Annotated in this window: 70 protein-coding genes and 1 pseudogene; 10 read left to right on the forward strand and 61 right to left on the reverse strand. The window is 46.3% G+C overall.

Annotation, left to right across the window (positions count from 1 at the left end):
• Window positions 1-164 precede the first annotated feature (164 nt).
• From AFL22_RS19605 to AFL22_RS19630, 4 genes are all read right to left on the reverse strand, one after another.
• Window positions 165-395 carry a RepB family protein gene (locus AFL22_RS19605; RefSeq protein ID WP_052271982.1) on the reverse strand — a complete coding sequence of 77 codons (231 nt, stop codon included), beginning with the start codon at window positions 393-395 and terminating at the stop codon, window positions 165-167.
• 112 nt (window positions 396-507) lie between these two features.
• Window positions 508-2,025, reverse strand: a complete 1,518-nt coding sequence (locus tag AFL22_RS19610) for an LPD7 domain-containing protein (RefSeq protein ID WP_052271983.1) — start codon at window positions 2,023-2,025, stop codon at window positions 508-510.
• Window positions 1,986-3,881: a relaxase/mobilization nuclease domain-containing protein gene (locus AFL22_RS24110; protein ID WP_072123958.1), complete on the reverse strand. Its 1,896-nt coding sequence runs from the start codon at window positions 3,879-3,881 to the stop codon at window positions 1,986-1,988. Before AFL22_RS24110 ends, AFL22_RS19610 begins: the two co-directional genes overlap by 40 nt.
• The gene (locus AFL22_RS19630) at window positions 3,871-4,221 is read right to left on the reverse strand and encodes a ribbon-helix-helix domain-containing protein (RefSeq protein WP_052271987.1); all 351 of its coding nucleotides are present in this window, start codon (window positions 4,219-4,221) and stop codon (window positions 3,871-3,873) included. Before AFL22_RS19630 ends, AFL22_RS24110 begins: the two co-directional genes overlap by 11 nt.
• 90 nt (window positions 4,222-4,311) lie before the next feature.
• Between AFL22_RS19630 and AFL22_RS24115 the strand changes: the two genes are divergently transcribed.
• Genes AFL22_RS24115 through AFL22_RS19650 form a run of 5 tightly spaced genes read left to right on the forward strand, consistent with a single transcriptional unit; the run spans window position 4,312 to window position 6,853 of the window.
• Window positions 4,312-4,527 (forward strand): hypothetical protein, encoded by a 216-nt coding sequence (locus AFL22_RS24115; RefSeq protein WP_156311603.1) that lies wholly within the window; start codon window positions 4,312-4,314, stop codon window positions 4,525-4,527.
• A gap of 56 nt (window positions 4,528-4,583) precedes the next feature.
• A complete protein-coding gene (locus AFL22_RS19635; protein WP_156311604.1) occupies window positions 4,584-5,075 on the forward strand; it encodes a hypothetical protein in 492 nt (163 codons plus the stop codon).
• A gap of 9 nt (window positions 5,076-5,084) precedes the next feature.
• Window positions 5,085-5,786: a StbB family protein gene (gene stbB / locus AFL22_RS19640; protein ID WP_052271989.1), complete on the forward strand. Its 702-nt coding sequence runs from the start codon at window positions 5,085-5,087 to the stop codon at window positions 5,784-5,786.
• Window positions 5,787-5,829: 43 nt separating this feature from the next.
• A complete protein-coding gene (locus tag AFL22_RS19645) occupies window positions 5,830-6,321 on the forward strand; it encodes a hypothetical protein (protein ID WP_052271990.1) in 492 nt (163 codons plus the stop codon).
• A 1-nt stretch (window position 6,322) separates the two neighbouring features.
• Window positions 6,323-6,853, forward strand: coding sequence for a phospholipase D family protein (locus tag AFL22_RS19650; RefSeq protein WP_052271991.1), 531 nt, complete (start codon window positions 6,323-6,325; stop codon window positions 6,851-6,853).
• A 345-nt stretch (window positions 6,854-7,198) separates the two neighbouring features.
• On the opposite strand, the gene AFL22_RS19655 is transcribed toward AFL22_RS19650, so the two are convergent.
• From AFL22_RS19655 to AFL22_RS23620, 35 genes and pseudogenes are all read right to left on the reverse strand, one after another.
• Window positions 7,199-7,471, reverse strand: coding sequence for a hypothetical protein (locus AFL22_RS19655; RefSeq protein WP_052271992.1), 273 nt, complete (start codon window positions 7,469-7,471; stop codon window positions 7,199-7,201).
• On the reverse strand, window positions 7,458-7,814 hold the full coding sequence (locus AFL22_RS19660; protein WP_052271993.1) for a hypothetical protein: 357 nt from the start codon (window positions 7,812-7,814) through the stop codon (window positions 7,458-7,460). The genes AFL22_RS19655 and AFL22_RS19660 overlap by 14 nt, the downstream gene beginning before the upstream one ends.
• A gap of 38 nt (window positions 7,815-7,852) precedes the next feature.
• Entirely contained in the window at window positions 7,853-8,173 is a 321-nt protein-coding gene (locus AFL22_RS19665) for a hypothetical protein (RefSeq protein WP_052271994.1), read from the reverse strand.
• 37 nt (window positions 8,174-8,210) lie between these two features.
• Window positions 8,211-8,876 carry a division plane positioning ATPase MipZ gene (locus tag AFL22_RS19670; RefSeq protein WP_052271995.1) on the reverse strand — a complete coding sequence of 222 codons (666 nt, stop codon included), beginning with the start codon at window positions 8,874-8,876 and terminating at the stop codon, window positions 8,211-8,213.
• A gap of 120 nt (window positions 8,877-8,996) precedes the next feature.
• Complete coding sequence (locus AFL22_RS19675; protein ID WP_072123960.1) at window positions 8,997-9,755, reverse strand: site-specific integrase; 759 nt, start codon at window positions 9,753-9,755, stop codon at window positions 8,997-8,999.
• A 531-nt stretch (window positions 9,756-10,286) separates the two neighbouring features.
• Complete coding sequence (locus AFL22_RS19680) at window positions 10,287-10,532, reverse strand: hypothetical protein (protein ID WP_052271996.1); 246 nt, start codon at window positions 10,530-10,532, stop codon at window positions 10,287-10,289.
• A gap of 23 nt (window positions 10,533-10,555) precedes the next feature.
• On the reverse strand, window positions 10,556-10,891 hold the full coding sequence (locus tag AFL22_RS19685) for a hypothetical protein (protein ID WP_052271997.1): 336 nt from the start codon (window positions 10,889-10,891) through the stop codon (window positions 10,556-10,558).
• 4 nt (window positions 10,892-10,895) lie between these two features.
• Window positions 10,896-11,330: a hypothetical protein gene (locus tag AFL22_RS19690; protein ID WP_052271998.1), complete on the reverse strand. Its 435-nt coding sequence runs from the start codon at window positions 11,328-11,330 to the stop codon at window positions 10,896-10,898.
• A gap of 51 nt (window positions 11,331-11,381) precedes the next feature.
• Complete coding sequence (locus tag AFL22_RS19695; protein ID WP_052271999.1) at window positions 11,382-11,954, reverse strand: hypothetical protein; 573 nt, start codon at window positions 11,952-11,954, stop codon at window positions 11,382-11,384.
• Between the two features lie 10 nt (window positions 11,955-11,964).
• Window positions 11,965-12,360, reverse strand: a complete 396-nt coding sequence (locus AFL22_RS19700) for a hypothetical protein (RefSeq protein WP_052272000.1) — start codon at window positions 12,358-12,360, stop codon at window positions 11,965-11,967.
• Window positions 12,361-12,516: 156 nt separating this feature from the next.
• Window positions 12,517-12,732 (reverse strand): hypothetical protein, encoded by a 216-nt coding sequence (locus AFL22_RS19705; RefSeq protein ID WP_052272001.1) that lies wholly within the window; start codon window positions 12,730-12,732, stop codon window positions 12,517-12,519.
• Between the two features lie 52 nt (window positions 12,733-12,784).
• Complete coding sequence (locus tag AFL22_RS19710) at window positions 12,785-13,069, reverse strand: helix-turn-helix transcriptional regulator (RefSeq protein ID WP_052272002.1); 285 nt, start codon at window positions 13,067-13,069, stop codon at window positions 12,785-12,787.
• Window positions 13,059-13,379: a type II toxin-antitoxin system RelE/ParE family toxin gene (locus AFL22_RS19715; RefSeq protein WP_052272003.1), complete on the reverse strand. Its 321-nt coding sequence runs from the start codon at window positions 13,377-13,379 to the stop codon at window positions 13,059-13,061. The genes AFL22_RS19710 and AFL22_RS19715 overlap by 11 nt, the downstream gene beginning before the upstream one ends.
• A gap of 123 nt (window positions 13,380-13,502) precedes the next feature.
• Window positions 13,503-13,652, reverse strand: a pseudogene (locus tag AFL22_RS24120) (helix-turn-helix transcriptional regulator); the annotation flags it as partial.
• Between the two features lie 60 nt (window positions 13,653-13,712).
• Entirely contained in the window at window positions 13,713-13,877 is a 165-nt protein-coding gene (locus AFL22_RS24125) for a hypothetical protein (RefSeq protein WP_156311605.1), read from the reverse strand.
• Window positions 13,878-14,068: 191 nt separating this feature from the next.
• Window positions 14,069-14,407: a hypothetical protein gene (locus AFL22_RS19720; RefSeq protein WP_156311606.1), complete on the reverse strand. Its 339-nt coding sequence runs from the start codon at window positions 14,405-14,407 to the stop codon at window positions 14,069-14,071.
• A gap of 59 nt (window positions 14,408-14,466) precedes the next feature.
• The gene (locus AFL22_RS19725) at window positions 14,467-14,778 is read right to left on the reverse strand and encodes a hypothetical protein (protein WP_052272005.1); all 312 of its coding nucleotides are present in this window, start codon (window positions 14,776-14,778) and stop codon (window positions 14,467-14,469) included.
• Window positions 14,779-15,045: 267 nt separating this feature from the next.
• Window positions 15,046-15,318 carry a hypothetical protein gene (locus AFL22_RS19730; RefSeq protein WP_052272006.1) on the reverse strand — a complete coding sequence of 91 codons (273 nt, stop codon included), beginning with the start codon at window positions 15,316-15,318 and terminating at the stop codon, window positions 15,046-15,048.
• A gap of 57 nt (window positions 15,319-15,375) precedes the next feature.
• Window positions 15,376-15,525: a hypothetical protein gene (locus AFL22_RS24130; protein WP_156311607.1), complete on the reverse strand. Its 150-nt coding sequence runs from the start codon at window positions 15,523-15,525 to the stop codon at window positions 15,376-15,378.
• Between the two features lie 1,347 nt (window positions 15,526-16,872).
• Complete coding sequence (locus AFL22_RS19735; RefSeq protein WP_052272007.1) at window positions 16,873-17,250, reverse strand: hypothetical protein; 378 nt, start codon at window positions 17,248-17,250, stop codon at window positions 16,873-16,875.
• A gap of 52 nt (window positions 17,251-17,302) precedes the next feature.
• Window positions 17,303-17,605, reverse strand: a complete 303-nt coding sequence (locus tag AFL22_RS19740) for a hypothetical protein (RefSeq protein WP_052272008.1) — start codon at window positions 17,603-17,605, stop codon at window positions 17,303-17,305.
• A gap of 38 nt (window positions 17,606-17,643) precedes the next feature.
• Window positions 17,644-17,856 (reverse strand): hypothetical protein, encoded by a 213-nt coding sequence (locus AFL22_RS19745; protein WP_052272009.1) that lies wholly within the window; start codon window positions 17,854-17,856, stop codon window positions 17,644-17,646.
• A gap of 143 nt (window positions 17,857-17,999) precedes the next feature.
• Window positions 18,000-18,791, reverse strand: coding sequence for an LPD29 domain-containing protein (locus AFL22_RS19750; protein ID WP_052272010.1), 792 nt, complete (start codon window positions 18,789-18,791; stop codon window positions 18,000-18,002).
• A 484-nt stretch (window positions 18,792-19,275) separates the two neighbouring features.
• Window positions 19,276-19,482, reverse strand: coding sequence for a hypothetical protein (locus AFL22_RS19755; protein WP_052272011.1), 207 nt, complete (start codon window positions 19,480-19,482; stop codon window positions 19,276-19,278).
• A gap of 134 nt (window positions 19,483-19,616) precedes the next feature.
• The gene (locus AFL22_RS19760; protein ID WP_052272012.1) at window positions 19,617-20,168 is read right to left on the reverse strand and encodes a hypothetical protein; all 552 of its coding nucleotides are present in this window, start codon (window positions 20,166-20,168) and stop codon (window positions 19,617-19,619) included.
• A 4-nt stretch (window positions 20,169-20,172) separates the two neighbouring features.
• Complete coding sequence (locus AFL22_RS19765) at window positions 20,173-20,472, reverse strand: hypothetical protein (RefSeq protein ID WP_052272013.1); 300 nt, start codon at window positions 20,470-20,472, stop codon at window positions 20,173-20,175.
• Window positions 20,473-20,475: 3 nt separating this feature from the next.
• Window positions 20,476-20,811 (reverse strand): TrfB-related DNA-binding protein, encoded by a 336-nt coding sequence (locus AFL22_RS19770; RefSeq protein ID WP_052272014.1) that lies wholly within the window; start codon window positions 20,809-20,811, stop codon window positions 20,476-20,478.
• 129 nt (window positions 20,812-20,940) lie between these two features.
• Complete coding sequence (locus AFL22_RS19775) at window positions 20,941-22,221, reverse strand: DGQHR domain-containing protein (protein ID WP_052272015.1); 1,281 nt, start codon at window positions 22,219-22,221, stop codon at window positions 20,941-20,943.
• 50 nt (window positions 22,222-22,271) lie between these two features.
• Entirely contained in the window at window positions 22,272-22,655 is a 384-nt protein-coding gene (locus AFL22_RS19780) for a hypothetical protein (RefSeq protein ID WP_052272016.1), read from the reverse strand.
• Between the two features lie 538 nt (window positions 22,656-23,193).
• Entirely contained in the window at window positions 23,194-23,394 is a 201-nt protein-coding gene (locus AFL22_RS19785; protein WP_052272017.1) for a hypothetical protein, read from the reverse strand.
• 9 nt (window positions 23,395-23,403) lie between these two features.
• Entirely contained in the window at window positions 23,404-23,652 is a 249-nt protein-coding gene (locus AFL22_RS19790; protein ID WP_052272018.1) for a hypothetical protein, read from the reverse strand.
• A 122-nt stretch (window positions 23,653-23,774) separates the two neighbouring features.
• Complete coding sequence (locus AFL22_RS19795; RefSeq protein WP_052272019.1) at window positions 23,775-24,137, reverse strand: single-stranded DNA-binding protein; 363 nt, start codon at window positions 24,135-24,137, stop codon at window positions 23,775-23,777.
• 265 nt (window positions 24,138-24,402) lie between these two features.
• Window positions 24,403-24,930, reverse strand: a complete 528-nt coding sequence (locus AFL22_RS19800) for a hypothetical protein (protein WP_052272020.1) — start codon at window positions 24,928-24,930, stop codon at window positions 24,403-24,405.
• A 707-nt stretch (window positions 24,931-25,637) separates the two neighbouring features.
• Window positions 25,638-25,943 carry a TrfB-related DNA-binding protein gene (locus AFL22_RS19805; protein ID WP_052272021.1) on the reverse strand — a complete coding sequence of 102 codons (306 nt, stop codon included), beginning with the start codon at window positions 25,941-25,943 and terminating at the stop codon, window positions 25,638-25,640.
• A gap of 187 nt (window positions 25,944-26,130) precedes the next feature.
• Complete coding sequence (locus AFL22_RS23620; RefSeq protein WP_072123964.1) at window positions 26,131-26,643, reverse strand: HigA family addiction module antitoxin; 513 nt, start codon at window positions 26,641-26,643, stop codon at window positions 26,131-26,133.
• 179 nt (window positions 26,644-26,822) lie between these two features.
• Here AFL22_RS23620 and AFL22_RS19815 point away from each other — a divergent pair, with 179 nt between their 5' ends.
• From AFL22_RS19815 to AFL22_RS19825, 4 genes are all read left to right on the forward strand, one after another.
• A complete protein-coding gene (locus AFL22_RS19815) occupies window positions 26,823-27,110 on the forward strand; it encodes a hypothetical protein (RefSeq protein ID WP_052272022.1) in 288 nt (95 codons plus the stop codon).
• Window positions 27,111-27,194: 84 nt separating this feature from the next.
• Window positions 27,195-27,347, forward strand: coding sequence for a hypothetical protein (locus AFL22_RS24135; RefSeq protein ID WP_156311608.1), 153 nt, complete (start codon window positions 27,195-27,197; stop codon window positions 27,345-27,347).
• A gap of 43 nt (window positions 27,348-27,390) precedes the next feature.
• Complete coding sequence (locus AFL22_RS19820; RefSeq protein ID WP_052272023.1) at window positions 27,391-27,807, forward strand: hypothetical protein; 417 nt, start codon at window positions 27,391-27,393, stop codon at window positions 27,805-27,807.
• Window positions 27,808-27,843: 36 nt separating this feature from the next.
• On the forward strand, window positions 27,844-28,086 hold the full coding sequence (locus AFL22_RS19825) for a hypothetical protein (RefSeq protein ID WP_052272024.1): 243 nt from the start codon (window positions 27,844-27,846) through the stop codon (window positions 28,084-28,086).
• A gap of 40 nt (window positions 28,087-28,126) precedes the next feature.
• On the opposite strand, the gene AFL22_RS19830 is transcribed toward AFL22_RS19825, so the two are convergent.
• Window positions 28,127-28,330, reverse strand: coding sequence for an Hha/YmoA family nucleoid-associated regulatory protein (locus AFL22_RS19830; protein ID WP_052272025.1), 204 nt, complete (start codon window positions 28,328-28,330; stop codon window positions 28,127-28,129).
• Complete coding sequence (locus tag AFL22_RS19835) at window positions 28,330-28,920, reverse strand: hypothetical protein (protein WP_156311609.1); 591 nt, start codon at window positions 28,918-28,920, stop codon at window positions 28,330-28,332. The genes AFL22_RS19830 and AFL22_RS19835 overlap by 1 nt, the downstream gene beginning before the upstream one ends.
• Window positions 28,921-29,492: 572 nt before the next feature.
• On the opposite strand from AFL22_RS19835, the gene AFL22_RS19840 reads away from it, so the two are divergent.
• Window positions 29,493-29,795, forward strand: a complete 303-nt coding sequence (locus AFL22_RS19840) for a hypothetical protein (RefSeq protein WP_052272027.1) — start codon at window positions 29,493-29,495, stop codon at window positions 29,793-29,795.
• Window positions 29,796-29,821: 26 nt separating this feature from the next.
• Here the strand turns inward: AFL22_RS19840 and AFL22_RS19845 are convergent, their stop codons facing one another.
• The 20 genes from AFL22_RS19845 to AFL22_RS23625 form a co-directional block, all read right to left on the reverse strand.
• Window positions 29,822-32,137 (reverse strand): type IA DNA topoisomerase, encoded by a 2,316-nt coding sequence (locus AFL22_RS19845; protein ID WP_072123965.1) that lies wholly within the window; start codon window positions 32,135-32,137, stop codon window positions 29,822-29,824.
• 9 nt (window positions 32,138-32,146) lie between these two features.
• The gene (locus AFL22_RS19850) at window positions 32,147-32,731 is read right to left on the reverse strand and encodes a hypothetical protein (RefSeq protein ID WP_156311610.1); all 585 of its coding nucleotides are present in this window, start codon (window positions 32,729-32,731) and stop codon (window positions 32,147-32,149) included.
• A gap of 29 nt (window positions 32,732-32,760) precedes the next feature.
• Window positions 32,761-33,513, reverse strand: a complete 753-nt coding sequence (locus tag AFL22_RS24305; protein WP_052272029.1) for a hypothetical protein — start codon at window positions 33,511-33,513, stop codon at window positions 32,761-32,763.
• 381 nt (window positions 33,514-33,894) lie between these two features.
• Entirely contained in the window at window positions 33,895-34,275 is a 381-nt protein-coding gene (locus tag AFL22_RS19860; protein ID WP_156311611.1) for a hypothetical protein, read from the reverse strand.
• Window positions 34,276-34,283: 8 nt separating this feature from the next.
• The gene (locus AFL22_RS19865; protein WP_052272030.1) at window positions 34,284-35,846 is read right to left on the reverse strand and encodes a type IV secretory system conjugative DNA transfer family protein; all 1,563 of its coding nucleotides are present in this window, start codon (window positions 35,844-35,846) and stop codon (window positions 34,284-34,286) included.
• Window positions 35,847-35,851: 5 nt separating this feature from the next.
• Entirely contained in the window at window positions 35,852-36,196 is a 345-nt protein-coding gene (locus AFL22_RS19870) for a hypothetical protein (RefSeq protein WP_052272031.1), read from the reverse strand.
• Window positions 36,193-37,212 carry a P-type DNA transfer ATPase VirB11 gene (virB11, locus tag AFL22_RS19875; protein ID WP_052272032.1) on the reverse strand — a complete coding sequence of 340 codons (1,020 nt, stop codon included), beginning with the start codon at window positions 37,210-37,212 and terminating at the stop codon, window positions 36,193-36,195. The genes AFL22_RS19870 and virB11 overlap by 4 nt, the downstream gene beginning before the upstream one ends.
• A 49-nt stretch (window positions 37,213-37,261) precedes the next feature.
• Entirely contained in the window at window positions 37,262-38,659 is a 1,398-nt protein-coding gene (locus AFL22_RS19880; RefSeq protein WP_052272033.1) for a TrbI/VirB10 family protein, read from the reverse strand.
• Window positions 38,656-39,453 (reverse strand): TrbG/VirB9 family P-type conjugative transfer protein, encoded by a 798-nt coding sequence (locus AFL22_RS19885; protein WP_072123967.1) that lies wholly within the window; start codon window positions 39,451-39,453, stop codon window positions 38,656-38,658. The genes AFL22_RS19880 and AFL22_RS19885 overlap by 4 nt, the downstream gene beginning before the upstream one ends.
• Before the next feature lie 10 nt (window positions 39,454-39,463).
• Window positions 39,464-40,225: a type IV secretion system protein gene (locus AFL22_RS19890; protein WP_052272034.1), complete on the reverse strand. Its 762-nt coding sequence runs from the start codon at window positions 40,223-40,225 to the stop codon at window positions 39,464-39,466.
• A 129-nt stretch (window positions 40,226-40,354) separates the two neighbouring features.
• The gene (locus tag AFL22_RS19895; protein WP_052272035.1) at window positions 40,355-41,317 is read right to left on the reverse strand and encodes a type IV secretion system protein; all 963 of its coding nucleotides are present in this window, start codon (window positions 41,315-41,317) and stop codon (window positions 40,355-40,357) included.
• A 9-nt stretch (window positions 41,318-41,326) separates the two neighbouring features.
• Window positions 41,327-41,644, reverse strand: coding sequence for a hypothetical protein (locus tag AFL22_RS19900; protein ID WP_052272036.1), 318 nt, complete (start codon window positions 41,642-41,644; stop codon window positions 41,327-41,329).
• A gap of 10 nt (window positions 41,645-41,654) precedes the next feature.
• A complete protein-coding gene (locus AFL22_RS19905; protein WP_241773201.1) occupies window positions 41,655-42,350 on the reverse strand; it encodes a type IV secretion system protein in 696 nt (231 codons plus the stop codon).
• 10 nt (window positions 42,351-42,360) lie between these two features.
• Entirely contained in the window at window positions 42,361-44,751 is a 2,391-nt protein-coding gene (locus AFL22_RS19910) for a VirB4 family type IV secretion system protein (protein WP_052272037.1), read from the reverse strand.
• Window positions 44,752-45,144, reverse strand: a complete 393-nt coding sequence (locus tag AFL22_RS19915) for a VirB3 family type IV secretion system protein (protein WP_052272038.1) — start codon at window positions 45,142-45,144, stop codon at window positions 44,752-44,754.
• A gap of 18 nt (window positions 45,145-45,162) precedes the next feature.
• Window positions 45,163-45,477 carry a hypothetical protein gene (locus AFL22_RS19920; RefSeq protein ID WP_052272039.1) on the reverse strand — a complete coding sequence of 105 codons (315 nt, stop codon included), beginning with the start codon at window positions 45,475-45,477 and terminating at the stop codon, window positions 45,163-45,165.
• A 43-nt stretch (window positions 45,478-45,520) separates the two neighbouring features.
• Window positions 45,521-46,183, reverse strand: coding sequence for a lytic transglycosylase domain-containing protein (locus AFL22_RS19925; RefSeq protein WP_082239232.1), 663 nt, complete (start codon window positions 46,181-46,183; stop codon window positions 45,521-45,523).
• Complete coding sequence (locus tag AFL22_RS19930; protein ID WP_052272041.1) at window positions 46,180-46,407, reverse strand: hypothetical protein; 228 nt, start codon at window positions 46,405-46,407, stop codon at window positions 46,180-46,182. The genes AFL22_RS19925 and AFL22_RS19930 overlap by 4 nt, the downstream gene beginning before the upstream one ends.
• 75 nt (window positions 46,408-46,482) lie before the next feature.
• Window positions 46,483-46,932, reverse strand: coding sequence for a transcription termination/antitermination NusG family protein (locus AFL22_RS19935; protein WP_052272042.1), 450 nt, complete (start codon window positions 46,930-46,932; stop codon window positions 46,483-46,485).
• Between the two features lie 1,956 nt (window positions 46,933-48,888).
• Complete coding sequence (locus tag AFL22_RS23625; protein WP_277814011.1) at window positions 48,889-49,593, reverse strand: RepA protein; 705 nt, start codon at window positions 49,591-49,593, stop codon at window positions 48,889-48,891.
• Between the last annotated feature and the right edge of the window lie 99 nt (window positions 49,594-49,692).

Here is a 49,692-nt window from a genome sequence, read left to right on the forward strand (position 1 = left end):
CCAAGATTGCACATGAATTCCGGGGCTTTGTTTTTTTGGCCGTCCGGCCAACCTCACCACCTTACGGCGTGGTTTACCATCTAATTCGTAACGTCTATTAAACGCAGAGGTGAAATCTATCACCAGAAACTGTAATGATCAAGCATAGTGCAAAATGCACGACTTCAACCCCCTGTTTTTTCCTTTTCTATCTCATACTCACGATTGATCAGATATTCGAAAAACTCATTCTGCGACATACCTTTCCCGTCAACGAGCTGCGTCAGCTTATCTCTGGTTTCGTTCAGGATCATCAGACGAACAAACTTATGCGTATCTTTTTTACGCCGGTAAGCGAGTTTAGAACGTTCAGTTGCGCTTAATGGTTTTGGTTTTTTTTTCGTCGGTTTGGTCATCAGAGCTGGTAAGTAGCGGAAACGATGGATTTACCATAACGAAACTGGACACGCTTTGTAAGCAGATTTGAGTTAAATGAATAATAAAAGCCGGGTTTCCCCGGCCATTTTATTACTGCTGGATTTTTTGCTTAACCGCCTGCTGCGGCTGCGGCTGCGCTAAGGATTGTCCCGGCTCAGCGGTTTCAGCGCCCCACTCGCGACGGATGGCCGGTTTCCACATTTCCGCGCCGGAGTTGTCTTTGGCAATGTCTCCGTTTTTATCCAAAACAGGCACTTTCGTTTCTTTCTGGCCCAGGTCATAAAGCTTAAGGTTCTGCCCTGGCTCCGCGCCGCTGCTGTGGATAGCATTTTCCAGCCCCTGCCCCCATAGCTCCTTAATGCCTTTATTAGTTTCCACTCGCACAAAGTAGCTCTCCTGATTCTCCTTATCATGCTTGTATGGGGCCGGGCCATGTTCGATCAGGCGGCCAGTAATCACCTGCTCAGCCCTGCTGTAATCACGGCGCTGCGTGTGTTCCTGTCCGGGTTCACCGTGACCGGCGCTGACCACACCTTTAAGTTCAGAAACATGCTCGTTAGTTCGGTGATCCAGGCTGCGCGGGAAATGCCGTCCTGTATGTTGCTGGAAGTGTGCGCGCAGATATTCAAAACGATCCATAAGCTGTTCAGCGCGTTCCTGAAGGGCGTCATTGGGGCCGTTCTGTTCAAACTCACGCATAACTTCTTTCGCTTCCAGCTCTACACGATCAAACTCAACACCATAGTTGATTGAGTCATTTGACGTTGTTGTCGTGGTACTGGCTGTGGTAGCAGTCTGTCGTACCGTGTCCGGTGTAACGGTTTCCGGGCTGTCGCGCCACTGGAAATACTGCTCTTTATCGAGATCTACGCCTGTATGCTGCTTAAACGCTTCGTCAGCCTGCTGCCAGCTGCTTGCTGCGTTCGTATTTAGAAAGCGCTGGCTGTCGCCCGTCGCCTGGTCATATTTATGGATCTCGATGCTTTCCCCGCTAAGCTGGTCTTTATACTGATTTGCTAGCGCAAAGGCAGTTTTCAGCGCCTCTTCAGGTTGGAATACCTGCGGCGGGTTTTCGCTGGTCGGCCATTTGAAATCTGCGCCTGTCCATGCATACCCGTCTCTGTCCATGAGAATGATAGGCTGCGCCTGTGTGGCTTCCTGTGAAACCTTCGGCGCTGCCGGTGCGCCTTCATCTGCCGCTACCTGCTGTGACTGACCTTTGTCTCTTCCCTGCTCTGCGCCACTAATTTCAGCACCGGTATCTTCCTGTAGCTCCTGTTTGCGTTCTGCCATTCGTGCATTCATCGCTTTGTCTGTGAAATGAATGTCCATGTTTTTTTCAATCGCGGCCTCGATGACCAGATCTTTAAATTTCCTGTTACCAGTGATATTCAGCGTACTGCCGAAACGGCCTTGAGCCAGCTCAAGTGCTACGCCCACGGCCTCTTTACTGATACCGTTGCGGCGCATTTTGATGACTTCACCTGTGTCAACAAACAGCGACTTATCGGTTTTTTTATCCATGTAATGCACGGCACCATTACGCCCGCGCTTGGTATACAGATCATTCAGCTGGACGCCGGGTTGAGCCGCCTGGTTAACAGCCATGCCGGTACGGTAGATGCAGATTTTCGGGCTGGCCTGGCGCGTTGAATACGTCCGTTCTGCTGAACCATCGGAAGCGGCACAAATTTTCCCATGAGCAACGTAGTGCGTTTTTCAGGGTTACGAGACGCATAAACTTGATACGGCGTGTTTCTGTTAAACGCTCTCCGTATTTTGAAACTTTCCTGTCTGGTGAGCTGGGCGGCGCTGGGTAACTCGACCTTAAGCGGGCGGTGTTTACGGGATTTTGTAAGGGCAGAACCTTCATACTTACCCATGACTGATGCTGTACGCCTTTCAACGTCATTTAGCGAAAGCACCTTGTTAGGCCGGTGATATGGGCTGCGACTGAAACCTTCACTGACCTTGAATCCCTGGCGGGTTGCCAGTGTGTCAACAGAAGGAATGCGCAACTTAAGTGTGGCTTTCCTGGTGATACTTTGACCTGAAGACGCCGACCGGCCTTGTGTCGCCGCTGCGTTTAATTCGGTATGTCGTCGTCCTCGTCGATGGTGTACGCCGGTGGGATATTCGGAATCTCTGTTGAGGGCTGGGATGCGGGTGAACTGTCCTGTGAAGCCGGATGACTGACTGGCTGATCGTCCTCGTCCTCGTCCATGTAAAGCGCCGTGCAATCCAGAACTTCCGAATCCACGTCCGGCGCCCAGGTGTAAAGATGCTTCAGACGACAGTAGCATTTGAGATTGGTTGAATCGGTTTTTTTGCTGCGCACCAGCTCCCACAATGCCGCTGGACACGTTTTGCACGCTATCGGCAGCTGCGGCAGTTCTTCCGGTGCCAGTTTCAGTAGTACCTGATCCGTAATTTCGCGCCCGTCCAGGCCTTCGTATGGATTGCTCATCGTTGCCTCCGTATTTCTGATAGAACGCTGTTTCACAGGACTTGAGCAGTGTTACCCGTTCACCTGGTTCAGCGGTTTTGTATTTATGGCGAAGTTTTTCACCGGCTTTAGATATATATTTAAGTTCACGCGCTCTGGTTTCCCACTCATTTAAACGAGTGTCGATGATGCGCTTATCAAGAGGCGGTTTTGACAGCGCCCGATTTTCGATGAAATGCCTGCCGAAAATAGTTTCCTTAAGGTTAGTAAATTTGGCATCGCCATCGAGCTTTACAGCGATATACTCGTTTTGCTTCCCCTTATTTCTTATTTTCGTCTCACCATGACTGGCTACAAGATTATAAAAATCTTCAGTATTTCGAATGTCTTTATCAATTACACTGCGTACAAGATCTTCTTTGAAAGCGCGATTTTTTGGAAGAAAGTCGTCACCTTTATAACGCGAAAGTATATCCGCAGCAGATAAGGGGTTTACGCGAACATTTTCACGCGGAGAATGCAGCCCATACTTCTGATTAACCTGCTCCTGAAACGCCTCAAAAAACCTTTCATTACTTTCATACTTACCAACCGGATTCATTTCATTTCCGCTCAGCATATTTTTTCGTGGAACAACAATATGTATGTGCGGCTTACGATCAATCATCTCCCCGGTGCGCTTATCTTCAATTGTCTTGATTTTAGGAATGTGAGCTTCAGCATAAAAGTTAAACTCATCATTACTGTAAGCCGTCATCAGGTGTTTTTTGAAATCCTGCGTAATATTATGCAGCGTTTCGTTGCTCACTTCATCTTCTTTAAAAGACATAGTGAAAGTTAAGTAACGCTCCTGACCTTTATCGGGAATGCTTTCATAAACTTTCCTGGTAACATCAAGATCACCATCCAGAATAACACGCTCATCAAGTTCATCGCGCGTAAAATCCCTGCCGTTCTTGATACCTTCTTCAAGATATTCCTGAACGCCAGAATTATACCCGCTACACCTAATCAGCATTATCCACCCCGGACAGTAAAATATCGCGAATACTGATTAAGGTGTTTAGGTATTTCCGGTATAATCGTTCTGATACTTTACCATTTAAATGATGAACATTTACCCTATGCGCAAGCTGATTAAGGTTATTACTCGCCTTATTAGTCAGAAATAAAAGCCTCTGATAATCTTTAGAAGGTGCAGCTTTAACGGTGAGATTAACATTAGAGTTAATAAAAACCTCGCGGAAAAATTCGCTTTTGCTCATGTTAGAGGCGGCAATCTTTTCTTCAAAGATCGCGGCTTCCTCATCCGTAAGACGGAAGCTGTATGCGTGCGATTTATTTTTCTTTTCCGACATACTCACGCCCCTGATCTGGTTAATGACAACAACAACAACGACAACTCTACTAACCGCAGGCACCTGCGGGGTTTCAAAGGGGCACCCCCTTTGGCACCAACGATTTTACGAACTGCGAAGCAGTTTGTAAACATCGGTGACGTGCCTCTCACCAACATACCTGCACTCATGTTTAGAGCAAAAGTAAGCAAAAAGGATGCAAAAAGAAAGCATAAAGTAAGCACAAAGAAAGCATATATATCAATAAGAAAGCACAAAGTAAGCAAAAAGAAAGCAATTAGAAAGCAATTAGAAAGCAAAAACTAGGTGACAATGCTGATCACATGGTTATAATCAGTTTCCATCAAGGGAGAGAGCTGAAGATGACCAAAGATGAGATAACCGAAACGCTGAAGCCTCTAGCCGACGCAATCACTCTTGGAATAGCCAGTAAACAGCATGTATTCAATGAGAACCTGGAGCTGGTGATCACATGCAAACGTAGAGGAATAAGTAACAAGCTGATTACGGAATGCATCAACGAAAACGTACCAGCAGAAAAAGCCATCGACATTACATACCTGAAAAACATCCTGTATCGAGCAGGTTATAAAAGAAACAGCGATAAAGCTGTGTCTAAACCAGAAAGTAAGATTGTCAGTGATCGTGCGGTAACTGGTCACGATGAAGAAACAGAAAGTAAATCTGTTTCACAGGATGAGTTTCAGCAGTATCTGAACGTCTGTTTCAAGAATGAAAGAGTCGCACAGAGAGCCATTGATGGTGGAGTTTCAGTAGAAACAATTGAATCGTGGAAAGCGCCGAATGCAACCCGGTTGAGTTCAACCCTGAGCAACTATTTAAACAGTAAATAAGGATTATATATGTACCTTAAAATTGCAGTTATGAATCACAGCGGTAATGTCGGAAAAACCACCCTGTGTGAAACGCTCTTACAGCCTCGTCTGGAAGGTTCAGAAATCATCCGCGTAGAAACTATTAACAGTGATGGTACAACCGAAGAAAAGTTGTCAGCCAAACAATACGACGAGATTATCAAACGCATTGATGACGTTGATTGCACCATTATCGACATTGGCTCATCAAACATCGAACAATTTCTTGTCCAGATGAATGAATATCAGGGAAGCCACGATCTAATTGATTACTTCCTTATTCCGGTAACTGTACAGGACAAACAACAGCGTGATTCTATTGCGACGGTTCACAACCTTTTAGATATGGGCGTTGAGGAAGAAAGAATCAAAGTGGTTTATAATTTCGCTGAAAAAGACACGGATATTGAACGCCAGTTTGCTATTTTTCTTTCTGATAAAACATGCAAAAAAATTGCCGGAAAAAATCGGGCAATTGTATACAACAACAATATCTTTAATCTCTTGCATAAATCCGGCCTGAAATACAAAGAAGTTTATAAAGATGACCGCGACTTCCGCACCCTGATCCGAAGCGCAGCATCAGTAGAAGAACGTCAGGAACTTTCAAATCTGCGGGCCGTTAAAATGCTGATGAACGGTTTCAACGCGGATTTAGATGTCGCATTTGAAAACCTTAAACTGGCATAATGAAATAAGGCAGGTATTACCTGCCTTTTTTACAGGTGACGAAATGAGCAAAGCATTATCCGAAGAACTTAAAGACGTGCATATCAAACTTTTGCTTGAAGATATGCTCTTACTTGAGCAAAAAATTAATGCAATTCCCGAAGAGTTAAAAGGCAGTCTCGCGCAGGTACGGCACAGCATCGAGCAGCTTCCCGATCAACTCGGTGCCAGCCTTGAAAAACTTGCCGCTGGCGTTGATGAAGCTGAAAAAAGCTATGAGGAAATTGCAATCAGGCATCAGGCCATCATCAATCAGCAGCTCGATGAAGCGAAAATAGATCTCAGAAACCGCATTACGGCTGAGGTGGCCGACAGTATGCGTGATGCACACCTTCAGCTTAACCAGCTGGCCCGTAAAATCGAGTCGGTGAACAAAGAAGCCGGTTTTACGAACAGCAAAAGCTGGTTTGCTGTACTGGTAATGGGATTTGTCACGTTTCTTTCTGTGTCGGGTCTGCTGGGTCTGCTCTTTGTGCTTTCTCAGAAAGGAGGATGACATGATCCGAAAAATGGCTCTGACACTGGCGCTTCTTACAGGAGCGCCCTGTTTTTTTCACAGCACATCAGCTGTAGCCTCAGCGCCCGTTCAGGTCGCTTTCAGCCCCGGTAATGCAGAATCCGTAATCGTTGACGTTATCGGCGGTGCGCAGAAAAGCATTTTAATGGCCGCATACAGCTTCACAAGCCGTCCGGTTGCGCAGGCACTACTTGAGGCGCAGAAAAGAGGTGTACACGTTTACGTTGTCGGTGATGCTGAACAGGCCAGTAAATCGTATTCGTCTTTTACCTACCTGGCGAACCACAAAATAAACGTGCGGCTGAATGCCGATTTTCAGTCCATGCATAACAAGTTTATGGTGATCGATAACGCTTTAGTCCAGACAGGGAGCTTTAATTACACAGCAGCGGCCACAAAAAAGAATGCTGAAAACATTGTCGTCATTGATGACAGGCAAGCCGCGCAGAAATTTAGTGCCTACTGGAAAGCGATCTATAACACCTCTTCACCTCTTTTACCTCGTTACTGAATCCCTCTTCAGACCTCGCAGAACCGCGCCTGTAGGCTCAAGGGGCCGCAGGCGTCCCCTTTCCCCAACACCCGGACAAATCACGCCCTGCGTGCCGCTGGCGCGTCACCCAGCCCGCTCAGCCGGGCGGGCCGGGCGCTGTGCAGCAGCTGCGTGGCGTGTGGGGCCGGATCGGCTCAGCAGGAAGGGGGTTGGGTTTAGCAGGGTATGCCGGGCCGTAACCGCCTGACGGCGGGCCTCGCCGCCCCTGACCGGCGCAGTTCCCCTTACCCGCATCTGGCGGCTTTCATGCCCTCCGGGCATAAAAAAAGGCTGCATAGGCAGCCTGAAGTTCGTGGTTTTTTTTTATAAGTGGTACATGCTGTGAAACTCATCAAGAATCATCAGAGGCCGTCCGGGTCTTTTACCACGGAAAAAGCGTCCTCTTGGCAACCGTTCGCCGGGCTTGAGCCGGTGAATCCATTCTTTGTAGGCGGCATGGTTTTTAATGCGGCTACCATTGAGACTGACTAGTGAACCGTCATCACCGATTTTCACGCCGAAATCAGCAAGCCTCTGCGTAACCTCAAAAAACCTCACCTTAGAAAAAGCCCTGCCTAACTCTTCATGACTTTTCATGCTGAACCCCTTTATCGTGAGTTGGCATCTTTAAATGATAAACCTTGAGCGATTTAAATGGTGTAACAAGGCCATCATCGCAACGCATAAAATACCCGTTCGGTTTCTGCGCTATTGCCATCATCCCCCTGTCTTTACCGCAGACCTTATCGAACAGCTCCACCGAATCGCCTAGATGCGCATGATCTACTTGAAAAGGCACATCCAGCGTCTTGGTTAACCAGAGCGGATAAGCGCCGTCACCACGCCAGACCTGTAATTCAATCATCGCGCCAACGCCGTACAACCCCAGCAGAACATATAGGCCGATTATCGCTTTTTTCGCCGTCATCTTCCCTTTCATAACGCCCCCTTCATCATTGTATAACGTTATACACTGTACTATTTCTTTACCGGTTTGCGTCCCGGTTTTGGCCTGTTCAGCTCAGCCTCCCGGATGAGTTCAGACCGATGATCCTCACTCATTCTCTCCAGTGCCATAAGGCCCGCCCGCAGTACGCTGATACGCAGCGCAAAATATTGTTCACTGTACTCATCAAACTTCGCGATATCTTCGTCGAGCAGCGGAAAATTCACCCTGGTAACGATACTGCCGGAAGCGGGACGGTGACTCGTTTCGCTCACCAGATCGCGAAGGGTTTTCGTTTCATCAATATTGTTCAGTGCAGGACTGACTTTGAGTTTTGTGGTGCGCTTATTCATAACGGTTCCTTTGGCGTATAACGTTATACACTAATGATTACACAGCCAGAAGATTCAGTTCTTTAAGCAGAAGTTCAATTTCACCCCGCGCCGTGTTTACGCCACGATCGTTATATTCGTGTACGGAAAGCCCCAGGTTGTATGCTCGTTTATAGGGCTTGCGCTGGTAGAGACGCTGACGCGCAACCGGCAGCCAGTTCTCCTGATCTGCTTCGATATCGCGGCGAAAATTCGTTGCATCCTGATCCGCTGGATGGGTATCGCACTTATTCATAACCAGGACAGCTTTCAGCTGCTTGTTGACCGACGCCTGATACTGCCGCACATCTGCAACCATCCGGCCCAGCGTATTGATTTCAATCTGCGATGAGGGGTCTACAAGGGAGATAAACAGATCGGCTACTGAAAGACATTTGCTGAACTCCGGGGAACGGCGTCCGGGTGCATCGAGAAGCACAATGTCATATTTCTTATCCAGCTTCCGGGCCATTGCCGGAATATCGTGATAGCACTCATAGTAATCCACATCCGGCGTTATCTCGCTGGCGCGGCGGTCATCAATCCAGTCTTTGATGCTGTGCTGGTCGTCGCACTCCAGGGCTGCAATGCGCTGGCCGCTTTTGATGATCAGGCACATCAGCAAATGAATGTAGATAGTGGATTTCCCGACGCCGCCTTTGTGGCTACCTACCAGAATAATCATGTTGTCACCTTTAATGTATAACGTTACACACCAATGTTTGCTGTGCAAATTATCACACAGCCGATAAGGTAGTTATACACACTTGAAAGCTGACAATCAATTAGTGTGTAACATTATACACTAATATTTTTTGCTGTTCTGGATCAGTGTGGCTGCTTCTTCCCGGCTCATACCAAATCTTACAGCCCGCGTTCCGGCAACGGTCGCTTCCAGCGCCATCGCCTCAAGGTAAATCTGTGTGGATTTGAAATTCCGGTGTCCCAGCAGTGTTTTCAGCGTCATAGGATCGGCCCCGCAGTAAAGCAGGTGCATAGCGTAGCTGTGCCGGAACGTGTGTGGCGTTACGGGGACAGAGAAAACCATCCCCTCACTTTCACAGCGCGTTACAGCGTCACTCAGCCAGTTTCTGATTGTGTCGTCGCCAATGCCCCACAGCCGCTTTGTCTGGTGCTTGCAGAACGTGGTTATGTAGTCTCGCAGCCGCAGCGTGAATCCCTCATCAAACAGCGGTACATCGCGCAGCGTGTCTTTCGGTGGGCGTCCGGGCCGCCCCTGTTGCTTTAGCGTGACCAGCGACACAAACGGGCGCGACGGCCAGCGTTCGCCTGTGTGAACGTCTTTAGGCGTAAGTGCCAGCGCTTCACTGAGCCTTGCGCCGGTATTCCACAGCACATCAAAGTACATGCGGCGGCGCAGATCGGGAAAGCCGTGCGCAAGCAGCAGCGTGATTTCAGGCTCAAGCAGGTACTTCGGCAATTCCGCCTGGCGGCTGGCAACCTGACGCACGGCCAGCGCCATTTCAAAATCAATCCGGGGCGTGGCGATGCGCGAGACTGCACTGTGTGAAATCTGCGAAATTTCCGGGGGTGAACTGCTCAAGTTTTTTATCTCCACACTCTGCCGGATATGTTAAGGCGTACCATTATGATAGGGGAGGGGGCCGGAAGAGTCGCGGAGAAAAACCCCCTCTGAAGATGATCAGGTGTTCGGGGAAACTTCCACTCAGAGAGGAAAAACCGAATGCCGGGACGGGGTACAGTTTAATTAACCCCGAAATATACGGAGGATGAATCAACCCGCCCCGGCACAACATATGGTAGCACCGGCAGCTATACGAGACACCATATATAGCGTTTGAGGGCTTTCAAACGGGTAAAAACCAGCCTTTCAGTTTTACTGAACAAGTAAGACCTCTGTAGCGCCGCCGGTCGCAGCTGGCCAGCGTTCTGCAGCGGCATCGAGCGCCAGCCTCTTTTCAATAAAAACAGCGACTTATAAAATTTTGCTGAAATTTAAAGTTGGTCAGAAAATCTGAACGGCGGGGCCGGTCGTGGAAACTCGGTAAACTGGGCGTTTTACCGAATGCCCGGAGAAGGACGTAAAAAAACCGCCTGGCGGCGGCTCTGCGCATTACAGATCAGGCGTGAAGGTTTCTATCATAAACATTATCCACGCAGCCAAAAGCCCCCCCGCCAGCAAAGCAGCAACTGCAAGCTTGGCGTAAAAGTGCCAGGCCGGGACGGGCTTAGCCCATATATCCCTGTGGGCGGTTGAGTCTGATCCTGAGTCTGACAGTGATTCTACGAGCATTTTAATTAATGGCAGGGCGCACAGTGCAAACAGCGCCAGCGTAAACAGATGAGTACCCCATTGCATAATGTCACCTCTTAAAGCGGCGGTTATTCTGTTTCCAGCTCGGAAAGCTGACCTACCGTGATCTCAGTGAGGCCGGTATCAGCAAAATTTCCTTTCCCCGACTCCGTATCAAAGTTGCCAGCCGTGAACTGGTGAACGTCACGCCAGATAACAAAGCAGGTAGGGCAGGTGATTGGCAGATCGCCTTCAGCCAGCTTTTCACAGTTTTCAATCACCATGCCCTCTTCGTTACGACTGATATTGTAGCCGCTTGTGCAGAGCGTCTCATAGCCGTGCGCCCCGGTGACAATATGCGTTGCAACCCTTTCTCTGACCGTCCCGTTCACTAATAGCTGTTCGCATGTCGTTATCGTTCGCATCTGGTCAATCCTTATTTAAACGAAAGAAAGTTGTTGAACCGTCAGCCTGGAAATGGCATTCGTTTGAAATACACCATAAATTATTACCATCAGCAGGAACACCCTTATCAGACTCTGGTCTTTTCAGAACGACAAGAATTTCATTTGCATTTAGAAACTTATGATAATCCTGATAAGTACCATCTACAGTAATCTTATCTCCTTTTTGAGTGTAAATTACTGACGTGTTTCCGAAGTAGCTTTTATGCTCTTCTATCTTCTCAAGTTTGCCGACAGAAATATATGACCAGTTATCTGTAAGCAGATAATTAATTTTTTTCTGGAAAAGCCAGAAAATGGCGAAAACAATTAATATTACTAATATCAGTAATAGCTTAGTCGCCTTACCTGGCTTGTATTTGTCATACGCTTTATATTCGCGTGAAGTGTCTGTTTTCATGCCTACCTCTTGATAATTAATGGCTTTTAGGTGCCAGATAAGCTTAATCAGTTACGCTAATCGGCTGGTCGTCGTAAACTTATTCAAGTGGCTTGCAGCACTCTGGTAAACCAGGTCAGACCTTAAGGAAATCATAAGTTCATTGACCGGATGAATAATAAACTCATCCCCGGATTCCGTTACGCATGACACCCTTGAATGAGATAGCGCCTGGATATCTGAATGCGCGCCGATGATAGTGCGATCGTGCTGCATAACATATTTAATACGTGAAACAGGAATACTGAATTTATCAAAATTATTTTCAGCACGAAATTTATAGCAAGTCAACAGGCTGGTATTTTCGCAGTCGAGTTTATAGCAATATTTAAACTTATCAGAAAGGTAGTCAAAGAGCCTGACAAATTTCGACGGGTCATCACCGTGTCTTTCTGCATCCTCAACAATCGCAATAATATAATTGATGATTTCTATTCTGGAGTGTTCCTCTGCAATATTAAGCAAATCAGATTCTTTACTTTTTTCATAATCGTTCAATGCTGAAAAACACGTCTCACTAATAGCCGATTTAACATGGTCTTTGTTTGACGTAGCATTATTAATATTCTGGTAACATACAAACATTTAAAGCTCCTTAATTAAACTGACGGTTGGATATAGAAAAGTATACGCCGAATACCAGTAATACACCTGCCATGACAGAAAACCCAACACTCAATAAATTCGAAAAAAGGAATCCTGAAATAATGATATCCATGTTTAATTTCTTGATGAAAAAAGAAGCAATGTAGCTCATGACGGAAAAATACAGCGCCCCGCAAAAAAACTTAAGTGATCCGTTTTCATACATCCATGAAATAAATACGGCCATCACTGCAAATAAAAGTGTAGCCGCATAGTATGTGACAAGTGCTAAAGATGTGATACCCGCAGAGATATTGAAAGAATTTTTAATGTCGTATGAACTATTTGCCCAGAGTGCAACACCCAGGAATAATACAAACACCATCAGGAAAATTAGTTTTTTCATAGATTCCTCGCTTATCTGTTCCCTGCTAATATTTATTTAAAAAACCATACAAACAAAATCAGTGCGAGGCACATTGCACCAACCACAGCAACTTTTCTCAGATCGTTCATATTTCCTCCTTTAGTATCAGATTGGTGGTTGTATTTCTCAATATCTTTATTCTGTATCAAAACCGATAGCTATAATTTTTTCATCGTTGCCTACAGATTTAATATCTATAGCAAGATTTAGTGGCTTTGTTACGCTGAGTAAGCGAGGTGTAAGCTCTTCACATTCAGCTAAGTTACCGTATGCTGTCATACAGGCAATGTTCAGATCTCCATGCTCTGCTTCCTGGTTTTCCAGCCAAAGACGTAGTTCCGAGGATTTCATATCATAAGCTCCTGAGTGGCGGGGTTTAACCCCGCATTTTCTGGACTGTAATTCAGCCCATTGTGATCTTGATACTCGCGCCACATGCCGCCGCGTATCTTTCAAGGGTTGTGATACTGGCTTTACTGGCGTTCTTCTCCAGCTTGCTCACGGCAGGCTGTGTAATCCCCATACGCTCAGCTACCTGCGTGCTGTTGATGCCAGCCCTGCGGCGCAGATCAGCAAGCAGCTCCTGTAGCTCTTCTTCTTTTTTCTCCGCAAGATAAGCAGCCATCACGTCAGGATTTTTTAAAGATTGTGCTTTAACTTCCGCGAAGGAAACGCCTTTAACTTTCATCTGTCAGCTCCTCAAGTCTTTTCAAAGCCAGTTTTATTTCTGCCGGTGGCGTTCTGGGTGTTTTTTTAATAAAGGTGCGCAAGATATAGATTTTGCGGCCTTTAGCAAAAGCAAAAAAGGTGCGCGTAATGTCCTTTTTCCCCGCCCTTAATTCAAAAAGCCCCTCCTGAATAATATCCGTGTGAGGATAACGTAACTGATTGCCCTGCGACTCCAGCTTGTCGAGTGCGGCTAACGCCTTACCCTGCATCGCGCTGTCCAGCTCAAGCAATTCCTGTTGTGCTTCAGGATGGAATATCAATTCAAACACTTAGCAGCCCCTTTCCTGTGTTGCACCAAACTGTTATGTCCATGCACAGATAATAACTCAAAGGTTATCATAACTCAAGGGTTATACATAACCCAAAGGCTATTATTTTGAAAAGTTTCTTTCCAGTGCCTGAGTGGCAAGTATCGCCATACGTGGTGGCGATTTCTTCTCATACACTTTGTAAGTACGCAGTGAAACGCCCAGTTCCTCGGCTGCACGTTCCTGACTCCAGCCTAAACCCCGACGCCACAGGCGTAGTTCAAACCCTGTCATACGCTTTCCACACTCAACATTAAACAGCGCTTAAAGTGCAGAATCTGCACTTTTTCCATGTTATTGCTCACTAACATCTTTAATATAAATCGCTGCAATTATGATCACAAAACAAGCAGTGCATACAATAGGGGAAAAATATTCCGGGTGTGTCTCTTTGATTACGCAGGCTGCGAATCCATATAAAAATGTCGCAATTAAAAAACGGAAAAAAAGCTTTTTCATTACACTTCCTTTTTTTATGGATTTTTCGCGTTATTTTTTAGCGACGCACTGAATCACAATTGCCAGTAGTAAGACAAAGAGACTGACACCCCATGCGTAAGGGGTAAAATATTAAGGAAGAAAATCCTTGTACACAAAAGCCGCTACACCAAACAGAGACAGCGCCATAATCATGCGTAGAAAAATTTCCATTACATATCCTTTTTATCGTCTTCAGAGTCTGACAAATGCTGCTTTACCATTGAGGCATTATAATATTCGTCAGCTATATAATTAACCATATCAATAAATGTCATGGCCTTTCCCTTTCGCCACAAATTATCATCATGGCAGGTAATCCCTTCCATCAGCGTATAATTACCGCCCTTCAGCTTTGTAAAAGCCTGTCCTTTATCATTGCATTTGTAGGCATCTGACATAGAAACCTTTAAAGGTGATGTTAAATCAGGAACAGGAATACCGACCGCGTATAACGCGGGGGGAACCAAAAGCACTGATGATGCTAAAGCTAAAACTAACCTTTTTTTCATTACATTCTCTGCCTCGTTAGAGACGGGCAGTTTAAACTAGCCTGCCCGGTTATTATCATTTAATCATCCAGGTCGCCGCAACCCATCGGGCAACAGTCACGATCAATACCGTGGCAGCAGATACCATTTTCACGATCCTGGCGAATCTCATCAGCAATTTCTTCAGCCGTCATATAATCAAACTCTTCGCGGGCCATCGCCCTTGCATCATCCTGATACACAGCCGGAATATCGCGAAGAAGCCTGTCTATGCCTGCGCTAAGACGACGCTGATAAAGTTCGTAAATAAGACCGGAATTTGGCATGAGTCCTTTTGAAATCTCTGCGCATTGATCTCTGAAGCTATCAATAATTATTTTTTCACTGCTCATGGCTTATCCTCATAAGTTGCTGAACTACGGGATAAATATAACATCAGGCCCAAAATAAAGCAACATAATATGATGCATTATTCAGGCTAAAATTGCTACATGAAGGCTATAATGTATGCAACAACTGCCAGGGGTATAAGAACGGGATTGGCTTTCCTTAAAAACGCTACCGGTTCGCCTGACCAGCAAGCCATAATTATTACGCAGACGCTTACCCCAATCATACCCGCCCGAACCAGGGTTAAGATTATTTCAGTCGTAATCATGTTAGAAAGCCTGAATACGCTCACATATCCTGAAATATTTCCCCCTGGGTAAGCGCTCACCCTTTTTCAGGCGATCTACCCAATCTTTAAAAGCAGGATTGCTGCCTTTAAAGCCGGGGATCAGCATTCTTTTTGCTGGATGACGAAAAAGGTTTTTTACCGCCTCTTCAACCTGGTCATTACCTCCGAAGCTGACGATTTTTTCCTGAGCGGCATTAATCGTAATCTCCTGAACGGGTTCAACCGTAATGGTTCGTTCGCTCTTATGAGTCATTGTTTCTCTCCTTAGATATTTACCAGCGGAATGATAGGGGGGATGCCCCCCCTGATATTAACGCTCCAGTGCCTGCATTTCAGCCTTTAACTGGCTTGGTGTCTGCGGGCGGGAATGGCTCTGAGGCTTCCAGCTGCGCTCGAACTGTATATTGTCGCGCTGAAAAACGTATTTGCCGTTACGCTCACCGATGAATTTACGAATCATTTTTTATCCTCTAAGTTGCTGAACCACAATATAAATATAGCAAACCCCCCAGAATAAAGCAACATATTATGATGCATTCTGGCAATTTAATCAGACTCCGTACCGATGCCCGGAGGGCATGAAAGCCGCCAGATGCGGGTAAGGGGAACTGCGCCGGTCAGGGGCGGCGAGGCCCGCCGTCAGGCGGTTACGGCCCGGCATACCCTGCTAAACCCAACCCCCTTCCTGCTGAGCCGATCCGGCCCCACACACCACGCAGCTGCTGCACAGCGCCCGGCCCGCCCGGCTGAGCGGGCTGGGTGACGCGCCAGCGGCACACAGGGCGTGATTTGTCCGGGTGTTGGGGAAAGGGGACGCCTGCGGCCCCTTGAGCCTACAGGCGCGGTTCTGTGGCCCTACAGGCAGCATTCACTGTAAACGGCACAGGGCGCCATAAAGTTTTGCAGAGGATGACGAGGCCCGCAGGGCTGAGGAACCCCAAAGGGGCGGGGCGGGCGCGTAGCGTCCGGGCGAGTCCGGCGCAGGGTGTGGCCGTCAAGCGGAGCGCGGAGGGCGAAGCCCGGAGGCGTCAGTGGCCGCCGCCCGCGTGAGCGGGGCGAGACGGGAACCGGCTCGATGCGCAGCACGGCAGAACGGCCCGCAGGGCGACGCCCGATCCCGCAGCAAACTGAAGAACAGCAGGGAAACCGAACATCAGAGATTCAGGAGCAGGCGAGTAAGCGAGTAAGCGTAACTATGATGGCTTGTAAGCATGACAAAGGGGCGGCATAGCCGCCCCTTTGCGATTATTTGTCTTTCTCGCGCAACGCTTTAACCAGGCCGGTGATGGCAGTTATCAGAGCTGCAAGGGAGGTAAGGATTTGCGGGAGGTTTTCGAGGATGTGGGAGGTCATATAGCACCTGTAGGGAAGTTGGTAGGGCGTCGTTTCCGACGGCCGCAATGTAACCGGGCGTCCGGGTGATTTGTCAACAGCAGAAGCGAAGCGTCTGTTGACAAATTGACCAGCCCGGTTTCAATGCGGACATAGGCGGAACGACCCCTGCCAACGTACCGGTGATTTATGAACGGCATCCGGCACACCGCGTTACCTAGCTGGCGGCGGTTCGCCAGCCGTCAAGCGTAGCGCGAAGGGCAAAGCCCGGAGGCCAAGCGGAGCGCGGAGGGCAAAGCCCGGAGGCGTCAGTGGCCGCCGCCCGCGTGAGCGGGGCGAGACGGGAACCGGCTCGATGCGCAGCACGGCAGAACGGCCCGCAGGGCGACGCCCGATCCCACAGCACACCGGGACCAGGAAAAAGTATAAAAAAAGGCGACAAGTGCCGCCTGAGTTGGTTTATTTTTCATGAAAATCAGAAATGATCTCGCCATTTTGCTATGGCATAGCCTGCAAGGACGATAACGGTGAAGATCACCGCCTGCCAGAATCCGTGACCGTACCATTCGACATACGGCATCAGAGGGAAATCATCACCAGTGATCCCGGCCTTGTAATCCACAATCGGCAAAAAACATACCCAAAGACCACCCAGGAAAAGCGGCCATGTCCAGTTTAAAAAATCAAACCACCAGGCAGCGCCGGTAGCAATGCAGAGAAATACAAGAAACGGCACGATTTTCACACCAACCGTGAACGGCACATCAAACAGATGTGAAATTCCCAGCGCCCCCATAATGACAACCACAAAACACACAATAAGAATGCCACCACCATCATTTCTGCTGCTCACTGTAACCCCCTCTCTCCATAAATCTGGCGGCAAAGCCGCCAGGGTAAAATGATTAACTAAACTCGCTTGTTATCTTACCAGCTCTGACTAGCTCACGAAATTCAGCTTCACTGTATTCGCTGCCATGTACAAGCTCAGAATAGATGTTTCCGACCAGCCAGTAATTTGGCTTTTTGGTTTCGGTGTACCACCAGGATTCTTTGAGAATAAGCAGAGGTTCACAGTCATTGCCCTTTTCATAAATCCAGATTTGTGTAACATCTTTCCCGGTATTATTGGTTCCGATAATATCAGGGTCGAATTCGTGTTCTATTACAGCGTCAAAATAACGATTTAGAAAATTTATAAAGTGCATGGCGTTATCCTTTAGCCCGGCCAGTGCCGGGCGTCAAATCAGGCAGGGATTGAAAAGGGTTTGAGATTTTTATCAAGATCTTCTATAAAATTCTCTTCAAAATCCCATGCGCGCCAAATTAAAAAACCAGTATCTGCCTGACGAATCTCAACGCGGCTATCATCGTATTTAGTTACGTCTGATACCAGAACAGTGACTTTATCTGTTAAATAATACGAGGCAATAATTTTCTCTAAATCGTGCTTTTTCATATTTACTCCTGAACGTTGCCGATACCGGCTATTTTCGTAAAAGCATCATTGCTTTCCGACAAAACAATTATCCGATATTAGGCCGCAGAAGTCAACGCAAGTTAACACTTAATTACCCCCCCCTTTTTTGGGGGGAGTAGTTTTTACTTAATATCAGAAAGATATTGCCTGATGGTGACCTGTAAGCTGTCGGTTAGGAAATTCAGGCCCGTATTGAATAGACTGCCTTTGCGGAAGGCTTCTACAGTACACTCCGGCCCGATCCTGTCGCCATAACGTTCTTTAACGGCTTCGATAGCTTTAGTTACTAGATCGTCGGTATAGCTTCTTTCAGTGAAAAGATATTTAATCCCGCCGTAAAGTTTATTAAATCCGGTTTGATTATACTCATAGCACTCTGAAAAGCTGTCAACGGCACCGATCTGGAATTGCTTTATAAGTTCATCTACTTCCGCTTTGGTCGGCCCGTCTGTCCAGCAGACGTTAATACAGGCTGCATCACGCGTCCGAACGGAGAATTTTGTTCCCTTGAAATTTTCTTTCAAAAGAATGCGGATGTTTTTAGAGGCGCGTTTGCATTCAAAAGGCTCCTGTGATTCTGTTACCAGGTTTTTATATTTATCATTACTGGCGGCTGTTTCTGCTTCCTGTTCTGTTATTTCTTTCATCCGCATTTCAGCCTGTTCCTGAAATTTATCAGCAGCGTTCTCAGCAACACGACGCATACGGAGTTCTGCAAGCGAAAGTACACGATCAAGTTTTTCCCAGCCAAAGCGGCTGGCAACTTTTTCATGCTTGATGGTCATACGATGAGGAATATCAAGGCGCGAGAACGTGTAAGAAATTACCCCGTCAGTTATTGAAATTTCGCTCACCGCTACAGGGTTACGATGAAAAAAAAAGCACTGGCCGATCTGATGGGTTTTAACAGTCATGAATCTACTCCTTAGCGTTGCCGATACCGGCTATTTGCGTGAAAGCACTATTGCTTCCCGACAAAACAATTATCCGATATTAGCCCTTTAAAGTCAACGCAAGTTAACACCAATATATTACTTTTTTATTTAATTTCAGTCAGATAGAATGAGTTTCTATTGATGCCCGGAGGGCATGAAAGCCGCCAGATGCGGTAAGGGGAACTGTGCCGGTCAGGGGCGGCGAGGCCCGCCGTCAGGCGGTTACGGCCCGGCATACCCTGCTAAACCCAACCCCCTTCCTGCTGAGCCGATCCGGCCCCACACGCCACGCAGCTGCTGCACAGCGCCCGGCCCGCCCGGCTGAGCGGGCTGGGTGACGCGCCAGCGGCACACAGGGCGTGATTTGTCCGGGTGTTGGGGAAAGGGGACGCCTGCGGCCCCTTGAGCCTACAGGCGCGTCTGTTCAGAACAGGCATAAAGCGTGGTTGTGAAGATAGCTATTTCAAAATGCACGGATGGCGTTGCGCAGGGAATTAAATTCCTCTTCTGAAACAAGATTATTATCGTAGAGTGCCTTGAGATAACCACTCATAAACTGTGATGCCATATTTTTATCAGCCGGTTGAATGTTACCTGCTAATGCTTCACGTTCCGTGTATTTGATTAAATCCATTGCCTTTTCATAAGCGGTACTCTCTGAATCTTTCATATTACTCTCCTATTACCTGCGTTTAGTGATTTGCGTCAGTGGCCGCCGCCCGCGTGAGCGGGGCGAGACGGGAACCGGCTCGATGCGCAGCACGGCAGAACGGCCCGAAGGGAGACGCCCGGTTTACCTGCCTACTATCTTAGTGTTTTGGATGAATTTACTACCTTTTCTTTCCATTCATCGAAGGAAAGTGAACTTTTATAATAACTCTTCCATTTTTCGTAATGTGAAAACTCGGCTTTTTCTATATCCGCTTTCTCAGAATTTAGTCTCTTCAAATTTGCAGCCTTGATCTTTAAATATCTTTGTAAAGAATCATACTTTTTTTTGCCAAACTTTGAGATCATCATCGATCTTTCTAGGCGCGTGTAAGCCTCAAATGCTAAATACACCCAACACTTTATTAATATATATGTCGTACCAAAACAGCCCATTGCAAGATTTATATTGCTAATCCAATCGCCGTCTAATGGATTTGAAAACTCAGTAGCGAGTTCGCCGTTTGGATTTGTTCTAGCAAAAACAAATTTTGAGACATACAAATAAGCATCCCGCAAAGGATTAAAAATATCTTGAAATACAAATGACGCCAAAGACCAGTATATGATCATCAGAATGACGCCGATCACAATTACAAAATTAATTACGCGGAATCTTGCATAATAACTACCAATTGTATTTTTCATGCAATTAACCCTTTAATGATTTGAAAAATTCGGATTTTTCAAGAATTTCTGCATCCGTATAATTCGGCAAATCAGCTTTAAGTAAAGCTATTTCATTTTTCGCATAAATTACACTTTCATCCTGAATTAGTGTCTTTTTAACACCATCTGCATTTTTATTGCTGTATGAGTGCCTGAAAACGACGTAAAAGCTTCCATCCTCTTTCCTGAATACAGATGTGTCCCAGCGGTGATTACCCTGTTTACGAAAATGATGATATAGCTGCTCTCCGAACCTTTCTAGATCGGCTTCACGCAGATTCATTTACTATCCCTGTATTTTCAATTTATCGTTATTGATTGGATATTTTGCCGCTTCTTTCAACACATCTTTAGCGTATGCCTCTGGCAACCATACGTTTACCAGCTTCAGAGCATTCCCCTCACTGCTATTGAGAGAAGCGGCCTGATATAATTCCCACACACGTTTTACAGCCATTCCAATACTTTGTTTACTTCTGTTTTTTCGTGCTGCAACATCAACCTGACTTTCCCCTTTCACTAAAACTGAATAAGCAATGTCTGTTGTTACTGATGCGAATGTTTCCATCAGCGGCAAAAGGTTCTGCCATTCCTTTTCACTGATCTGCCTTTTTTGTGCCATTAATTAAATCCTCAAAAATATGGATATGTAGAGGTTACAGATCAAGCTTTTTCAGGTCAACTATAGTTAACTTTAAGTTGGCTATAGTTGACATTCTACTGAAAAAGGGGCCGCAGTTGCGGCCTGTCCTTATTCTGTCTCAAGAAGGAATTTGCGAAACGCTGGCAGCTTAGCCGTTACGCGGGCCTTATCTTCAGGTGTGGCATTTTTCAGTTGCATCAGCCTTTCTTCAATACTGCGCAAAGTACGGTTTGATTCTTTCTGTACTTTGTTGATCTCGGTGAGCAACTTTTGCAGTGCGGCGTCTGGTACATCCTCACCAACATAAGAACGTAGCCAGGCATCGCCAGCCAGAGGGTCAATCAGCTTCATTAAAGTTTCTGCTGACGCCTCAAGCGCCCGGCGATCGGTGCGAACGGTTCCGGTTTCAGCGTCAACGCATATATCGTGCCAGTTGTCATGGAGGAAAGTTTCTCGATAGTTGAAGTCATTTTCCCCTGAAGCTGCGCGTTCGAGCAGGGCAATAATGCATCCTGGTGAACGGGTACGAAGCATGTAGGAAGTACACAGGCCAATGGCATTAATCATAATGCCATGAAGGCCCAGCGCCTCCTGACGGTATTCTGCGGCTAAGTCATCCTGCGCAATATCCTGCCAGCGCATCGCAAGAGCCCAGGCACTCCACAGCTGTAACGCCAGCTCGCGTTGTGCTTTCGTTGGTGCAATTTTTCCACGAAGGGCCAGCATTTTACGGGTTCCGTCATTCAGGGCTTTAAAGCTAATCAGCTTGGAACTTCTAACCGGCACCGCGTTATGCTCAAAATCAACGGCTCCAGCCAGGGCGGGTATGGTTTGCGCAAGGTGCATCGCCAGCTGGTTAACGGGATCATTATGGTTATACGCCATACTGAGAGCAGCGGCAGGTTTGCTGGCATTGTTATTGATGTCAGCAAAAAATTGCTGTCGCATCTCACGGGTAAGGCCAACAGTGAGAAGCAGGCTGATCGTATCTGTCGTGTTGGAGTAATTGCGCACAAAATCCATGATGCCTAAAGCCCTGTGCTGACCGTCAAAAAGTTTTAAATCGGCCTCCATCGGAATTTTTACAATACCGACGACCGGTGATAATTCGCTCGGAATGAACTGTACATCGCATTCAATATTTCCGGTAATGGATGGAAGGATATAAGGGATTTTATTTCGGGTTGCTTCCCCGGCATAGCCACTGATTTTACGGGCGCGGGTTTTATTCGCCTCCCGCTGGCTCCGGGACATAACATCGCCCTGGTCATCCATTGCCAGAAAACGCTTTAACGTCGTCATTGGGACTGTAAGCATGTATTGCACGATACCACCCTGAATTCCCTTTGTTGCCGGAAAATCGAAATAATATTGACTGTCATTGTTCATAGTCAGAATCCTTAATGCTGATGTTAGCCCGGCTATGCCGGGCATGATCATTATGAATTTATCAGGCTTTTACTTACAGCTTCACGCCAGTGCAGGGAATTAAAATAAGACAGAAATTCATCGTATTCCGGTTTATCGTCAGAGGGAAAGACAAGCTGATGGCAGAGAAGCCAGCAATCATCAAACTCTGTTTTAACCTCGATATAAAATTCATCATTTTCTTTCATAACGCAGGCAAACCACGGAAAACAGCAGTGCATCTTTAATTCTTCTTCGTCATCCTCCGTCACTTCGCCACGCACCTGAAACCAGATATAACCGGTGGCAATATCTCCCTCCTGAAGCTGATTGTAATTAAAGACTGGAGAACAATGTTCAATTTTAAAAATAAACCAGTCAAGATTAAAAAAACTTGCCGATGTCAGATGGTTCATAAATCTATCCTCAATAGCTTTTGTGCTGACAAAAGAATTATCGGATATTACGCGGCCAAAGTCAAACTAAGTTAACACTTAGTTGATATCATTTTACTAACTTTAAATGTATTTACCTGATTGTGCCTGCGCGCCTGTAGGCTCAAGGGGCCGCAGGCGTCCCCTTTCCCCAACACCCGGACAAATCACGCCCTGTGTGCCGCTGGCGCGTCACCCAGCCCGCTCAGCCGGGCGGGCCGGGCGCTGTGCAGCAGCTGCGTGGCGTGTAAGGCCGGATCGGCTCAGCAGGAAGGGGGTTGGGTTTAGCAGGGTATGCCGGGCCGTAACCGCCTGACGGCGGGCCTCGCCGCCCCTGACCGGCGCAGTTCCCCTTACCCGCATCTGGCGGCTTCCATGTCCTCCGGGCATAAAAAAGCCAGGGCTTACCTGGCATAAATTTCAGATAGTAGTGATTTCATTACTCAATAAAATTATACTTTGTGATGTTACGGGGTTTCCGCAAAGATCCCCCCGTAACGTTACCCCGGATGACCCTCTGTTAGCGCAGGGGGTTGTCCTCAAATAATGTGATTACCTCCTTCTTATCAAGCCTGTCTACCAGAGAACACGGCAGCCAGCGAATAAACCGGTTAGCTTTTATTTCTGCTGATTCTTCTGCATCATTAATGGCCTTAAACAGCTCATTTAACGCAAAGGATTTTTCGATAAGATCAGCAAGCTCTTTATATGCTTCTGACATATCACCCCCTTAAGGTGTAAGTTTTACCGGGTAATCAGGCTCACCGTCAGGATAGATACCTTTGAAATGAAGCTCGTCTTTACCTTCAATCATTGCGTCAATAATAGAATCCAGTTTTTCGGGTGTATCTTCCCCCTCCCTCAGTATTTCATTAGTTGAACAATAATAAAATGATACGTTTCTTTCATGTGGCTTTTTAAAAACTGGTCGGCCAAAGTCATCAAGCCCCCAGTAAATAAGGTCAGCTTTACACACCATATTTCTTCACCTCTTTTAAAGAACATTTACAGCGCATTCAATATACAAAATCCCCCAACTAAATGCAACATAATATGTTGCACTGATAGATAAAAAAAAGCGCCTCTAAGGGCGCTCTGTATTTATTGCTGTTGTTGACGTGCTTCAAGCTCCTGACGTTTTTCACTGCCCGGCGCACCGTACTCAAACTTATCGACAATAAAGCTGAATCCGTAAACCTGATTCTGACTTGCGTCAGTGTAATTATTGTTTTCAATATGAGATTCAACGATAAGCTGATCGCCCTTACGGCAGTTTTTACCGATCTGCTCCGCAGTCCATCCGAAAGCAGTAAACTGGATGCTAATAGTCTTGGTTTCGCGCTGCCCTGCGTCGTCGCGCTTACCAGGTTCATTGCGCAGAAGAGTAAATTTCAGAACTTTATCACCCTCCTTCATGGCTGGAGTTGCAGAAAGGCGACCTGAAAAATGAAATGCGTTAGACATAATAAGCTCCTGTAGTGGTTTGGTTTTTAACAACAACTTTCACTGATAAATATAGCGAAAATGGCGACAATAAGCAACATAATATGATGCTATATGAGTAATAAAATGTTGCTTGCTATGCAATGCTATGCCGGGAGCACATGGGATGCGCGGGTTACGGTAAAGGGGGATCAGAACAGGGAAGGGGATGTACGCCCCGCAGGGACTATTTTATTCGTGTGCTGAAGAAAGGGGCTGTATTGACTACAGCCGCGTTCCTGACGTTTTAAAGCGGCTGGTTAACCATCGCCTTATTAATCCTGTTGATTGCATCATTCATTTTCATTACAGCTTCATTACCCCTGCGAACATTAGGCACAACAATCTCGCTGGTTTTGGTAAACCTGTGTCCTACTCTCACGCGGTAAGATTTTGTCAGCCACGGAATAAAACCCGTATAGTAATTTGCATCAGCAATATCGCGCCATGCTGCACCGAATACACCTTTCGTCCAGGGGAAGATCCCCCGACGAACATATACCCCGTTCTCGTTGAGATAAAGCCGAACTTTACTGAGATAAATGACGCGTAAAATAAACCATATTGAAAATATCACTATCAGCACATATGGAATGAACCAGAGTCCAGTATTGTTCAGTACACTGGTAAGGCGGGAATCAATGGAAGCCTGTGCTCCGATCATCATCAAACATGCGCTTACCAGCACACACGTAGTTAATACTGGCTTTATATAGGCCATCCATGACAAGCGGTATTGCTCACCTTCTGTACTGTCAAAATCATTAGCTTCCATAGTTTCCTCCTGAATTATATTGATCACTATATCAAAACGGCTCATAGTTGCAACATTATTTGATGCACAATAATAAGATAATCACACTCCGTACCGATGCCCGGAGGGCATGAAAGCCGCCAGATGCGGGTAAGGGAAACTGCGCCGGTCAGGGGCGGCGAGGCCCGCCGTCAGGCGGTTACGGCCCGGCATACCCTGCTAAACCCAACCCCCTTCCTGCTGAGCCGATCCGGCCCCACACGCCACGCAGCTGCTGCACAGCGCCCGGCCCGCCCGGCTGAGCGGGCTGGGTGACGCGCCAGCGGCACACAGGGCGTGATTTGTCCGGGTGTTGGGGAAAGGGGACGCCTGCGGCCCCTTGAGCCTACAGGCGCGGTTCTGTGGCCTTACAGACTGCATTCACTGTAATTGGTATATGGCGCCAGGGTGATGCCGTCGGCGGAGTAACAGAACACAGACTGATTCAGTCAAATTTTCTGATCATGAAAATTCTGTTGAATAGCGAACTAACTTACTGTTTTGACTCTCTTTGCAAATTTGCCGGCACAGCTGGCCAACGCGCTGCAGAACGCCGGTCGCAGCTGCCAATATTCAGTAAAACTGAAGGTTATGCGTCAGTGGTAGCCGCCCGCGTTAGCGGGGCGAGACGGGAACCGGCTCGATGCGCAGCACGGCAGAACGGCCCGCAGGGCGACGCCCGGCTTAAATCATTTTTCCTCTTCTTTCTTCTGGTACGGTTCAGCCATTTTTTTTACCTGATCTGCCAGTTCTTCCGGCAACCAGACAAATACCGGCACCAGTTTTTCACTCTGGCTTTTCTCCAGAATTGAGGCAAACTTCCATACCGCCTCATAAACGGTTTGCCGTCCAATTCCCTCTTCCTTTGCGACCTGAGAAACTTCTTTACCATTTACCACAACGTTGAATACGAATTCTTTTGTTTTTGGATGCAAGTTTTTCAACGCGGGTTCCAGAGACTTCCATGTTTCCAGGCTGACTTTAGGAAGGGCCATAAATTTACCTGTATAATTTTATTAACGATCAAGATAAGGGTAACGAACAGAGGCAAAGCTCATTCTTAACAAAAGCGAATATAAATTAACTAACGTTACTATAGATTGTGTACAACTATAAAGAGGTAGGATGAGATACTGTTATCTCATCCGGTCTAGTAACCAAAGTAATAATAAATCTTTTTAACTATTTCTTTTTCAGCGCAGCCTTAAATGCGTCAGCATCGCGAAACAAAAAGCGCCGTCCAGCTTGGTGATTACTTGAAAGTGGTCGGGGAACTTCTACGCCGTTGACTTTGCCGGTGTGAGTAAGGGCGTGAATTAACTCACCTTCATCAATGCCAACATGCTGGGCGAACTCTGTTGTATTCAGCGTGATCTTATGCGAATTGAGCACGTCAGCCTTCGTTTTAATTGGCTTCAGGTCACTTTTCTCATACTCCTGGCGGGCGAGCCAGGCATCATGCTCTGCCTGAACACGAATCCAGAAATCAGGTTCAGTTTCAAACAAGCGCGCCAGTTTAACGCACACATCCAGGCTGACGGGGTGCTGCTTGCCGTTCAGAATCCGCTGTACGTGTACCCGCGTAAAACCCAACGCTTCGCCCAGCTCTATTTGCGTAACCGCATTAGGCTTCATGAATTCGTTCTTAAGCACTTCACCGAGCATCGGCGGCTCTACATGCGTCTTAGATTTCAATCTGGTGTCCTCACTGAAAGAGTCAAAGGAGCATATGATAACACCCAGAGTGGCGCAACAAATAATTATGCTGAAAGCATCATATTATGTTGCATTACAGGCCCATTTATTTTAATATTATCTGGCGGTGGCAAAGAAGGTCACTCGCTCTGAGCAGGCCAGCCCCGCTACGGAGACGAATGAAACTTTGTGATGTGGCAACTGTAAAGACGAACTTCCCGGAGGCTGATTTTTGGATCGTTCGTCGAGGCTCTTTAAAAAGCGTGGGAACACCTACCCGTGAATTTTATGCGGAGCACATCGGCATCAAGGTGATTAAAACTGACATTTTAATCCCTGACTATCTGATGATCTGTATGGAGTATTTACACAAACGGGGAATGTGGGAACCACGCGCTACAGGGAGCCTTTCGCTTGTTAACATTCGTGTTTCGGACGTTAAAAGTATTGAGCTTGTACCGCGCTAAAGAGGGGGGGTAAGCCCCCCCTTTAACGCCTGATAACGCGGCTACGTTATCAGGATGCGCCAGCAACTATTGAGGATAGAGAGTATGACGCAGGAAATGATTCTCGCATTTGCCCGCCATATGGTAAAGCGGATTCGGAAAGGTAAACGTGTAACAATAAAAATGCCGCGTATGACCGGCGCACAACTGGATATGCTGTTGCGTGCGCTGGAACGTGTACGCGGTTACGCACAGTAATACAATCAAGCCCTGCCGCCTGGCAGGGCTTAAAGGGCTGACTATGAACCTAAAAATAGACTTACCGTCCCTGGCACATCAGCGCCGGGCTGTTTATGAAAGCAAAATACACAGCGCCTGTGATGCGCTCAGAGCCAATCTGGATGCGCCGGTGTATAGAGTGCCTGACGCTGATAATGTTACTGCCTACAGCGGCGCACATCTAAAAACCGAGTCAGAAGGATGGCAGCCGCCAGAACCGGCAATTGTGGATGTATGGTTTCGCCAGTTTCAGGATGCACTACCGGACTATAGCAGCGATGAAAAGCTAGCCGCTTTGCTGGGTATATCCCGCACACATTCTATCCGGGAATGGCGTAAAGGAACTAAGCCAGTGCCATACGGTATATGGCGTCGCTTCCTGATCATGACAGGCCGTGTTGTACAGGAGATTACACCTGTGCTTGGATTTTTTGAGTAGTCAGTAAAAAGTCTTTGGTTAGACAAAGGAATTAATATGATCACACAAGCGCAATATAAACATGCAGGTAAGATGTTGTCTGTGTTGGATATGAATTCTCATGAGGAACTTTATCAAAAGTACCTAGAAGTCGCGTTAGATTACGAAATTGATAACGGATATTATTGCAGTAACTTTCGTCTGAACAATTCATTAATCTGCCAGCATCAGACAGTCATTCCCCGCCGTTCTGCCGGTTCTATAATACTTATTTGTGAACTTATAGTTGGGATTTTTTAAGTAGTCACAAAAAAGGCTTCTTATGAAGCCTAATTTTCTGTTATTTAACCAGTCGCCACACTGAAGATGGCACCTTATCAAAATTTTTCCCGACTGTTATTTCAGCCTTGCGGTGATCGTAAGCACTCATAAAATCTAATATCTCATGTGGCGCAACATTGTCCCGCATATGTTCAAACACCTTTTCAAGCGTCTCCAGTGAGCTGGAACGCCTGAATTTGAAAAGGTAATCACTTCTTGTCATTAATTTCCTTCCGTAATCATGTTACCCGACTCAATACGAATCTTTTTACCATAGTCAGCAACTTGTGCCTCGGCTTTTTCTTTCGCTTTTCTGTCATAATCTGACAGTAACTTTTTTAATTCAGGATCAGTGACTTCATTGTTAGGTGAATATTTGTTTGGTAAATATTCGTCTATTTTGGCTTCGCTATTTTTCAGGTAGACAGTAGAAAAATATGCGCTTCCCAACTGATAATCATTCACAGCTGTTCCGTCAGGAAAAATCAGCCCTGTTTTTTTACAATAAATCGCTTTTCCTTCAAACTCAGCCGGTACAAAACCAATATTGCGCCATCCTTTATTAAATGATGATGATACAAAGACAAGTCTGTATTTTGTTGGTTCACCACAGGGCAGAACCAGAGATTCTTTGTCTGAAGAAACGGTTTTATTGGCTAGATCATTAAACGATTTATCGTATGATTTAACACCTTCATAAAGTGACTTTTCGAAAGAACTAACTGCATCCATTGCTTCAGCGTTGCTGTCTTCGATAGTGCCTGCAATAGCCGCGCTGCTTAACAGTAATAATCCGCATACAGGAAATTTCATCACATTCATTGCCTAGCCCCAATGTTATTTAGAAAAACCACCTATGCACGATATTGCATAGGTCGTTACTCTTACTTATGCCCGGAGGGCATGAAAGCCGCCAGATGCGGGTAAGGGGAACTGCGCCGGTCAGGGGCGGCGAGGCCCGCCGTCAGGCGGTTACGGCCCGGCATACCCTGGCAGACCCAACCCCCTTCCTGCTGAGCCGATCCGGCCCCGCACGCCACGCAGCTGCTGCACAGCGCCCGGCCCGCCCGGCTGAGCGGGCTGGGTGACGCGCCAGCGGCACGCAGGCCGTGATTTGTCCGGGTGTTGGGGAAAGGGGACGCCTGCGGCCCCTTGAGCCTACAGGCGCGGTTCTGCTTCAACTGTCAGCCTCGGTAAGTGTCCCTTTGAATGGAATAGAAAAGGAATATTCCTCGATATCTATTGTTCTCAGCTCATCATAATTTTTTTGATGAACATTGATGAAGTATACATATCGCCCTCCTTATTGCAACATATTATGATGCATATTGTGCTTGGCCGACTTTGCTTATATGCTGTATGTATATACAGTATAGGAACGCACCATGAAAAGCGACTATGAACCATCACAGCGGCAAGGTATCAATACCTTCACGCGCTATAACGAGCTGGTCACAATCATTTACCTGGATGGATTTTATGACCGTGCAAGGGACGGTCAGGTGGTGCTGATACAGCGAAAAGATGGCCTGTTCTGGTTTGGCCGCACCTGGCCGGGAAGCTTTACCTTTGAAGTAGAAATACCTGTCACCATCCTTGAGGCATTCAATTATCTAGGGGCGCTGAGGGCTATGCACCTGGCGAATGAGACTGATGAGTTTTCATGTCAGGGAGAGCTACCCTTCTGAAAGGGTAGCTTTCCGGCCATACTGGATTAAAATCGCTTACTCAGCAGCTTTTTAGCCTTTGCCGCTTTGGGAGAAGGCTTTTCAAAAGAAAAATCTACTTTCCACGTTTCACTGTTAAGCATCAGCACCGCTTCAAATTTTTTGCCCTCTTTACCTTTGAACCCCTTCAGCAGATCCGATTTTCCTTTTAAAAGAAGCTTATCGATCTGAAGGGCTGAAATTTTCTTTTCAGCAATCACACGGAATACATGGAAGTCGCACTCATCATTGGTGCACTGAAATGTTTTTGCACTGACGCGCATTTTAGCGCTGCATTTGGGACAATTGGCCTTAAGCGATGTTAAGTCTGGCTGGCCGTGTTTGTCTGGCAGGGTATTAGTACAATCAGGGTAATTGGAGCAGGCCCAGAATACGCCATTATCACTTTTACGCTTTTTATATAAGCCACCGCATTCACAATCAAAGGTTTCAATGTGCAATGAACTTACATCGACCTTTTTAATCTGGTCAGACACAAAATTTTCTATGCCGTCCAGAAATTCATCAACACTCAACTCTCCATTTTCAATCATGACCTGTTGTTCGTGCCAAAGCGCTGTCATATCCGGCACTTTAAGTTCATAAGGCAGAAGCTGGATAAGGCTGAAACCCAGCTGAGTTGGCAGGATTTTTTTCTTATCAAAGAGGAAAAAACCGCGCTCTTCGAGTGTTTCCAGAATTTTACCGCGTGTGGCTGGCGTACCTATGCCGCCGCGTTCCCCTTTACCTTTACCCTCATCGCGGTTGATGAGCAGTTGTTTAAGTTTCGGGTCCTGGACATATTTCGCGACATTCATCAGATCATTAAGTAACGTCGCCTCTGTATAAAGGGCCGGTGGTTTTGTTTTTTCTTCCTTCACCGTCGAAGAGTCGCACTTGCCAGTTACGCCCTCGCTGAGTGAAGTCAGCGCAGTATAAAGGCTATCGTCAGTTTCGTTCTCTGCCCCTTTGTCATCGCTTGCAGAAAGCCAGCGCGTCCAGCCATCATCAATGGAATTAACCGCACGGGCGGTGAATGTGCGTTCATCGCACTGGAAATCAACCTGGACGGCGTTATAGCGTTTAGGGGGCATAAACTGCGCCAGGAACTGCATTGCAATAGCGCTGTAAACGCGCCATTCATCTTCTGTCATATTTTCACGATCTGGTACGGCAATCGGAATGATGCCGGTATGCGCACTAACTTCATCTTCATTAAATGCTGCACTCTTTCTGGTGAAGTCGAGCACACCGGCTTCCCGGATTTTTGCAAATTCATCTATCTGTGTAGTGAGTTTTTCAAGCAGCGGAGGGGCGGCTCTGAATTGCTCTTCAGTCAGATAATTACAGTCAGAACGGTTGTAAGAAATCGCGTTGTAATTATCACGTAAAGCCTGCGTTAACTGTAAAGTTCTTTCGGATTTGATGCCGTACAGGGTACTCATCCTGGCCTGTAAACCGGCTATGGAGAAAGGCAAAGGCACAGAGCTGCTTTTTTCCTGGACATCCACGCGTGAAACGACAATCTCTTTTCCGGTGAAGGACTGCGATAATTTGGTTGCTGCTTCTTTATCTGAAATGCGCTTTTTATTATCGACCGGTATATCAGTATCGTCTGGGAGAACAAATTTAGCTTTTACGGTCTTACCCTGAACATTCATATCGCCGTAAATTTCATAATAGAAGCTGGCAACGTGACTTTTATTAATCAGAGTACGGTTCACTATAAGTGCCAGAACGGCAGTCTGGACACGCCCAATTGAAATCACACCATCAAACCCACGTTCCCGCGCTGCGATGGTGTAGGCGCGGGTCATATTCAGGCCATATACATAATCGGCAACAGAACGCGCCAGCGCTTTCTGATACATGCCATAAAACTGTTTATTATCGCAGAGGTTAGCCAGCGCTTTTCTGGCTGCTTCCAGGTTCGGATCTTTCAGCAAAAAGCGCTGTACCGGCGAGGTGTTTTTGCAGTATTCCAGCACTTCATCAACCAGTAACTGGCCCTCTTCATCTGGATCTCCTGCATGAATGATTTCGCTGGCCTGGCTGATAAGCCCTGCCACAACGTCAAACTGATCAGCAGTGCGGGCTATGGGTCTGAGTTGAGCGGGCCGCAGCTTCATAGGCAGAACATCATTCGTCCACTTTGCATATTCAGGATTAATTTCGGCGGGAGTGACAAGCTGTAGGAGGTGACCAACACACCATGTCACTTTATCGTTACCGCACTCGATAAAGCCTTTCTGTGAGCGACCGTTCCCCAGTGCCTCCGCGATAATCTTTGCGTACTGAGGTTTCTCAGCAATAAACAGTCTCATAAAATCTCCTTAAAATTGCTTGAGCGCTATTCCGGCGGTCACAATGGCTTGTAACTGGTGAGTGGGGAGGTAATTACTGTAATCTACTCTTACGCTCTTAAGTGATTCACCGTCGCTGATATATCTGGCTTTACAACTGATAAAGTCCTTATCTACGCAGACACCCCGGAATAAAGGCTTAGAACCTCGATCATAAAATTCACGTCTTTCAGCATCAGTCATTTTCATTACTAGCCGGTTCAGATAACGTGACACCAGAGCAAATGGCCGCACGGCTTCGATTTTCTCTCCAAAATCAATAATGCCCCCTTTAAGGATTTTAAATTTTCCGCTGGTCATCACCAGAGCGCGACTGGGTTTTAAAGGGATAGTCCATGTAGCATAAAATTTATAAATGCCGCGTTCCTTTTCTATCCATGCTTCACCAACAAACTCAGCAGGATCATCAGATTTGTCATCAGTGGCAATATGTTTATATTGCCCTAAAAAGTAAGTGTCACCTACTTTCATATCGCGTATCTCACGCTGACACCATAATGGCATATGGCAATAACGCATCAGGTCGTAAACAGTTTTAACGGAATGAACATTCATGAATAACCTCGCTAAACAAGCAATCAGATTTACCAGCCAAAGGGATATGCAGGAAAAGTAAGCCAGCTCTCAATCGTGTATTCACTATCTTTGTTCCAGTAAAGGTAATAACCTCTTTTACTGTAGAGAACAGGATGATCGCCAATTGTCCCGATGACCTGCGCATCAGTTAATAAGTTCGCAACATAAGCTTCTGGTTCAAAAGAACTGGTGATATTCTTCGTGACGTAATCTTGGCGTGAAAGAGTTAATATTAAATTTCTGTCGTCTTCGGGATCATACATTTCACCAGTAACTATATTGAACCCATTTCCGACTGTAGAACCGGTTAAAGCGCGGCTCTCAAAAAAATCCCATTGATATTCTTCAATAGTAACCACATGCGCACTAACAATCTCTTTAAACTGCTTTAAAAGCTCTTCTTTATTATCGTAATTAACTCTTTCAGGAAAGCTGATAAGAATCTCGGCTATCTTATGGTCTGAATGATTAAAAAGTGAGGTTATACGCTCTTCATCGTTGAAAGAATCTTTGAAATGTGAAACATCAAAAATAAAGCAGGATTTATAATTATAATGATCTGTAGCGAACAGCTCCTGAAGATCTCTGCCATGTGTAACGGCATAATCACTGACGCGTTTATACAGGGCAGAATCCACGTCATAATCTAACTTTAACTGTGCGATGCTTTCAGTCATTGAAGAACAGGTAAATGCATCTGCACTGATGAGCAGGTGATCATATACCCGCTCAGAAATTTCTCTTTTCTGCTGGTCGTTCATAGGGTACAGCTCCGTTATCTTTTTAGAGAACCGTGAGGACGTAAAAAATTTATTTTTTGCGTCGGAGGGGTTGGGCAAGCCGCAGGCGCGACAGGAATATCTGTAAGGCCACAGAACCGCGCCTGTAGGCTCAAGGGGCCGCAGGCGTCCCCTTTCCCCAACACCCGGACAAATCACGCCCTGTGTGCCGCTGGCGCGTCACCCAGCCCGCTCAGCCGGGCGGGCCGGGCGCTGTGCAGCAGCTGCGTGGCGTGTGGGGCCGGATCGGCTCAGCAGGAAGGGGGTTGGGTTTAGCAGGGTATGCCGGGCCGTAACCGCCTGACGGCGGGCCTCGCCGCCCCTGACCGGCGCAGTTCCCCTTACCCATATCTGGCGGCTTATTTAAAGACCACGCAGTTTACCGAACTTGGAGAGCAGCTTATCTTTTATGCCACCGTCAAGCGTCGGACAGCCGCCTAAGAACTGTTTACGCTTTTTAAGGGTCTTACTGGGGTCAAACCCGTGCCTGCCGAACTTACTTATCGAAAAGAATTTTTTAATCGGTGAGCGGCACTCGCTGCCGCCAGATTGTCCGACGAGTTCACCATACAGGCAGAAACCGACAGTACAGGGATCACTGGAATCTACCTTCTCTTTACCGGTCACACCCAGCTGGCCGATATCCCAATTTGATTCATCAGTAAAATTTTCAGAATCAGCATGTGCCATGCCGGTAACGGCCATGACCAGTACAAGGGCTGTTAGCGTTTTTTTCATGTTCATGGTGTTTCCTAGTTCAGGGTTGTGTGATTAGGTTTTGCCGTATTACCTGTTTTTTCATACTGAGGACGCAGCCGCACTTTGCGGATTGAATTATCACTGCCGGAGAGAATTTTCTGCACGTCTTCAGCCGTAGCTTCCGGTACTGACGGGAGCGGCATATTGGCGCGGCTAGCGAGTAATTCGTCCTCATACCACATGATTTTGCGGGCGTAGATTTGTGTGCTGGGGTTATTTTTAGTGGGCTGTATAAAGATCAGTTGATTTTCATACGGCATATCCTTGATTTCCTGCGGCATCATCAGCGCACGCGGATGCTTACTTTTATTACGCGAACGGGATGAACTTTTACCGAATGATTTACCATCGTTTTCGTCGATATACGTGGTTGTACCTAACCGGTCACTGTACTCCCTGGCATCCTTATCATCTGCCGGTGCAAAGACGATTTCTATATGTAACGCTTTAATCATGGCGTTTGCTCCCTCATGGCCGTAAAGGTCATTAGAACGCAGCTGTTCCTTATTCTGACAAATAAGCAGGAAACGAATGTTGTACTGACGCATAAGAGCAGGCGCAATTTTCAGGGCCTCAATCACTCCCATTACCGCCAGCTCATCCATGACCAACAGCACCTGATATTTAAGTACCAGTTCCCCGTTTTCATCAACCGGCCCTTCTTCGGGAAGTTCGTAGGCGTTTGACTCAATAACATGGGTAAAAAAGCTGTTCATCAGAAATGCAAACTTCTTCATTTCTGACGGTGCAGAAGGGATCGAGAAAAAGATACTCATCCGTTTTTTTCTGACATCACGGAAATCAAAATCACTGGCTGAAGTTGCATAAGCAACCGTAGGTTCGGAAAACGCCGCCATTTTTTCGTCGAGTATGCCCGTAACTATCGGGAAGCCTGATTCACTTTGTGACAGCGTGACGATACGGCCCATTTCACGCTGTGTTTCCTCAGAAAGAGGGTGATCGGACTCGTTACGCATATCAATTGTTTCGCGTACCCATTCACCTAATTGCGTTCCTTTAGCCTGCAAGCGATAAAGCTGAGCAGGGTTACAGGGAATGCTGGGCGTTTCCAGCATATACAGCAGCAGGGCATTAAATATCCCCCCGGCTTGCTGGTAAAAACCGGCATGTTTAGGGTCTTTCGCTACAAACCAGGACGCCGAAAGTTTTTTGATATCACCTAACCGGTAAAGTTCTTCCCGGCGTACATAATCAAACGGGTTATAACGGTGAGTTTCAAGAAGATGCGGTGAAAAACGGTAGCATTCATGGCCCGCAGCCTGCCGGAAACCTGCGGTTTTCGTCCAGTTCTCCATTTTTGGATCATTTACGATGACCGAATCAGGATAGGTCAGCAGATTAGGAATGATTATCCCTACCCCTTTACCGCTTCCGGGCGGTGCGGCCAGCAGTGCAAACGTCTGTCCATAACTAGCAAGGTATTCGTCTTTTTTAGGATGGCGACCTATCAGTAAAGCCGGTTCACGTAATTTTGCTTTAAGTTTCCGTTGCGGGTTCGTTTTCTTTATTTCAGGAGCTTCAGTAGCGGTTAGCATATTTTTTAGTCCTTATACGGCCCAACGTATTTCAGGTGTTCCATTTCTTTTTTATTGGCAAATCTGGCATCACCGTGTAACGATTTCTTGTCCTTCATAAAAATCATGGCAAGGAAGATCCCGAACGGAACAATAATAAACACCGAAAGCACGAATGCAGATAAAGCACCAAAAAGAAAAGGTCGCGATGTTGGCGCAAACTCAGTGAATCTAAAAACAGTTGTAATATCGTATGTAGCGATACGGTCAAATAAAAGAAACTGATACAGATAACTTGAGACAGCCAGACCGATAACAGTGAACAACGCAATAAAGAAGAGAAAGAAGAGAATATTACCTAATGTTTTCAAACTAGACCTCTCGACAGAATCTCAAGTTTTTCTTCAGGAATATAGCTTGCTTCATAAATGTGGGTATCTTTCATGTAAATAACCAAATCAAAAGACGTTTTAATTTTGTTGAGGATGTAATCAAAAGAAAGACCGCCACCGATTCCACTTTGCTTTACCAGATCGGCAGTTCGTGTAAAACCTTCCAACGTACCATCTGCGTGACAGGTCGTAATGGAACCGGGATGGCCCGTATTTAATAAGGTGATGTAATCCCATACCTCATCGCCGGTAATCTCCGCAAGAAATACATGATCGGGTTTCATACGCATCGCCGCTGTAACCAGCTGCTTGGATGTTACATAATCGCCGTAGATGAGGTGAACATGATTAGGATGATAAGGCAGCTTCAGCTCGTTCACTTCTTCAATAGTGAGCATACGGCGAGAGGGCGGGTAAAGGTCTACTATCGACTTTGCAAAAGTTGTTTTACCTGATCCTGTCCCTCCAAATATGATGATATTAAGGCGATGCAGAACGGCGGCATTAAACACATATCGCCAGTTTTTTCTTTTGATTTCTGATTTTAATTCTTTCTGCCAGCTGTGAAGCTCAGTCTGCGAGTGCTCACGCACCTCTACGGTATCGAACCGTCCAGAATTAATATAGTCGTCCAGGGTAAACCGTGTCAGGCTGGGTTTCCTGAACGTCATTGATATTGTATTTTTGTTACAGGCAGGAGGGATGACTAAAAGCCCCCTTTCCTCGCCTGGCAGCTCCACGGTTTTTACGGGTGATTGTGGGTTAATATCCCTACCATGATAAGTACCCATTGCTTTTGCCATACTCATACAACTCGCATAGGTAAGGCTTGGTTGTTCTTTTTTCTGCCATTCACCGTTACCCGGAAGAAACCACATTTCGCCCGGCCTGTTGATTGCCACGTCGCTAACACCGGGTATATTCAAAAGCTCATCAATGCCGTGTACTTTCAGCATCCCATTGATAGCTTTATCTGCACCTTCATAGCCGCTCATATATTCACCTTATCCTGAACATTAAAAAGAGGGGGGCAACCCCCCCATTTTATTTAGTGCATCCGCAATCGTCGAAATTGATATTCGTATTTTGAACTTTATGCACTTTATATACGCTCGAAAAATCAATGTCGCGCATCACATAAACGTTAATAGTTTTAGCCGGTAAAACATAACCTGTAGGCGGGATATTGATTGAATTCTCCAGCGCTTTATTAGCCATGTCATTAGCGTTTCCTTCACTGTTATTGACCTGGTAATCGCTGGACTTCTGCGTACTGTTGCGGGCTGAGGCAAAAACGTCCTGAATAAATGCCAGCATAATTGAGTTACCAAAACGCGCTCCCCAATGGTTATCAACATAGGCATCAATACCCGCAGATCCCATAGGGCCGACAGCAAGCGAGGCAAAGTCTGCCTGAATACCATCATCCCCACGCGCACCACGCAGGAGAGTAAAGGACGAGAATACTTTTCCTTTCCCCTGCGTCAGCTGTACGTTCATTTCACCGGAAATCACATCACCCTGACGTATGAGAAGGTTTTTACGGTTATCCGAATAGATGTCCTTAGTTACCGTACAATCCACTGGTGCCGGATATTCACTGATAATCTCTTCCTTAGTCGTACAACGCAGATTTGTACCGCGTGATAGCAGGAAGTCACGGTTCGGCATTTTGTACGCCTTACCTGGTGAAAATTTGGAGTTACGCATGTGAGATTCAAGATATGTCTGGCCGCTGCCGCTGCTTCCTCCGTTATCGTTGTCACCGGCACCGGCACCGGAACCGGAACCGAGGGCCGGAATCTGAGCCGCGCCCTGTCCATTTGCAGTGGCCCGAATATCATCAAGTCCGTCATCCTCGCCTGAGTTGTTACTTCCTCCCGCAGAGGTGGTCTGGCTTGCAGGAGCTGAGCTACCTGAACTGCCTGAGCTGCCAAATGACGCGCCTTTTGGATCGACCATGACACCTGGCTTCATTTTGCGCTGCTGCGGGGTCAGCGGCTGTTCACCGCCCTGTGAAGCAGTAGCCTGTTTGTCATCCTCACTGTATGAAGCAAAGGGATCATCAACCGCTTTAGTGTCATCCTGCTTGGCTTGTTTCTCCTGCTTCTCCCTATCCTCCCGTGCCTGACGCAACCTTTCAGCTTCTTTCTTACGCGCTTCAAGTTGTTCCTGATAGCGCGATACCTGATTATCCTCACTGACGGGCGTCAGTGCCGGGTCAGCGGTTGCTGTAGAATCTGAGGAATTCTTTTTATCGCCCTGAATAGCACTCATAGCAACCCAGAATATTCCCCCTATAACGCACAACATGAACAGGACGATCATCACGGTAAAGATTATATTGCTGGTTTTCTTCTTACTCTTTCTGTTTGAGGAAACATCAAACTGGCGAGCTACATCCTCTTCGCTTAACTGGTCGTTTTTATTTTCTTCACTCATTTCCTGACCTCCAACCAGTTACCGTTACTTGTACCGGAATAGTTATAACCGAGATTACGCGGCGACTTATTAACCACGCCTAAAACCTGATTATCCAGCCTGATTCGGAATTCAGGCGATGTTTCCTGAACTACATAAATATCATTATCCATTGAAGGATTTACCAGATATTCCTTACCATCTGCGCGTTTAGCGTAAACCTGCGGAAGATCTTTATTTGGATCAAACTTAAAGCAGGTAAAACGTCCATTATCCCAGACCTTTATCGGCTTGAGAGCTTTATCACCATACCCGTAGTAATTAACGTTCTGATATGTCCCTGCGCATGGGTTTCGGTTAAGTGCAATGCCTTTAAATGGTGTTTCAGGTGTTTGCTTAGGCGCTGGATAGTTAAACCGCAAGATATACGTCATATTCTCTGCCGATTTTGAAGTAACCAGATCGAAAGCGTAAGTGCGGAGGTTGGTTGAAATGATGAGGTTTGTATCAGGCATCTCAGCAATAGGTTTAAACACAACCTTATTCCCGGCACCGTTAATCCCCATATCCCAGGCATCTTTATCGCCGGTAGCAAAAATCCCGTCTATATCTTTAATCGTTTCATTAGGACTTAACTGAATTGAGGTTGCCCGACCTACATAAGTGCTAACGCGGTAAACTTGGTCTGGATTATACATTACCGACTGTATACGACGATCATAGCGACTTCCGGTTCCTGATTGTTCTGCACAGGCGTAGAAACTCGCCCCTGCGCAGGTTAAGACCAGCGCAAGGCAAATCATATTTTTTTTCATGCGTTGTCTCTTATTTAAGTTGCTGAGGTGTACCGAATTCCAGAACATTCAGGCCGAGCGGGTTAACATCTGCGTCGACTTTCTGTTTAAAGTCATATGTGACAAAGACGAGCCATTGTGTTTGAGGGAAATTCGCATCAGGCTCACCACGCGCATTAAGAATGCGTTTAGTATATCGAATCTGAGCGACCTTGTTTTTATCATTGGGCGGTAACTCGGTGAAATAGATATCTTTTAATTCGATCTGCGCGTTTTCACCTAGCTTAGCCATATATCCAACCGGAGAAGTCTGGAAATCACTATACCTTTTATAAACACTGGCGCTGGATTGACGCTTAATAATATCATCATTTGAATGCACAGTTGACCAACTGTAACTTTCATGAAAACGAACATAGTTTTTAACCAGAAATTGCGTCATCACATCTTCAGAGTTTTTAGCTGAATTTGCGCTGTATTCGTTTGGCCTCAAAACATCTACATAACCCGAATTGTTATCCACACGAATCAGAAACGGCACAGTTTGTTTTAATGGTGTCAGACCAATCAGAGCAGCAACCAGACCGAAACAAAAAACAATAAATATGCCTGAAACAATCTGCCATGTTCGCGTTTTTCCCTTCGCCAGTTCCAAACGGTCACGCTCAAAAGCTTTATAGTTACTGAAATGCTCTTGAGTGATTTTATTTTTTTCTCTCTTTTCGGGTGAGGTTAACTCATCTGTGTGCTGGGTTACGGCCTTTTCTTTCTTAAAGATCTCTGTCAGGTTCATTTCATTACCTCGCTGCTATTAATAGGGAATAGCTCACCCTTCGGTTCTTTAAGTTTCGGTGGCGAACTACATGCGGTGAGAATGAAAGAAAGGAAACACACACAAAGAACACTCATTTTAATTTTCACACTATCCCCCAATTTTTTTACCAACCATTTTTCCGAACAGCTTACCTGCATTATTACTTGCCATTTGCCTTGCCTTTCCGCCGAGGTTTTTAGCAAGCTGCACAGGGCGGCCCACGAATGGCATACTTGCAAGACCATCAGTGACTGCGCCAGCATGTCCACCAAATAGACCAGATGCAAAGGCAGGTATAGCCGCAGACAATACAATAAAGGCCGAGAACACTAGCAACATGACAATACCGTCAGAAAGCGTCAGAGCCTGATCATTCAGTTTATTGATTAGATTTTCCCGCACAAAATCAAACTGAATAGTTATACACACGACAAAAAAGAACTGCGTTATACAAAAAGTAAATATTCCTCCGAGCCATGAATAAAACCAGCTTGCAAATTGAGGGAACAACAGGAAGAGAATGAATAAAGGCCCAACAATAGCATAAAGAACAATCGCTATTTTATTGACAATCAGTGTTGCCACCACAACTGATAAAAATGGCAACGCGCCAAGTATATAGAAAAATATTGCCAGCAAACCCAAAAGCAGTGCGCCGGGATGCGCAATTGATGGTAACGCATCCGCAGACTGGAAAACTGTTTCTACGGTTTGAGATAAAATATTATCTACCAGATTACTCGCATTTTCTCCGTTACCGATAACTGAACTGGCTACATCATCGGGTAAATCAATAATTGCAGGTGCGACAGTGTTTAGATAAAAACCATTACCCACTGCTACAAAGGTGACGGCGCAGCATTTGAGCATATTCAGCATCCAGTCGCGGAATACATGATCAATGCCCTCCCATACATAAACCAGTAGTTTGCACAGCATATAGACCATATAAAGCCCGCCCATAATGCCGCCAATAAAAGTTATAAACCTGGATACGTCGGTCGCTACAGCCGCTTGTGTAGCCTTGTCGATAGCTGCAAACAAGGTTGATGCGATAGTAATATCGGCCATATTACACCTTTAGCGTTTCCGGTAGATTTTACCCGCGTAAGAAAGAGTTCCATCTTCGTTTATTGCGATGGGTTCGTTAAGTTCGTTTTTAAGAATGGCTTTTGTATCGGATTCCATATCTACAGCGTAATGCCGCTTTTCAACGAATCCGCCGAGATCGGCCTGGTAGAAGGCTGAAAGGTTACTGTCTTTATCTTCTTTAATCTCGATTGTGACCGAGCCTGGTTTGTCTTTCACCCACGTACCAACGAATTTATCGCCTTCAGGTTTGCAGCCGGTAAGGGTGACGAGTGCAACAACCAGTAATGCTACGAATTTAGTTTTCATTTATTTTTCCTTAATTAATTTCATCTACAGGCCGTGTTGGCTGCTTACGGGTTTTACCAGCGTAGTAATCAGACATATCCTGCGCATATTTCGCATCGTTCATTTTTTCTTTCTGTTCCATCAACAGGCGCGTGTTTTGCAGCTGCACCTCCTGATTTTTCAGCTCCAGCTGTTCATCCTGGAAACGTAAGGCCAGATCTGCTTTCTGTTGCGGTGTAACAGCCGTGTTTAACGCATTTCGCATTGATGATAATCGCTTAATGCGATTGGCTGACGCATCGTAGCTCTTCTCAAGTACCCCGGCCTGTGCAAGCAACCTGTCAAACTTAGCCTGCACCCCTGGGTCACTGCTGGTAAGACCATAACGACTGCGTAGGGAACTCAGGTTGCTGGCGTCATCATAAAGATCGGCCCAGTCTTGTGTAGGAAACAAATCACTCACATTATCATCGCGTAACCAGTCGCCCAGGTTAGCGTTGCCCTTCACCATACCCTCATATTTTTCATACTGAGCCTTAGCCTGTGCAATGGCATTTTTAGCTTCGTTCAGCTGAGCCAGTGCTTCTTTAGCCTGTACCATTGACTGCTGCGCTGCCTGCGTGATCCTGGCAACGTCAACGGACGGTATACCCGTTGAGTAGGCCGGAGTGCTGAGTGCAGCGACTAAAACAGCCAGCGTAGTAAGTTTGGTTTTACGCATATTCATATCGTCTCCGTTAATCTCTGGCGTTCTGACGCTTCAGGAACTCCGGCATCCAGATAGCAGGATCGTCAGTTCCCAGCTCCTGACGTAACTCTGCGGCTTGCAGAGCGTTGCGTTTGGTTGTTGATAACATAGGAAGGTAATATTTAGCTTTTCCTTTAAGATTGAAGTCACAGATGACGTTAGTTTCACCCTGCGAGAAGATGAACTTACGGCTTGTTCGGCCCAGCTTACGGAGCGCATCAAAGACCGGGCGTTTCATACCGGTTTTTTCGTAATCACCCCAATCAGCATTATTATTTGGAAGGTAATATTTTGTCCCGACCTGCTGGAATACGTCTTTTCCGAGTTTCGACCTTAGAGCATGTTCCGGGTTCTGCGAACTCATCCCTATAATCTCAAGGCGCATACGACCGGCCCGAAGAATATCGCCAATCTTATCAGCCGTTGTGTCATAACTTAATGGCACCCAAAACTCTTCTACGAGGTTAATCAGCAAACCGCCGTCGCGGTGCATCACCTTTTTGTAGAAGAACAGTATATTAAGAATGGTTTCGGTTACTTCAGGGTTCTTTTCACGATATGAGTTATCCAGAATATCTGTTGTGTCGAAAGCAAGTCCACGCTGTGAACTCCCTACTATTTTTTCCGGGTTGAATGTATTAACAGGTGCATCAAGCACCCATGAATAAACCCCTGAACCAGATTCAGTTTCACGGCACCATTTTTTAAGGCGGCTACGCAGATCGCCGTCAGCGCGAGGTGGAATGATACTGTAAAGAAGGGACATTCCCCGTTCTTCTACAATTGCATGGTTTAACACAGTCTCTATACCCAGCTGTATCTCCAGCTGCTCAGTTTCAGAGGTTTTTTCCTTGCCGCCAGCGCAGCTGATTACCAGCTCATTAAGGAACTGAACTAACGAAATGGATACTTCCATCTGAAAAGGGTTCCAGCCTGTCGATACACCGGCACGGACAACGTAATAAGCAACGTTAAGGTTTCTTAAAAAGTTTTCCATTGAGCGGTTATAGTCAATGCCAAACCACAGTGGATCATAACGCGAGTAAAAATTTGCAATAGTACCGAGTAGCGTAGTTTTACCGGCTTCAGACTGTCCCATTAAAACAAAGTGGCCCGCGTAGGGTTCACCCCGAACATCCTGCCCTTCAAGAGAGTCCGTAGTATTGGATGAATAAACGCCGCCTTTATCAGTTGCAAGCGGCATTAATGCTGATCCATCACCCAGGGGGTTAAGTTTCTCTTTACCGGCGGGCATACCATGCAGAGAAAAACCAGCGACTAGATTTTCAGTTGTTTTTTCTGACTGATAATGCAGATCGTTATAACCGGGGACAAGCGAGAGATAAGTATAAACATTGGTCACGGTACTGCGCACAAAGCCAGCCATTCCGAACTTACTTTCCATTGTCGTGCCACGGTCAAAAGCCTGCGCCTGTGAATCCCCATAAACAATCAGGCTTGCCGTATAAAGCCCAAACTGTAATGCACCATCCGCTACTTTACCGGCTGCTTCGGCAAGTCTAAGTGTTTCGTCAGTATCGCCCTGTGCTCCCGAAAGGTTATTGTAATGCTTGGACAGACGGTCGCTCATTTCATTGCGTCGGAGATAATGAAATGTCTGAACCAGAATAAATTCAATATTCTGCTCCATTGCATCATCAAACATGCCGACGCGGGGTTTTATCGGAAAATCCCGCATGTCGTAGGTTGTAGCATAACGCTTACCACCTCTATTCGGATGTATCTCGATAAAATCATAGTTTTCGAAACTGGTCACACTATCAATCATGGCATCCGAGATTCGTGTGGTGTCAGTCAGTATACATTTCTTGCGATATCCATTGAAATAATAGAATAGCTGCTCGCATATTTCACTGTAATAAACTCCATTCTCTTCCCGCACACCTAAAACTTTAGGCTGGAAAGGCGCTAACATATTCTTTGCAAGTTCCAGATATTCTTTCATTCGTGCTTCAGCAAAATCGAGATCGCTATACTTAAGCACTAGAGCGAATGAATAAACGGTTTCCATACGCTCACCAGATTTAAACTGGTTTAAATAAGCATCGGTAAAATCCTGAACTATTTTATTGCCAAAGGAATAATCAAATTCCTTCTGTACTTTATGACGCCCCTGATAAGTATGAATCAGGAGGTTTGAGCCTTCTTTTTTTCCTAAATTAACAAAAAAGTCATTGAGACTATCTGCATTAATATTAAGGCGTGAATTACCTTCCGTTTCATAAGGACAGCCCCGCAAAACAACCATTGCCATGACGCGATCTTTATTCATCGTGGCTATTTCCGGTGCTATATGGAATTTTATCTGAGGGGCGAGTTTATCAAACGGTAATGTTCTCTTTAAAGCATTCTTAAGCATTTAATCACCGTCATTCTTCTTTTTACGTTTATCGAATACGAAAAATATTGCCTGTCGGGTACGCAAAGTGTTTTTCCAGTTTGCATTGTACGGGGTCAGGAATAAGTTTCTTCCGTGCGTTATATTTAACCAGATGCGTTTCATGCACTTTTCGTAACGCTTCATAGCTTTACTATCAAGCTCACATAGAATGCGCACAACGATAAATACAATCGCTAAGAACACAGACCATACTATTCCCACTTTCCAGCTAAACAGCAGAATCAGCAAGAAAGTGCCTATGGTGATGAGAAAGAATATAACCGCAAACCAGTAGACAGGGACGCCCCACACCAGGGCCTCCCTCTCAAGCGCGTTATAGGTCAGATATTCTTTAAGCTTTTCTTCTTCCATACGCGCCCTTAGCTAGATTTAGACACCGAGAGTGGATGTTGCGTAAGCAGACCACGCCCAGTTAATAAGGGCCACTGCGGCACCACCAACCAGCGCGATGGTCAGGATTTTTACAAAGTCCCCAACATCTTTCCGGTCAAATTTCCACATGATAGCGTAATAAGAAATCACCACGGTACAGACCAGGCCATCAATGACGTAAACAACCGTTCGGGCAAGGCGAATCATTTCATAAACCTTACTGGCATCGTCTGCAAATGCCAGACCTGGAACCATCGCCAGCATGAAAGCGAGAAGGACTTTAATTCCAGTATTTTCTTTTTTGATACCCATAATTTTACCTTGTTAGTACGATTGAAAAAAGTTACCGGCCCTGCTAATTCAGCGCGGTTTGATTATTATCTTCGTCCTGCGAAACAGGAAATTGTTTTAACACATCCCAGCTTTCGTAAGTCACTCTCCTTTTTGGTTTAGCCTTTTCAGGCGTTGATGTTGGTGTATTGTCTTTATCGCCTTTTGAGTCTTCAATGAAATCATTGTCGGTTACAGCATGATCAAGGCGTGGCACCTTTGCCGCAACGATACGCTGTACATAGCTTTTCCCGTCATATTTCTCTGGCATAAACCCACGAATAAAGTTGTTACTGTAATAACAGGAGAAAGAGCGGAGTAAAGCTGCCTGCTGATCGGTTGTTTCTTTAGTTGCGCGGTTAAAGCAATCCAGTAAAACCTTTTGCGCTAACTTCATATTTTGGCATGGATCTAAAACTTCTTTTGCAGTAAGGCCGCCAAAATTTGATTTATTGATCTGGCCCAGCCCGATACTGTAATTAAGGCCACGCTTTTGCAGATTTGCTATTACAGCAACAGCCTCATCGAGTGATTTAGCCTGAATAGAAGCAGGCGGCTCGACCACTGCAATAGCGTAAGGATTAAAGCCGGATTCAGTTTTCACAATACGCGCCAGTGTATCGGGATCAACGTTAGGGGCGCATTGAGCTGCTAAAGCCAGAAAGGCTGTTGCTGCAATAGGCATCATTTATCCTTATTTTGGAGCTGGCGCACCATTTCAACCTCAGCCATATCAGAGTAATGGTCTATAAGGAATTGGAGGAAGTCGCCAGGTTGAACGGAAATGTTTGTTTTCTTGGTGATCAGAACAGCGTGTTTATTGATGTTATCCCGGCGTTCGTTTCCGACATACATCACATTGGTTTTGGCACGACTGACAATTTTTTTAATACCGGTAGCGTTAGTGGGCATTGCCTCTCCTGTAGAAAAAAGTTAAGCCGCCCGTGGTATCGTGCCGGGCGGCTTAGAATCATTCCTTTTTAATTTTCAGGCTGCGTTAAGATAATTAAGCAACTCTTTAACACGCGCATCCTTATCATTCAGTTCAGTCATTCCGGCAACTGTTTTATGTAAGGCTCTTGGGATTCTTGCGATCTTACTGTCGGTGCAGTAAATCTGATTTCCGTCGCATTCAACCTGAAGCGCGGTTATTACCGCCTCTGGAATTACTTTTGGTTCTCCACCAAACCGAACAAAATAATTCACCCCAGGACGCTGGGTTATCTTTGTTGTGTGAACAAGTTCAGGATCGAATCTGACAAATAAATATCCTTCAAAAAGTGGTTCCTCACGGATTCGCTGACAATTTTTCTTGTCGGCGCGGGCTTTCAGTACCACTTTCTTAGGGGAATAACATTCGATTGCCAGCCCGGCTAATCCATTCAGGACTTTGTTATAAATCCTTGCCTGATAATTGAGTAAATACCATGCATCCATTTTTGCCTCCAGAACCCTGCATTGTTCACGCTTCGCCCTGAGAAATCCCTCATGAGCGTTCAAAAAAGCTTCGCCCTGAGATATCCCCCATAATTTCGGAAAGTAATTAAATTGTCAGAAAGTGGAAAAGCTTGTTGGTACTCATTATACCAAAACTTAGAACTACAAAAAGCATACAAGCCGCATATAAAGGCGGGATTACGGGTTTAAAGCAGCATAAACAACCGTCATACTTTTAATTACCAGATCATAGATCTGACATAAATCAATTATACAAAACAAACAAACACCTTACAGATACCTTACAGGATTTAATATGTTTTTTTAATGTATTTCCCCCTCTGAAAAAAAAGCAGAGCTTATCAATAACTTGCGTGCATTTTGCACGAAAAAAAATAACCAGAAATGTAGGCATAACACTAATTTATAAGGCTTTTATTTATCCTAATCAGCTTGAATATGAGATAAGTCCTAAGATAAATGATGTATTTGGAATATATATATACCTTTTTATTCACGCGGCCCTTATGTATTCCCTGAAATGTAAACTACTAGAATTGGTATTCCTTTTATCCATCTTAAGGATTGAGCTTTGAAGGGAACTATGGCAGGCAAACCCTAGCTTTTTTATGCCCGGAGGGCATGAGAGCCGCCAGATGCGGGTAAGGGGAACTGCGCCGGTCAGGGGCGGCGAGGCCCGCCGTCAGGCGGTTACGGCCCGGCATACCCTGCTAAACCCAACCCCCTTCCTGCTGAGCCGATCCGGCCCCGCACGCCACGCAGCTGCTGCACAGCGCCCGGCCCGCCCGGCTGAGCGGGCTGGGTGACGCGCCAGCGGCACACAGGGCGTGATTTGTCCGGGTGTTGGGGAAAGGGGACGCCTGCGGCCCCTTGAGCCTACAGGCGCGGTTCTGTGGCCTTACAGGCGATAGCTTCTGAATTAACCACTACTTCGGACTCACTTAGGGTCTGAAACTGAAAGAGAGTTTGGGATCTTAAGGATCATGTTGAAGATCCGGCAACTATGGCTGTTTAGAGTTCACTTATGCCCGGAGGGCATGGAAGCCGCCAGATGCGGGTAATACGAACTGCGTCGGTCAGGGGCGGCGAAGCCCGCCGTCAGGCGGTTACAGACTTGAAAATTCTGCAATCCACCCCCTTCCCTGCTAAGCCAGACAGGCTTACAGCCATGATTATGTCAGTCTAAGGCCAAAGCCCCGGTGAGCGGTCTGAACGGCGCGTAGCGACGTACAGAGCGTGATTTCCGGGGTCTTAGGTTATCTGTTCAGTATGAACAGTTAACCTTAGAGGCTTAGTTACATCATCCTTTAAAGCGACTCCTGTTCCCGGCCTATGGCCGGGGGCGGGTCGGTTTTAAAGGGCTTACGTCGCAGATGCTTGATGTTCCTCTTTCTGTTTCTGTTGTTAATGGCCGGTTTATTGCTTTGCTGTGGCTCCGGCCAAACTGCCCCATGCGAAGCGTGGGGTGCAACCTTCAAGGCGTTTACGCCGCCTGCTGTTCAGTTATCCACTTTTAAAAGGGGATAACAGTAAGGTCTTTTATTTTTGGTTTCTCTTTAAGTCTTTTTTTAAAGAGAAACCAAAAGAGTAATTGCAGGGGTTCGCTTGCACTTGCATGTCACTTACTCACAGAGAAAACCTGAGTTACGCACTGCCGATGAAAATCTATCATCAAAATTATTGATGCTTAGTGAGCGACCGGAGCAGTTGGCCAGCTGCTGCAGAACGTTGCCGGCGTTTTGCCAATCTTAATCATTTCATTAAGTTAGGGCGTTTTACATGTCGCGGGAATCGGTGAATAAATTTGAATGGGGGTCAGCGTGTCAGATCTGAGCCAGAGTGTAGTTTTGCCACCGGACCGGCGTAAAAACAGCGTTATCTGGATAGGGACGTGCGAAATCACCGCCAGTAAAGGCGGTTAGTAAAGGCTATCAATCAGGCAGGGATTGGGGGGCTGTGGTAGTTTTGCTTCAGCTGTCGCGCACGTTCCCGGCGGGCCTTCATCCGGTTCTGACCGGCTTCTGCTTTACGAGTCCAGTTAGCAACACGAATTGAAATCAATCTGGCATCCCAGGATGAAATCACTTCTTCAGGTTGAGCGTTAAGCAGCTTCGCCCGCTCGCGGTACACCTCTTTTAGAGGTATACCCAGCGCAGCAAAAAAGTCCTCTGTAACCTCGATATTTTTACAGCTGCATCGTGCATCATAGGGATTAAACCGGGCTTTTTCTGAGATGATAAGGTTCAGCCACTGGAGGCGATCACAAGCCCGGCTAGCGCGGGAAGATTGTTTTCTGCCCCGATCGCTTCGCGTTTCCAGTCCTGCCCGTTCTGCAAGAGTTTCCAGATTGTGAAGGGTCTGCCAGTCACGTAAATCCAGATCATCCAGAATTGCCAGCATGAGTTCACACAGGGCATCCAGGCCAAACGCGTTAGCGTCATTAACCCAGTAGCGTGAGAGTCGTATTCTGCGCCGAAGCTCATTTCTGATTTTTTGGCGACCGGCAGTTGTTGCAAGTGAGCGTATCCAACGGTTCAGAGAACGGCGGCGTTTACGCGAAGCAACGTTATAGCAGGGGGTTTGCTTAGGAATACCGGTCGGAGAACCGGGGGATTTTATGCCCTGAAGTCTTTCAGTCACTCCCGCCCGCACTTATGGCGGTCAGGGGTTGATTTGGGGAAAACATAGGTTATAATCCTTTTTAGGTTTCGTACCTAGCCCCGGTTTTCATGCCATCCG

This window comes from Pantoea sp. CFSAN033090 (genome assembly GCF_001264395.1).
Taxonomy (GTDB): Bacteria; Pseudomonadota; Gammaproteobacteria; order Enterobacterales; family Enterobacteriaceae; genus Pantoea; species Pantoea agglomerans.

Coding starts and splice junctions, on each gene's coding strand:
- AFL22_RS19685 (WP_052271997.1), bottom strand. CDS start 10,891: ATGCGAACGATAACGACATGCGAACAGCTATTAGTGAACGGGACGGTC.
- AFL22_RS19805 (WP_052272021.1), bottom strand. CDS start 25,943: ATGGCCCTTCCTAAAGTCAGCCTGGAAACATGGAAGTCTCTGGAACCC.
- AFL22_RS19920 (WP_052272039.1), bottom strand. CDS start 45,477: ATGGGTATCAAAAAAGAAAATACTGGAATTAAAGTCCTTCTCGCTTTC.
- AFL22_RS19915 (WP_052272038.1), bottom strand. CDS start 45,144: ATGGAAGAAGAAAAGCTTAAAGAATATCTGACCTATAACGCGCTTGAG.
- AFL22_RS19670 (WP_052271995.1), bottom strand. CDS start 8,876: ATGATTATTCTGGTAGGTAGCCACAAAGGCGGCGTCGGGAAATCCACT.
- AFL22_RS19910 (WP_052272037.1), bottom strand. CDS start 44,751: ATGCTTAAGAATGCTTTAAAGAGAACATTACCGTTTGATAAACTCGCC.
- AFL22_RS19790 (WP_052272018.1), bottom strand. CDS start 23,652: ATGGTGTGTAAAGCTGACCTTATTTACTGGGGGCTTGATGACTTTGGC.
- AFL22_RS19665 (WP_052271994.1), bottom strand. CDS start 8,173: ATGAATAAGCGCACCACAAAACTCAAAGTCAGTCCTGCACTGAACAAT.
- AFL22_RS19865 (WP_052272030.1), bottom strand. CDS start 35,846: ATGCTAACCGCTACTGAAGCTCCTGAAATAAAGAAAACGAACCCGCAA.
- AFL22_RS19795 (WP_052272019.1), bottom strand. CDS start 24,137: ATGTCTAACGCATTTCATTTTTCAGGTCGCCTTTCTGCAACTCCAGCC.
- AFL22_RS19840 (WP_052272027.1), top strand. CDS start 29,493: ATGAAAAGCGACTATGAACCATCACAGCGGCAAGGTATCAATACCTTC.
- AFL22_RS19850 (WP_156311610.1), bottom strand. CDS start 32,731: ATGAATGTTCATTCCGTTAAAACTGTTTACGACCTGATGCGTTATTGC.
- AFL22_RS19645 (WP_052271990.1), top strand. CDS start 5,830: ATGAGCAAAGCATTATCCGAAGAACTTAAAGACGTGCATATCAAACTT.
- stbB (WP_052271989.1), top strand. CDS start 5,085: ATGTACCTTAAAATTGCAGTTATGAATCACAGCGGTAATGTCGGAAAA.
- AFL22_RS19820 (WP_052272023.1), top strand. CDS start 27,391: ATGAACCTAAAAATAGACTTACCGTCCCTGGCACATCAGCGCCGGGCT.
- AFL22_RS19885 (WP_072123967.1), bottom strand. CDS start 39,453: ATGAAAAAAAATATGATTTGCCTTGCGCTGGTCTTAACCTGCGCAGGG.
- AFL22_RS19800 (WP_052272020.1), bottom strand. CDS start 24,930: ATGGAAGCTAATGATTTTGACAGTACAGAAGGTGAGCAATACCGCTTG.
- AFL22_RS19815 (WP_052272022.1), top strand. CDS start 26,823: ATGAAACTTTGTGATGTGGCAACTGTAAAGACGAACTTCCCGGAGGCT.
- AFL22_RS19890 (WP_052272034.1), bottom strand. CDS start 40,225: ATGAACCTGACAGAGATCTTTAAGAAAGAAAAGGCCGTAACCCAGCAC.
- AFL22_RS19705 (WP_052272001.1), bottom strand. CDS start 12,732: ATGAAATCCTCGGAACTACGTCTTTGGCTGGAAAACCAGGAAGCAGAG.
- AFL22_RS19895 (WP_052272035.1), bottom strand. CDS start 41,317: ATGGCCGATATTACTATCGCATCAACCTTGTTTGCAGCTATCGACAAG.
- AFL22_RS24130 (WP_156311607.1), bottom strand. CDS start 15,525: ATGATTCGTAAATTCATCGGTGAGCGTAACGGCAAATACGTTTTTCAG.
- AFL22_RS19765 (WP_052272013.1), bottom strand. CDS start 20,472: ATGAATCTGCGTGAAGCCGATCTAGAAAGGTTCGGAGAGCAGCTATAT.
- AFL22_RS19835 (WP_156311609.1), bottom strand. CDS start 28,920: ATGAAATTTCCTGTATGCGGATTATTACTGTTAAGCAGCGCGGCTATT.
- AFL22_RS19775 (WP_052272015.1), bottom strand. CDS start 22,221: ATGAACAATGACAGTCAATATTATTTCGATTTTCCGGCAACAAAGGGA.
- AFL22_RS19745 (WP_052272009.1), bottom strand. CDS start 17,856: ATGAAAAAGCACGATTTAGAGAAAATTATTGCCTCGTATTATTTAACA.
- AFL22_RS19680 (WP_052271996.1), bottom strand. CDS start 10,532: ATGCAATGGGGTACTCATCTGTTTACGCTGGCGCTGTTTGCACTGTGC.
- AFL22_RS19770 (WP_052272014.1), bottom strand. CDS start 20,811: ATGGCACAAAAAAGGCAGATCAGTGAAAAGGAATGGCAGAACCTTTTG.
- AFL22_RS19905 (WP_241773201.1), bottom strand. CDS start 42,350: ATGAATATGCGTAAAACCAAACTTACTACGCTGGCTGTTTTAGTCGCT.
- AFL22_RS19660 (WP_052271993.1), bottom strand. CDS start 7,814: ATGAAAGGGAAGATGACGGCGAAAAAAGCGATAATCGGCCTATATGTT.
- AFL22_RS24135 (WP_156311608.1), top strand. CDS start 27,195: ATGACGCAGGAAATGATTCTCGCATTTGCCCGCCATATGGTAAAGCGG.
- AFL22_RS19695 (WP_052271999.1), bottom strand. CDS start 11,954: ATGTTTGTATGTTACCAGAATATTAATAATGCTACGTCAAACAAAGAC.
- virB11 (WP_052272032.1), bottom strand. CDS start 37,212: ATGAGCGGCTATGAAGGTGCAGATAAAGCTATCAATGGGATGCTGAAA.
- AFL22_RS19880 (WP_052272033.1), bottom strand. CDS start 38,659: ATGAGTGAAGAAAATAAAAACGACCAGTTAAGCGAAGAGGATGTAGCT.
- AFL22_RS19610 (WP_052271983.1), bottom strand. CDS start 2,025: ATGGCTGTTAACCAGGCGGCTCAACCCGGCGTCCAGCTGAATGATCTG.
- AFL22_RS19650 (WP_052271991.1), top strand. CDS start 6,323: ATGATCCGAAAAATGGCTCTGACACTGGCGCTTCTTACAGGAGCGCCC.
- AFL22_RS24125 (WP_156311605.1), bottom strand. CDS start 13,877: ATGAAAAAGCTTTTTTTCCGTTTTTTAATTGCGACATTTTTATATGGA.
- AFL22_RS19825 (WP_052272024.1), top strand. CDS start 27,844: ATGATCACACAAGCGCAATATAAACATGCAGGTAAGATGTTGTCTGTG.
- AFL22_RS19655 (WP_052271992.1), bottom strand. CDS start 7,471: ATGAAAAGTCATGAAGAGTTAGGCAGGGCTTTTTCTAAGGTGAGGTTT.
- AFL22_RS19700 (WP_052272000.1), bottom strand. CDS start 12,360: ATGAAAAAACTAATTTTCCTGATGGTGTTTGTATTATTCCTGGGTGTT.
- AFL22_RS19925 (WP_082239232.1), bottom strand. CDS start 46,183: ATGATGCCTATTGCAGCAACAGCCTTTCTGGCTTTAGCAGCTCAATGC.
- AFL22_RS19690 (WP_052271998.1), bottom strand. CDS start 11,330: ATGAAAACAGACACTTCACGCGAATATAAAGCGTATGACAAATACAAG.
- AFL22_RS19930 (WP_052272041.1), bottom strand. CDS start 46,407: ATGCCCACTAACGCTACCGGTATTAAAAAAATTGTCAGTCGTGCCAAA.
- AFL22_RS19780 (WP_052272016.1), bottom strand. CDS start 22,655: ATGAACCATCTGACATCGGCAAGTTTTTTTAATCTTGACTGGTTTATT.
- AFL22_RS19635 (WP_156311604.1), top strand. CDS start 4,584: ATGACCAAAGATGAGATAACCGAAACGCTGAAGCCTCTAGCCGACGCA.
- AFL22_RS19900 (WP_052272036.1), bottom strand. CDS start 41,644: ATGAAAACTAAATTCGTAGCATTACTGGTTGTTGCACTCGTCACCCTT.
- AFL22_RS24305 (WP_052272029.1), bottom strand. CDS start 33,513: ATGAACGACCAGCAGAAAAGAGAAATTTCTGAGCGGGTATATGATCAC.
- AFL22_RS19605 (WP_052271982.1), bottom strand. CDS start 395: ATGACCAAACCGACGAAAAAAAAACCAAAACCATTAAGCGCAACTGAA.
- AFL22_RS19760 (WP_052272012.1), bottom strand. CDS start 20,168: ATGAAAAATACAATTGGTAGTTATTATGCAAGATTCCGCGTAATTAAT.
- AFL22_RS19720 (WP_156311606.1), bottom strand. CDS start 14,407: ATGAAAAAAAGGTTAGTTTTAGCTTTAGCATCATCAGTGCTTTTGGTT.
- AFL22_RS19630 (WP_052271987.1), bottom strand. CDS start 4,221: ATGTCGGAAAAGAAAAATAAATCGCACGCATACAGCTTCCGTCTTACG.
- AFL22_RS19730 (WP_052272006.1), bottom strand. CDS start 15,318: ATGACTCATAAGAGCGAACGAACCATTACGGTTGAACCCGTTCAGGAG.
- AFL22_RS19860 (WP_156311611.1), bottom strand. CDS start 34,275: ATGAACATGAAAAAAACGCTAACAGCCCTTGTACTGGTCATGGCCGTT.
- AFL22_RS19845 (WP_072123965.1), bottom strand. CDS start 32,137: ATGAGACTGTTTATTGCTGAGAAACCTCAGTACGCAAAGATTATCGCG.
- AFL22_RS19755 (WP_052272011.1), bottom strand. CDS start 19,482: ATGAAAGATTCAGAGAGTACCGCTTATGAAAAGGCAATGGATTTAATC.
- AFL22_RS19830 (WP_052272025.1), bottom strand. CDS start 28,330: ATGACAAGAAGTGATTACCTTTTCAAATTCAGGCGTTCCAGCTCACTG.
- AFL22_RS19710 (WP_052272002.1), bottom strand. CDS start 13,069: ATGAAAGTTAAAGGCGTTTCCTTCGCGGAAGTTAAAGCACAATCTTTA.
- AFL22_RS19935 (WP_052272042.1), bottom strand. CDS start 46,932: ATGGATGCATGGTATTTACTCAATTATCAGGCAAGGATTTATAACAAA.
- AFL22_RS19740 (WP_052272008.1), bottom strand. CDS start 17,605: ATGCACTTTATAAATTTTCTAAATCGTTATTTTGACGCTGTAATAGAA.
- AFL22_RS19750 (WP_052272010.1), bottom strand. CDS start 18,791: ATGACTGTTAAAACCCATCAGATCGGCCAGTGCTTTTTTTTTCATCGT.
- AFL22_RS19785 (WP_052272017.1), bottom strand. CDS start 23,394: ATGTCAGAAGCATATAAAGAGCTTGCTGATCTTATCGAAAAATCCTTT.
- AFL22_RS24110 (WP_072123958.1), bottom strand. CDS start 3,881: ATGCTGATTAGGTGTAGCGGGTATAATTCTGGCGTTCAGGAATATCTT.
- AFL22_RS19725 (WP_052272005.1), bottom strand. CDS start 14,778: ATGAGCAGTGAAAAAATAATTATTGATAGCTTCAGAGATCAATGCGCA.